Raw genomic sequence first — 57,671 nt, forward strand, 5'->3', positions numbered from 1 at the left:
GCTAATCGAACCATCGACTTTAATGTTGCCATGGTCAGTCAACATTGCGACATTACCAGCCTGCGCTCCTGATACATCAATCGCTCCCGAGTTGGTGACTGAGCTCACCGCCGTTGCCGCCACATCATTAAGCGCAGATGCTTGCATAAACACTTGCCCGCCCTCGGCCACAATCGTACCGGTACTCGAGTTGGTCACTGCTGTGTTGATCGCCGCTGGAGAGAGCTCTAATTTAATCTTGCCACTGCTAGACAAAGGCACAGTAATCGCTTCGGCTGCACCTAAATAGGCAGCGCCTTGTGGGGCGATGATCTTACCGTTGTTGGTGACTTGCGCGCCAAGGAGAGCTACATAACCACCGCTAGATGATTGCAAGGTACCGTCATTGGTGATGGCGCCAGTAGCACCATCACGAGTGTAGCGATAGTTGCCGGCCAAAAAGTCTGCATCGGTAATGCCTAGAGTAGAAGCGGTAAAGGATGAAGCGCTCACAGAGCCATCTTTACCAAAGACAATACCATTTGGGTTAACCAAGATGACTTGGCCATTGGAAGTTAACTGTCCAAAGATTTGGGAGGCATTGTTGCCAGTCACCCGATCAAGTTGAACACTGTTTGCACTAGGTTGATTGATGACTACTTTGGCGTTGGCGCCAATGTTAAAAGAGTTCCAGTTCACAATCGCTTGATTGGTGGTCTGGTTCACGGTGAGCGTATTGCCTGATTGACTAATAGCGACCTGACCAGCGGCAACCGTGCCACCTGTAGGCAGGGCATTTAAAGCAGGGGCGGCAAATGCAGAGCTATACCCAGCTAAAGCAATTAATGCGGCAAACGAGCAAAGAGACAACCTAGCAACATAAGAAATATGGGAAACGATGCCTCGTTTAGATTGATTTTTTGCTCCAGAATGAGAGACGCTAGACGCGTTCTCCCCCACCGCAATAATCTTATTGCGGTGCTTAGAAAATATGAGTTTGTAGCAATTTTTATTCATAATAGGCTTAGACGCTATTATCCTAAAAACGACGCTCTGAATTGTTAAATATTACAAAAATTTGAGTAAATTCAGCCTCTTAAGGAACAATTTTGTTAAAAAGAGACTCTTATGGGTATGGTTTAGCTTGCGGTCTTATGAAGGTGTACACCTAAAAGCTAATATTAAAATCGATTTTGAAGGGATGTGCCGTGAGTGAAAAGACCAATGATTTACCTATGCAAGCAATCGAAGAGAGGGCTTCCGACCCCTCAAAAGAGACCCTCCAGGGGCGCAGCATCTTCCTGGTGGAAACAACCGCTTCTGGAATAGCGGTACAAACTTCTTTCATGACAGAAGACGGCAAGCTTTTGCAATTGCCCGCCATTTTTCCTGATATTCAGTATGCGTTGACACAAATTGATGAACTGCGCAACCTTGTAATTCAGCATTTTACTAAAGCGGCGCAAATAGGCGCGCAAATAATAGCCAAACAGGCGGCTGACGATTTAGAACATCCCAAACAAAACGATTAATTGCAGCGAACCGCCTCACTAATGAGAGACGGGCAACTGTAAAGTAATTTTGGCAAATCCCCCAGGATCAACAGGAAAATGACGCTCTATTTGTCCATGATGTCGAATAATGACTCGATCGATAAAGTTTGTGCCAAGACCAAAACCTTTATGCTCAGTTTCGACTTGAGTTAGGTCGTGTGGCTGATCAACAATATTTGTAAACTCACATCTAAGCATTTGTAATTTATGGTCTGTCCCACCGAGGGATATTCGTACGACAATTTCTGTGGCAGGACGCCCATGACGAATTGCATTAACCAAAAGATTGATGAGTACTCTTTCCATCAAACGAGTTTGGGTCTGCACAAAAATACCCGCATCCCTCTCATCAACACGAATAGTCATCTGGCGCTCTTGCGCTAAATCTCTCACTTCATAAATTGCTTGATCTAATAAAGCCTCAAATAGGACTGTCGAGAGCGCGTACTTAGACTCATCAGCCCAAATTGATAAGATAAAATCATCCATCATCGAAAGAAGTCGTCTTGAGTGAGATGAGATATCTAGCAAGTACTTGGACCCCTCCTCATGCAAGGAATTGTGTGCAACTATTTTGCGACATAAGGTCAGAATAGAGGCCACCGGTGTACGCATATCATGCGAAAGTAGTTGCAAAGTGCGATCTCTTTGCGCCTGAAATTGCAACAACTGCGTTACCTCTACAAACATAATAATGGCCAGAGAATTACTGGGCTCAAAATGAATTTCCACGCGGTGTACCATGTACTCTTTAGTGAGACCATCAACCCCTTTAAGATGCAAATATTTTTCTCCTGGCGGTAAGCTTAATAAGCCTTCGAGGTATTTAAGCGAGCACCCGAGATGATGTAGCAAGACATCAATCGTTACATCATTTCTGAAATATTCTTTTGGGAATAAAGACCGAAACCTCTTATTGACTAATAATAATTTTCCGCCTGCATCAAGAACAAACATCGCCTCAGGCAATTCGTTGATAATTTTTTCAAAACTATCTAGACGATTTTTTGCCATTAGGATCGCTTTATCCAAAATGCTCGAATACTGCAGTACCGCATCCTGCACTAGGTAATGCTCATGCTGTGTTTTTTGGGGCACCATTTCTATCAACTGCATCTCTTTAGCCCGCTCTCGCATAAAGAGAATTACCATATTCATACGTCGCCACGCCCATATTGGCTTGACCACTAAAACGGCCACTACCAGCGGCATTGGATCTAGCCAATAATTCAATTTCAACAAAAGAAAGATGCTAGCAAGGAGCGCAGATATCGCTACACTAAGAGTGAGAATAATTTCTGTTGATGGGGCAAGCAACAAAATGCTCACCAAAATCGTCAGTAGCCCAGCCGCGTAAACACAAAACTGCACCCAAGGGGTAGCCTGTGTAATTAAACTGTTCTGTAAAAGGTCATTTAAAAGACTTGCTTGAAATAAAACGCCTGGGGTGCCTGACTTTTGCCTGCCAGCATAGATTGAAGGGTAATGATCACCTAAGCTAGGGGCTGTTGAGCCAACTAAGACGTAAGCATCTTTAAAAATCGATAGTGGGTAATTTTTTTGAAGGGCGTCTGAAATCGAGATCGTTGTGAAGCCAATTTCAGGGCGAATCAAACTAAATCGCGAATAATGATCTCCATGATTATTAATGAGGTCTTGACGTCCTGACATGGCAACCGAAAAATGCGGAATGCCCGACTCCATTAGATTACTTCCACGTATAAATCCATCTTCATCAAAACTAACATTGACGTGCGATATGGTTGCCGTTGATTTAGCAATTGTTAGCGGCGGCGAGCTGACTACAACCTCACCTTTTTTTTCGTCAAAATGAAGCTCGGCAGGCAAAACGGACTTATGTCGCGAGATTTGTCGCGCAAACTCCAGGTCATGAATAGTGGGATCGATCATTAATATATCAAACCCAATAGCTTTCGGATAATTCCCAGTGTCTGCTAACTCTTGAAGAAAGCGAGCATACAAATTGCGGGGTAATGGCCAACCACCTAATTGACTTAAGCTTCGGTCATCAATAGCGACAATAATAATTTTATTATTTGGTGCCTGCACCCTCATACGCTGAACCCCATCAAAAAAGATGTTGCCCAAGGGGGTAAAAATATTCAACGCAACAGCCAATGCCAAAGCAACTATTGCGATAAATGTTAAGCCGCACCACTCACCAAAGAAGCGCCGATCATCTGCGCGATTGAGCTTAATGATGTGAGGTTTTATGGGCCAGATATTTATTCGCATTGGCCTTTAGTTTTGAGTAGCGGCTATTAATTCAAATCGACCATCTTGTCTCGTAGATAAGTTGTTGCCCACACTTGACTTAATCTCCCAGCGATAATTACCAACCGGCAATCCCTTAACTAACAGCACCTTTAGCTCCCTCGAAGGTTTATAGGCCTTCAATATTTCTACCGCTTGACCGTTTGGGGCAGCCTCAACCAGAGTTATGACTGGCTCTCGTAAACCAGTCAAATCAAACAATACACTGCATCGCTTTATATCTGCGCCACCACTCTGATCAACGCAAATACCAAAAACACTTTCATCCCCCATTAAACCGCTGGCAGTTTGTGCAGACCAAGTAAGCATTTTTGCAGTTGACCCCAATTGGGTGGCCAAAAATAATGGCTCCTTCCGCTGGACTGAATCTTCCTCACTTACGAGATTGGCCGCCTGACTTTCCCTTAAGTAATATCTGTGAGAATTTGAGCTTCCTTGAAATACAAATAGATGCCATCCCAAAACCTGCTGAGCCTGTACCGATAAAAATTTTACCGGCGTAGGCAAGTCCTCGACCTTATCGGCCAAACCATCTTTTGGTATGACAACCCCTTTTTGCGCCGATACTCCCGCCTCTTCAATGTCAGCAACGCCTCTTGTTCCAACCAAACCAGAGCTCACCTCAACCTTACCAGCGCCGCTGGATCGATCAAACCCAACTCGGAACTCGGTGCCACGGACACCGGCAACAGAAGTTGGTGTATTGACACCAAAAGGCGCATCCCCGCTCTGACGCTTAGGAACCTTCACTTCGACACGCCCATCCAATAAATTAAGCTGTACTTCAGGTGATTTTTCAAGAGTACTTTTTCGTAACATGCCAATCTTGATGCTACCCCCTGAAGGCATGCGTAAGATAGAGCGATCCTCAAATTGCAAAGAAAGGGCGCATTGGGGAGGCACTGTGATGACATCGCCCTGATCAATAGTGCTGCCTAACTTTAGAGCTACGGCTTCATTAGCCCTCAAAATTGGCTCCGCGCATTTTGCATACACAACCACGGCTCTAGAGCGGTGATACCGGATCAATGAGCGAGGAATGAAGATGGTTTGCCCCGCCAGAATTTCATTCTTATTAATCCCCACATTGGCCGCTATTAGCTCTGGTAGCGCATCCTGAATTAAGTGCCTATCCAATATCAACTGGAGCGTATCTCCTTGCTGGACTTTATAGACCAGAGGCTTTGGCTCGGAATGGGCGGTTGGCTGCGCAACTATGAAAGTCGACCAAGCAAATATGCCGGTCGACACGAAAATACGCAGTAATACGAGGAAATTTTCTGTCGGCACAGCCAAAGAATTACTCTTCAGGAAAGGTTTGCATAAGCCTATAGCCGTAACCATAAACCGCCACCAACCTAGCCCTGCTTCCGGTTGCACCAATATGCAGCTTTTTTCTAATCCAGGCAATATGGACATCAAGCGTCCTAGATAATTCAGAGCCAGTAGATCCCCATACCTCTATTAATAATCGGTTGCGTGAAAGCGGACGATCTAATTCTGAGAATAAAAAGGAGGCTAGAGCAAACTCCTTCTCCGTTAGCGCAACGTCTTGATCATCGAATCTAACAAGATTAGCGGTTGGATGAAATCTGTAACCCAAGATCTCTTTTTCGCGACCAACCACCGGAGCATTTGTCTTTTGCGTTCGTCTTTGCACAGAACAAATACGAGCCAAAAACTCCCTAAGTCGAATCGGCTTAATACAATAATCATCAGCGCCAGCCTCAAGCGCAGCGACAATTTCACTCTCATCGTCTGTGCTAGTAAGAAATACAATAGGCTCAGTCATAGCAAGGTTTTTACGCATACGACTCAGCACGTCAAACCCATTTATTTTTGGAACATTCCAATCCAAAATAAATAGATCAAATGTTTCTCTAGGCAGAGCTCTTAGCAAAGACTCGCCATCAGTAAAAATCTTGGCTATGTGTCCATTTTTTTCAAGGCAATCTTTAACCTCTTCCGCTAAAGTGGCCTCGTCCTCTAATATTGCAACGCGCATATGTAATCGAGCCTACCTGAATTTTAAATGCCATCTTCTGTCTTGAGGGCTATGGGTGAATTTTAACCCTAGAATTCATCCATTCATCGCATTAATAAACGCTTTGTGCGCCATTGAAAGCCATCTTATTACTGCTAATCTTCGCCAGGCCCGATGGATCTCCATAATTAACAATATTTAACATTGTTTTGACTGGAACCTAATTAGGATTGAACTTCATATTAAGCGCTAAAGAAAGCGGATGCTTTTCCTTTCGTTCAAGTGAAATAATTCTGCGTAGCAGACTCGGATTAGACGCAGCGAGTATTTAGGCTTAATATGAAACTGTATTGGTACTCGTATGGGATTAAATAGTCGCTCACTAGTCTTGTGTTGCTCATATTGAAACCCAATATCGCTGATACACTGCCACTAATAGCCGCTCCAATTACCTCTAATGAAATCTATTTTTTTGGTCCATTTCCTGCGCCTCTCTTTTGATGCTCTCTGGGTCAGTGCATGCACAATCTAATGGCACGATCATTGCAACTCTGAATGGGAATAAGATTACAACTCAGCAAGTCGATGAATTGCTTAAGCTCGCAGTTGATGATGGTACTCAAGTGACCCCAGAAATAAGGCAGCGAATCACTAATGAACTGATTATTCGAGAAGCCATTGTTCAGGAGGCAAAAAAAACAGGCTTAGCAACAAAAAACGACAATGCCCTTAAACTGAAATTAGCCGGTCAAAATGCAATCGTAGATCTCTGGTTTGCCGATTATTTTAAAAATCACCCCATTTCAGAAGCCGATATCAGAGCCGAATATGACAAACAGCTGGAGGCCAGTAAAGATCCTAAGAATGCAAATGAATATGAGATAGCCCAAATTGCGGTTGCCACCGAAATTGAGGCCACCGAAATGATCGTCAAATTAAATAATGGCAACTCTTTTGAGGCACTCGCTAGACAGTATTCGGTTGATAAGGGCACCGCTCAACAGGGTGGCCTGGCGGGGTGGTCTTTAAGCGGAAACCTAACTAGCCCATTAAATGACATTGTCCCCAATTTGAGCAAAGGCAAAGCTACCTCTAAGCCAATCCGCCTTGGAGCAAATTATTACATCATCAAATTAGTTGATGTCCGACCCTTTAAATTTCCAGCATACGAACAAGCAAAAAATCAATTAGCGCAACAAATGGCAAATCAAGAGCGGGAACAAGCAATTGCCCAAGTGTTGAAAGCATCTAATCTCAAAGTTATTCAATAGCATTTGTTGTTAGCAATAATGCCCAATATGCTAACTACCAAAGGGCTGGAATATCGTTAGGTAGCGTATTTTTAACCTCGCGCATTATTTCATCGAGGGCATCAACCTCAATTCAACCGCTCATTCAAGATTGAAGCTGGCCCTTAGCCGCCTGATATCTTGAAATTTCATCCGCACTAGAATAATTAAGACCCCAATACAGCTAAGCTGGACTCAAAATCTCTAGCCTACTATAGCCAAAGCAGCCCACAATAAAAAAAGACAATCCCTGTAGCGACCAGCAAGATAAAAATCAGCGAGCTAAGGGCCATTTCTAGAATATGCATTTTTTCTTTCCTAAATACCATTACGAATAGGTGGCTCAATAGCAAGAGCGGTGAAATTACTTCGGTTTCTATGGTGGGGTTTGGCCTCCGAATAAAGTAAAAATACAAGCCAAAAAATAGCGCTAAGCCGTATAACTTCGATTAGTCAAAACTCCCCCATCTAGTATTCACAGCTACTGGAAAACCATTTGGTAGCTGTAACGAAATTATGAGGCGAGAAATTTTTGGCGTCTCATGCATTAACAATTGTTAACAATTGTTATGTTCTGCAAGTAAAAATTAGTTAGATAATTTAAAACAATTCAACAAATTATTTAACCCCATGTCCCAGCAATCAAAAGCATCATCCCTCCGACAATTTATTTTTTTTGCTGATCAAATGCGCCAGATTGATAGGCGCTTTAATCTAAGCCCTAATGAGTCACATTTACTTGACCTAGTAGCACTTGCTAACGCATCAAGGCAGAATATTTTTATAAAGCAACTGTTATCTCAAAAAAATATTGCCTCATCTGCGACGCTGCACAAATTAATCAAGCAATTGGTGCGCAAAAAATTATTGAATTTAGTTGCCCATAGGCCCGATGGGCGACACAAAAAAGTTGTTCTCGCCAAATTAGGACATAACCGCTATGAACAACTTCATAAATCAATGGCTAACGCGTTGGGCGTCTAAAATGTTTGGGGAACATAAAGCAATGGAAGATAGCAAATCAAACTTTTTTCCCAACCCAAAACACACTGTTTACAAACTTCAGAATGTATTGCGAAACTCCAGCCTCTCGCCACAAAATTGTTCTGAGCCACCATTTCTGATTGCACTACAAAAAGAAGTTGCCTTCATTCGAGTCAACGACAGTAAACAAGAGCAGTTGCGCATACTCTCTACCATTAAAAGCCATCTACCAAATTTAAGGATAGTATTTATTGGGGGGGCTTATTGATGCGCATCAAGTAATTGCGCTATTTCGCTCTGGCCTAAGCGATTACCTACAAGAGCCCACTGACGACGCTGAAATTTACGGGGCAGCAAAAAGAATTCGAGATTTTGTACATAAAAGGAAATATTGCCCTTCTGACCTAGGTCTAAGCAAACGTGAAGCGCAGGTTTGCGATCTTTTAGTTAAGGGTTTTAAAAATGTTGAGATAGCCGCTGAGCTGAACATATCGCCAGCAACGGTCAAGGTTCATAAATCAAGGGTGCTGCAGAAGGCCGGCGCAAGGACCTTACCAGACTTGGTGCGATTGGTTTCCATATAGTCCGGAATGAATCAAGCAAATACTGAATTTGCCCGGATTAAAAACTCTTTCAGTCGGTCGCCCTTAACTTCCGCACACCGAAAATCTTAGGTCAATAATAGGCAAAAGGGCTTCGCAGGTTCGATTCCTGCCGGGCGCGCCAAAAATCAAGGGGTTTTTGACCTACATCATGCGTGAAATTGCGAAAACCGCTATCATTTGCACCTAACTTATTGATTCTTATCGTGTCTACACATCTAAATACCGCCCTTTCAGAGCCTTCCCTAACTAATCCTTTGCACCCAGAGGCGCCATTACCGCATCGAAAAATCATTCGAAGCTGGCTAATCCCGATGGCACAGGGCGAAACTGGGCGCGCAATCATGCTCCTAGCAATTGATGCCTTCCTCTGGCTTGGCTGTATCGCAGGAACAATCTTCGTAGAGAGCGTGTTGCTCAAAATTGTTTTTGGTTTGATTGCCGGTTTTGTAACAGGTCGCATCTTTATATTGGGTCACGATGCTTGCCATCAAAGTTACACACCCAATCGCGAACTGAACAAAGTGTTAGGTCGTATTGCGTTCTTGCCATCTCTCACACCATATAGCTTGTGGGATGTTGGTCATAACGTTGTACATCACGGTCAAACCAATCTAAAGGGTTTTGATTTTGTATGGGCACCCCTATCAAAATCAGAATACGACGCACTTCCCCCGTTGCGTAAGGCTCTAGAGCGCCTTTACCGTAGCGGCTGGGGCCCTGTTTTTTATTACCTCATTGAAATTTGGTGGAGACGTGAGTACTTCCCAAATGCAAAAAACAAACCTGGTGATCGTCCCATTTTCTTAAAAGACAATTTGCTTGTTACCGCATTTGCAATCGTTTGGATTGGCTGCTTAATTGCTGGGGCCATTGCTACCGGGCAATCTATTTGGATTGGCTTGATCACTGGCTTTGCAGTGCCATTCTTGTTCTGGAACGGCATGATTGGATTTGTGGTTTACGTGCACCACACCCATCCAAAAGTCTCTTGGTATGACAAGAAATCGGAGTGGTTGCGCGCCCAGCCGTTTGTATCCACAACCGTTCACCTGACTTTTAACTGGATTTGGGGCAAATTGATGCACCACATCATGGAGCACACTGCGCACCATGTGGATATGAGCGTACCGCTTTATCGCCTGCCAGAGGCCCAACAGACCCTAGAAACGATCCTTCCAGACCGTATTTTTGTGCAAAAGTTCTCTTGGGGCTGGTATTTTGATACTGCGCGTAAGTGCAAGCTCTATGACTTTGAAAACAAGGCCTGGTTAGATTTTGACGGCAACAAAACGGCTGATTCGGTTCGGGTTGTGCTAACCCCAGCCCCAGCGGGACAAAACGGGTAAAATAGATCTCTGTATAAGATTTGCCTTACCCGGATTACCCATGACTACATCGACTCCAGCAGCTACCCAAGAAACCTCCCAGAGCCTGAAATTTTGCTCTTCTTGCAGCCGTGAAAAACGACTTGAGGGTGGCACATGGATTCCGACAAGCAATCGCAAACAACGTTGGATTTGCGCAAGTTGCCTCTACAACCGTACGCATCGTACCGGTTCAGCAAAAACCTAATTACTCACTTGTAGTTCAAATAGCTAGATTCATTAATTAGCTACGCGCCATCTCCCACATAGGGGTTCGTTTTGCGCTCTTGACCAAACGTCGACATTGGTCCGTGACCAGGAACAAACTGTACATCATCTCCCAAGGGCCACAATTTGGTTTTAATCGCATTAATTAAATCTGCATGATTACCACGCGGAAAATCAGTTCTGCCAATTGAGCCCGCGAATAAAACATCACCCACAATTGCAAGACGATCTTCTTTGTCAAAAAATACAACGTGACCAGGTGTGTGACCAGGGCAATGAAATACCTCTAGATCAATATTTCCCACCTGCACATGATCGCCATTATTTAACCAACGATCAGGCTCGAAAACTTTGGCATGCCCAAAACCAAAACGCACTGTTTGTTCTGGCAGCTGATCAATCCAAAAACGCTCCTCTTCTTGTGGCCCCTCAATAGGCACACCAAGCTGATCAGCCAAGTCTTTGGCGGCCGCGCAGTGATCTAAATGTCCATGCGTCAGTAATATCTTTTTAACCTTGCCACCCATCTGCTTAACGCCCTCAAGGATCTTTTCAATATCCCCGCCAGGGTCAACGACAGCAGCATCGCCAGTCTCCTGGCAAACCAAAATCGAGCAATTTTGCTCATACGGAGTAACAGGAACAATTCCTAATTTAATTGGCATACGTACAAATAGTTAAGTGAATCATTGGGGAAAGCTAGTTTAGGGGAGTCGACATAAAATGCACCTAAAGGATAAAACAATGAATAGCCAAGATACATTTAAATTTGCAGAAACTCACGAATGGGCCGATCAGGAAAATGATGGCTTAGTGTGGGTTGGTATTAGTAATCATGCGCAAGAGGCGCTAGGCGATGTGATGTTCTTTCAGGCCCCAAAGCTTGGGCAACAAGTAAAGCAGGGGGAGGCTATTGCCGTTATTGAGTCAGTGAAGGCGGCCAGTGATATTCATGCGCCAGCAAGCGGTGAGATTGTTGCCCTCAATGAAGCAGTGGATGCATCACCCGAGATCGTCAATGAAAATCCATACGGTGTTTGGCTATTCAAAATCAAACCCGCCTCCGATGAAATTCTTAACGAAGAACTCAATCAACTCCTGACCCCAGAAATATATAACGCGGGCCCTGGCGCCTGATATCTGAAATCAATCAGATTGAAATAGGGTCGCGCTCAATTAACCAACGAATGCGCCCTTCTTTACTAATGCGCCCCTGAGAGTTCTCTCGCAAATAAAGATCCATCGCCTCTAAGATTTCTTGCAGGGTTTTTCGATCATCAGACTCCACCAGAAGTTGAGCGCGCTCCGATCCAGCTACTCGCATCATCGCCTTAGGTACTGGATCATAGACTCTGAGGCCTTTATTGATGTGGCCCCGAGACTTTAAATATCCTTTCAAACCACTCAAAAACTGAATTGCTTTATCTAAACTTTTAGCCTCAGCATGGATGAGAGCCTGATAGGCAAATGGCGGCAAACCCGCTTCTTTTCTTTCATTGGCCGTAAAGCTTAAAAACCCATCTACGTCATGGCGCAGTAAAAACTGAAAAACCGCAGATTCTGGGAACTGGGTTTCAATATAAATAGCGCCGCCTGCTTCACCACCCTTATTGGATCGCCCAGCCCGTCCTGCAACCTGAACTAGCTGTGCAAATAATCGCTCTGCAGCCCTAAAATCTTGAGAAAACAATCTGCTGTCAGCATCCAATACAGCTACTAAGCCAATATTTTGGTAATCGTGCCCCTTGGCAATCATCTGGGTCCCAACCACAATATCGACATTGCCTTCGTGAATTTCCTGAAAGAGCTCTTCGGCACCCTTACTCTTTCTGCTGGAGTCTGTATCGACTCGCAGCACTCTTGCAGCCGGCCACATCTCCTCAATAGCATCTTCAATCTTTTGAGTTCCCTGTCCCAAGGTCTTCAAGTCGGCATTGCCACAATCAGGGCAATGGTTTGGAATCGATTTAACCAAGCCGCAATGGTGGCAACTTAAAACTGATTTCCTGCTTAATGCTCCAGCTTTATGCAGCACCATATAGGAGCTGCATTGCTCGCATCTTGAGAGCCATGAGCAAGCGCCACAGCTAAGCACTGGAGCATAACCTCGTCGGTTGATCAGTATTAAGCTTTGCTGCTTATTTTCTAGATTCTGACTAACCGCATTCGCAAGGGTTTTAGTAATCAGGCTTTTGGATTTTGGCTTCTCTATATCACCCGGACTAAATTGCGTTTGTGGATCGCGCGTATTGATCAAATGCACTTTTGGCAAACTTGCGCCTTGAGCGCGCTGATCTAGGCGAATATATTCATAACGACCAGCCCTGGCAGCCATCCAAGTCTCAAGCGATGGTGTAGCAGAGGCCAATAAGATCGGTATCTTAAGGTCGTGGGCACGCCATATCGCAAGATCCCTTGCAGAGTAACGAATACCATCTTGCTGTTTATAAGATGGATCATGCTCTTCATCCACAACAATGGCGCGTAGATTAGGAAGGGGGGTTAATGCAGCCAATCTTGTTCCCAAAATAATTTGGGCCTGACCAGTCATCGCCTCATACCAAGCAATGCCTCTTACTTTCTCACTGACACCGCTATGAAGCACCACCATTTTTTTATCTGGAAAATAAGCGCGTACTCTGCGCTCCAACTGTGGCGTTAAATTAATTTCAGGGACCAAGAGCAATACTTGTGCACTCGCATCCTCCAAAATACCACTCAACCAATTTAAAAATACAGCAGTCTTTCCACTACCAGTTTGTCCCTGCAACAGTATTGCTTTGAATTCTCCCGAAGGAATAGTGCGTAATTTTTCTAAGGCGAGTTTTTGACCATCGTTCAGCTGGGCCTCATCAACAAATCCCTCAACGGCCTCTAGCTTGTTTTTTTTTCTTTTGCTTTTCTTGATCTGCAGCTAATTTCTTGGGGATCTTTTCCCAATCATCAGGCTTTTTCCACATCTGTGGAATGGTGGGAATAATGGTCTCGCCTAGCGCATGAATGTAATACTGGCTGGCAAAGTTCATTAACTTCAATATTGCAGGGTCCAAGGGAGGAAGGGGCGCAATCTTGCTTACCCCTTTTAATTTATCTAGTTCATAATCTGAGTGAGCACTTACTTTAATTACCAATCCCACCAGTGAGCTGCGCCCAAAGGGAACCTCAACTATTGCCCCCACTTGTGGGTCGCACCCTAATGCCTCTTCGTCCCACAAGTAGTCAAAGCCCTGGGCAAGGGGCTTATCAACAACAACTTGGACAACGATTGGAGGGGGCATGATTTACTTCAAATCTCTAGTTTGCTTGTGGATAAGTCTGTGGATATCATCCGAGGATTCTGATTTATAAGCTAATTTATCAGCTTTCGGATTCTGCACCCTTTTAAAGCTTTTTAGTAATTATTTATATAAATCAGTAACTTACAAAGATATTCGAAAGTGAATTTTCATCTTTATTCGCAATCTCACTGAATTTCGAATTTTCCCGCTATCTGTGCATAACTTTCGCCAAAAATCCTAGCGGCAAGTTAGCAATCACTCAGTATTACGACTTTGTCCTGAGAGCCCTTGAGCGCTCAATGACCGCTTCGGCGAGAGCCGTAACACTTTCAGGAGGGGTAAATTGAGAAATCCCATGCCCTAGGTTAAAGACATGTCCGTCTAGAGGATGTAAGCCCGATTTAAGGGCTGGAGCACTCGCCAAATCCTCAAGCAGGAGGTTTGCTTGCTGCGCAATTTGTTTTGGCTCTGAGAACAGAATAAGCGGGTCTAAATTACCTTGCAATGCTAATGGCTTGTTCAATGCCAGCAATTGTTTGCGTGCGCGACTCAGCGACATTGTCCAATCAATGGCAATAACATCAGCACCAACTTGCGCCATATCGTTCAACCAAATCCCGCCGCCTTTGGTAAACATGATTACTGGAATTTTTCTGCCTTCATATTCGCGTGGCAATAAAGAAATCACTTTTTGCATTGAGGCCAGAGACATTTTTTGATACCAGCCATCTGGCAGCATTCCACCCCAAGTATCAAAAATCATCAAAGCTTGAGCGCCTGCTTTAACTTGCTCTATCAAATAGGCTGCCACTGACTGAGCATTAATATCAAGGATATGCTGCATCAAGTCAGGACGACTAAACATCATCGTTTTGGCATGACGAAAATCATCGGCACTTGAACCATCAACCATATAGCACGCCAATGTCCACGGGCTTCCCGAGAAACCAATTAATGGAACACGCTGCTTGCCATCCTGTATCAATGCTTTCCGAATTTCTGAAACCGCATCAAATACATATTTCAACTGATCCATGTCAGCAACGCGCAACTTCTTAACCGCCTCTTCAGTACGAAGAGGATGTTCAAAGCTTGGGCCTTCGCCAGCAGTAAATTTCAAGCCCAATCCCATGGCATCAGGGATTGTCAAAATATCGGAGAACAAAATCGCCGCATCCAACGGATAGCAATCTAAAGGCTGAAGGGTTACTTCAGTCGCATATGCAGGATTTTTTGCGAGCCCTAAAAAACTTCCAGCTCTGGCGCGAGTAGCGTTGTACTCGGGGAGGTATCGGCCGGCTTGACGCATGAGCCAAAGCGGTGTTTGATCAACCGCTTCGCCCAAGCAGGCCTTTAAAAACCGATCATTTAACAGCAAGGAGATGACCGGCTATTACTTTTTACGACGGAAACGAGCAATTGCAGCTAGCTGTGCAGCCGCCATTGCAAACTCAGATTGAGCCAAAGCCAAATCAAAATCAGTGCCACGGTTTTGCATCGCTTCTTCAGCACGTTTCTTAGCTTCAATCGCTTTAGCTTCATCAAGATCGTGTCCGCGAATAGCGGTATCCGCTAAAACAGTAACGCGATCTGGCTGAACTTCTAAATAGCCACCTGCTACGAAAACAAACTCTTCATCACCATCAGCTTTTTCAATACGAACTGAGCCTGGACGAATACGTGTAATCAAAGGAGTGTGGCCGCGCAAAATGCCGAGCTCTCCACTTTCGCCAGGAAGTGCAACAAACTTGGCTTCCCCGCTGAAAATAGACTGCTCAGCACTCACAACGTCGACATGTATGCTTGACATAGTTTCCCTAGATTAAAGCTTCTTGGCTTTCTCGATGGCTTCATCAATTGAACCCACCATGTAGAACGCTTGCTCTGGCAAGTGATCCAATTCGCCGCTGCAGATCATTTTGAAACCACGGATAGTTTCTTTCAAAGGAACGTATTTGCCTGGTGAACCAGTAAATACTTCAGCAACGTGGAAAGGCTGGGACAAGAAACGTTGAATCTTACGAGCACGTGATACAGACAACTTATCTTCTGGTGACAATTCGTCCATACCTAAAATTGCGATAATGTCGCGCAACTCTTTGTAGCGCTGCAATGTCATCTGTACTTCGCGAGCTACTTCATAGTGCTCTTGACCAACCACTTGTGGATCGAGCTGGCGGCTGGTTGAGTCCAATGGATCAACCGCTGGGTAGATACCCAATGCAGCGATATCACGTGACAACACAACAGTGGAGTCTAAGTGCAAGAAGGTAGTTGCTGGTGATGGATCGGTCAAGTCATCTGCAGGAACGTAAACGGCCTGAATAGAAGTAACGGAACCAGTCTTAGTGGAGGTAATACGCTCTTGCAATTTACCCATCTCTTCAGCCAATGTAGGCTGGTAACCCACAGCGGAAGGCATACGACCGAGCAACGCAGAAACTTCAGTACCTGCCAATGTATAACGGTAGATGTTGTCAACGAAGAACAAGATATCACGGCCTTCGTCACGGAAAGCTTCAGCCATAGTCAAACCAGTCAACGCAACGCGCAAACGGTTGCCAGGAGGCTCATTCATCTGACCAAACACCATCGCTACTTTGTCGATAACGTTAGATTCTTTCATCTCGTGATAGAAGTCATTACCTTCACGAGTACGCTCACCAACACCTGCAAATACTGATAAACCTGAGTGTTGCTTAGCAATGTTGTTAATCAATTCCATCATGTTCACGGTCTTACCAACACCCGCACCACCGAAGAGACCAACCTTACCGCCTTTAGCAAATGGGCAAACTAAGTCAATAACCTTAATACCAGTTTCCAATAAGTCAACAGAAGGTGAAAGCTCGTCAAACTTAGGTGCCGGCTGGTGAATAGCACGACGCTCTTCAGTAGCAATTGGACCAGCGTCATCAATTGGGCGGCCTAATACGTCCATAATGCGGCCGAGTGTTGCTGGGCCGACAGGCACAGAAATTGGACCGCCAGTAGATTTCACTTCCATGCCGCGGCGTAAGCCATCGCTTGCACCCATGGCAATCGCGCGAACTACTCCGTCACCAATTTGTTGCTGAACTTCAAAGGTCAAACCTTTTTCAGCAAATGATTTTTCGCCGCTTTCAACTAATGTCAATGCATCATAAATGTTTGGCATTTTGTCGCGTGGGAACTGAATGTCCACCACTGGACCGATACACTGCACGATATTTCCGTTACTCATCGCATTTCTCCGCTTTTAATTCCTGAATTCTTTCGTATTCCTAAACGCCGACCGCTTAAACTGCAGCCGCTCCGCCAACAATTTCTGACAACTCTTTAGTAATAGCAGCCTGTCGTGTCTTGTTGTATTCCAATTGCAATTCGCCGATTACGTTCTTCGCATTATCTGAAGCGGCCTTCATTGAGACCATCCGCGCAGACTGCTCGGAAGCCATGTTTTCAGCAACTGCTTGATAAATCATTGCTTCAACATAACGCTTAAGCAGCCCATTCAAAATGGATTCTGCGTCAGGTTCGTAGATGTAATCCCAAGAATTGCCTGTTTTCTCTTGCGGAGTCAAAGCCTCTGACTCCAAAGGCAAGAGTTTTTCTAAAACAGGCTCTTGTTTCATTGCATTTACAAAGCGGGTAAATGCCAAATACACGGCATCAATCTCGCCACGCTCAAACGCTTCTAATTGGGCAACAATTGCGCCAATCAAAACATCCATATGTGGTGTGTCACCAATTTGGATTGTTTGAGAAATTAATTTTGCTTTTGAGCGATTCAAAAACTGCAGGCCTTTTGAACCAATTGCGGTGTACGCAATCTCAACGTTTTGTTCCTGCAGATCACGCACTTGGTTAGTAATCAAACGCAAGACGTTGGTATTTAAACCGCCGCACAGGCCTTTGTCAGTTGTAACCAAAATCGTGCCAACTTTCTTCACTTCGCGAGTAGCCATGTAAGCAGGGCGGAACTCAGGATTTGCTTTAGAAAGGTTGGCAACAATCTCACGAATTTTTTCAGCGTATGGACGCGCATTACGCATGCGCTCTTGGGCGCGACGCATCTTGGATGCAGCGACCATCTCCATTGCCTTCGTGATCTTGCGCGTGTTTTGCACGCTCTTGATCTTAGACCGTATCTCTTTTGTGCTTGCCATGATTTATGCGAGCCCTCTTAGAAAGAGGCAGAACGCTTGTAATCCTCAATGGCAGCGCGCAAAGCAGCTTCGTCATCTTTGCTCAAATCTTTAGTCTCTTCAATACGCGCAACTAAGTCAGCGTACTTAGATTTCAAGTGATCTTGCAAACCTTTTTCGAATGGCAATACGTTTTTTACTTCGAGATCATCGAAGTAGCCGTTGTTTACAGCATAAAGAGAGGCGGCCATTTCCCAAACTTGGAGTGGCTTGTATTGAGCTTGCTTACACAATTCAGTAACGCGACGACCGCGCTCTAACTGCTTGCGGGTTGCCTCGTCAAGGTCAGATGCGAACTGAGCAAACGCTGCTAATTCACGATATTGCGCTAAGTCGGTACGAATACCGCCAGACAATTTCTTAATGACTTTAGTTTGTGCAGCACCACCAACGCGGGAAACAGAAATACCGGCGTTAATCGCAGGGCGAACACCAGCATTAAACAGGTCAGTTTCCAAGAAGATCTGGCCGTCAGTAATCGAAATGACGTTGGTTGGAACGAATGCAGAAACGTCACCAGCTTGGGTTTCAATGATTGGCAATGCAGTCAATGAACCAGTCTTGCCTTTAACTGCACCGTTGGTGAACTTCTCAACATACTCTGCACTTACACGTGCTGCGCGCTCGAGTAAGCGTGAGTGGAGATAGAACACGTCGCCAGGATAAGCTTCGCGGCCTGGTGGGCGGCGGAGCAACAAGGAGATTTGACGATAAGCAACCGCTTGCTTAGTTAAGTCATCGTAAACAATCAATGCATCTTCGCCGCGATCGCGGAAGTATTCACCCATGGTGCAGCCTGCATATGCAGAGAGGTACTGCATCGCTGCAGACTCAGAAGCACTTGCTGCAACAACTACGGTGTACTCCATTGCGCCCAATTCTGTGAGCTTGCGAACAACGTTAGCAATAGTAGAAGCTTTTTGACCGATCGCAACGTAAACGCAATAAACGCCTTTACCTTTTTGGTTAATGATCGCGTCAACCGCAACAGCTGTCTTGCCAGTTTGACGGTCGCCAATGATCAACTCACGCTGACCACGACCAATTGGAACCATCGCATCAATCGCCTTCAAACCAGTTTGTACTGGCTGGCTAACGGATTGACGTGCGATAACGCCAGGCGCAACCTTTTCAATAAAGTCAGTTAACTTGGTATTGATTGGACCTTTGCCATCAATCGGCTGGCCGAGTGCGTTTACAACGCGACCGAGCAACTCTGGACCAACTGGAACTTCCAAGATGCGGCCAGTACATTTCACTGGGTCGCCTTCTTTAATGTGGGTGTACTCACCCAACACTACGGCACCAACAGAATCACGCTCAAGGTTTAATGCAAGGCCGATAGTGTTGTTAGGAAACTCCAACATTTCGCCCTGCATAACGCCTGACAAGCCATGGACGCGGCAAATACCGTCGGTCACTGAAATTACAGTGCCTTCGTTGCGAACTTGGGAGTCAACGCCCAATTCGCTAATTCGGCTTTTGATCAGCTCGCTGATCTCGGAAGGGTTGAGTTGCATTACTTACTCCTGGGTCTTATTTCGTATGTTCTTAATAGGGATCACTTATGCGCCAAGACTTGCTTGCATTTGAGCTAACTGGGCCTTAACTGAACTATCCATTACTTCGTCGCCAACTTGAATGCGAACTCCACCAATCAATGCTGGGTCAACCTGAATAGTTGGGCGCAATTCTTTACCCCCAAAGCGCTTCTTCAAACTTGACAACAAATCATTTAACGCAGAACCCTCTAATGGGAATGCGCTTGTAATATTTACTTCTGCAGCGCCTTCGCTTTTGTTCTTCATTGCCTCAAATTGATGGGCAATCTCAGGAACAGCTGCTAAACGGTGGTTTTGATTCACGAGATTTAAAAAGCTAGCAACCTTAGGGTCTAGCTTGGTTTTCACCATGCCAGAAAGCAGCTTGCTCAAATCATCCGCAGACACTTTTGGATTGTTTGATAAAGCAGCAACCTCTGGCAAAGCAGCAAGCTGTGCCAATTCGTTTAACTGCTCCAAACAACCCGCAAGCTCAGCAGGCTGAGCGCTTTGAAAAAGCGCCTCAGCATAAGGACGGGCAATAGTGGCTAATTCAGCCATATCAAAGTTCTGCCTTTAATTGGTCAAGTAATTGGCCGTGTGCTTTTGCATCAACTTCGCGACGTAAAATTTGCTCGGCGCCTTTAACAGCAAGAACGGCCACTTCGGCGCGCAGAACTTCGCGGGCACGAGTTACTTGCTGTGCGGCATCTTGTTGCGCTTGAGAAATGATGCGAGCGGCTTCAGCTTGTGCGTTAGCGCGAATTTCTTCGGCTGACATTTGTGCACGTTTTTCTGCTTCAGCTACGCGTTGAACACCTTCTTGGCGCGCTTTAGTTAATTCTTCTTCCGCCGCATTGTTTGCCAATGCAAGCGCCGCTTTGCCTCGCTCAGCAGCGGCTAAGCCATCAGCAATTTTGTTTGAACGCTCATCTAACGCCTTAACCAGCGGTGGCCACACGAAGCGTGCAACAACCCACCATAAGACGAAGAAAACGATCATTTGCGCGAATAGGGTCGCGTTCAGATTCACGATATTCCTTTCAGTATTGTTGAGAACAATTGGATGACCCGTTGGTCATCCACGCCAAAACAATTACTTGATAACTGCGAGCAGTGGGTTTGCGAAAGCAAACAACATTGCAACACCAACGCCGATCAAGAATGCAGCGTCGATCAAACCAGCCAAGAGGAACATCTTGGTTTGCAATTCGTTGATGAGTTCTGGTTGACGAGCAGCGCCCTCAATGAACTTACCGCCCATTAGGCCAATGCCCAAACAGGCTCCTAACGCGCCGAGACCGATGATAAGGCCGATACCAATAGCGGTTAGTCCTTGAATGTTGGCTAAGAATGCTTGCATGTTTACTCCTAAGTATTGAAGGTGAGGTTAAAAATAAAAAGGTTAATGGTGACTATGTGCTTGGCCTATGTAAACCAAAGTCAACATCATGAAAATAAAAGCTTGTAACAAAATGACCAAAATGTGGAAGATTGCCCAAGCAGAGCCGGCAAGTACGTTGCCAACAAAGCCAAGCATGTAGAGATCCAAATTAAAGGTCCACATACTTCCCAATAAAGCGATCAGCAGAAAAATGAGTTCGCCAGCATACATATTGCCAAAGAGTCGCATGCCTAATGAAACGCCTTTTGCAACATATTCGATGATGTTGAGAATGAGATTAAATGGGGCTAAATACCATTTGGCACCAAATGGTGCTGAAATTAATTCATGGGCAAAGCCGCCAAGACCCTTCACCTTAAAGCTATAAAAGAAGACCAGTAGCAATACTGAGAAGGATAGACCTAAGGTGGCATTCAAATCAGTAGTAGGAACAATTTTGTGGTGAGGCACATGAACCCCAAACCCACCGATGAACTGGTTAACGCCATAAATCCAATCTACGGGTACAAGATCTAGGGTATTTAAAAGAATAATCCAGCAGAAAACAAACAGCGCTAGCGGGGCGATGTAACTGCGATCCCCATGCACAATCCCTTTCGATTGTGTTTCAACCATCTCGACCAACATCTCAACCAAACACTGAAAACGACCGGGTACGCCAGGGCTTGCTCTGCGTGCAGCTAATACCAAGAAAAATACCGCTAACAAGCCCATTAAGCTTGTCCAAAACATGGTATCTAAATTTACAACGCTGAAATCAATAATTGAAGATTGAGCCCCACCAACAGTATTGAGATTCTGAAGGTGCTCTGCAATATATGCAGTAGGGGTTAGCGGCTCGCTAGCCATGTGATGGGCTACTTCTGCTGCTGCGTTAACTTCGCTAGACATCTATTACTTGTCCTTGTTTAATTTGCGTCTTGTTATTTCCAAAACCACGCCAAAAGATAACATTTGAGTGTAGCTAGGTATGTAACAAGCAACGGAATCCATTTCAAATCAGGCTGCTTTAGGGCAAAACCAATAAACAAACAAAAAGTCGCGAGAATTTTAATAAATTCGCCAGAAACTATTGCTGCTAAAACCCCGCCGGGGCTTGATTTATTACTCTTTCTTGCTGCCTCTATTCGCATTAAAAACAATGCTGAGGGCAAAAATCCAATCAAGCCACCCACTAAAGCCGAATAAGTATAAACGCTTCTGTCATCTTGATCAGAAAAAATGAAGCAAAAACAAGCAATGACTAGGGTAAGCACTAGCTGAGCTAGCACAACCCACCATGAGTTCATCGAAGCAAAATTACGCGGCTTGAGAGCACGTAATGCATCCATTTCCTTTTTTGAAAGGGTTTTAAATGACTCCTCTTCTGTTTCATCCCAATTAGGTGGAATGAATTGTTTAGGTTTGTTCACTAATTGGTCTCTATAAATTGTTAAAGGCAATCACTAATTACTAGCAATACCCAACTTTTTTAGTAAAGAATCGAGCTCATCAAATTGACTAAAACGGATTCGCAACTCTCCGCCTTTCCCTTTGAACTTAAATTCAGCACTCAGGCCAATTAAATCTGCGATTTCTTGTGTCAGACGGCGCATATCCGGGTCGACGTTTGGCGCAACCGCTCCAGACTTTGTCTTAGCTTTTTTATCCCCAATCTGACCGCCCGCTATCGCCAAAGCTGCGGACATTCTCTCCGCCTCTCGAACTGATAAGCCCTGAGCAGCAATTCTTTGGGCCAAAGCCACTTGGCTTGCCCCAGGTAATGGTAATAAGGCCCTCGCATGCCCCATATCGATATCCCCAGCCAAGAGCATTGCCTGAACCGGTTTAGCCAATTGGGCTAAACGAAGCAAATTGCTAATCGCACTGCGAGACTTACCCACCGCTTTTGCTGCCTGCTCATGTGTAAAACCAAATTCTTCAATTAAACGAGCCAGACCTTGTGACTCTTCAAGAGGGTTGAGATCCTCGCGCTGCATATTCTCAACCAATGCCATGGCTGCTGCTGCTTGATCATCGGCACCAGAAACTAAAACAGGAACTTCTTTGAGGCCTGCAATTGTGGCTGCGCGAAAGCGACGTTCGCCCGCAATAATTTCATACTTACCAGCACCAACAAGACGAACTAGTAATGGCTGCATAACACCTTGCTCACGGATGCTGTCAGCCAGCTCCTGAAGGGCGCCTGCTTCCATTTTTTGACGGGGTTGATACTTGCCCGCCTGCAATGCAGTTAGCGGCAAACGATTGATTTCTGTTGATGCGCTAGCTTGTGAAGCTTTCTCGCCAAGCAAAGCTTCTAGACCTCTGCCCAAACCTTTTTTCTTAATTGCAACCATGGTGTTTTTCTTCTTAAAAAAATTACATCTGTTTGATGCGCTCAACCATCTCCGCACCAAACTCTAAATATGCTTTTGCACCACGCGATGATTTATCAAATGCAACTCCCGGGAGCCCGTAAGATGGAGCTTCTGCGAGTCTTACATTGCGCGGAATAATCGTCTTGAATACCTTGTCGCCAAAGTGCTCAAGTAACTGTTCTGATACTTGCTGTTGCAAGGTCATACGGGCATCAAACATCACGCGCAATAATCCAATAATCACTAAATCAGGATTTAAATTTGCATGCACTTGTTTGATTGTGTTTACCAAATCGGACAAGCCCTCTAACGCAAAATATTCACACTGCATTGGAACAATCACGCCGTTTGCTGCGCATAGTCCATTAAGCGTCAATAAAGACAGGGCTGGAGGGCAATCAATCAAAATGAAATCGTAATCATTAGCCACCTGTGAAAGCGCATCCTTCAAGCGAGATTCGCGCGCATCCAAATCTACCAATTCAATTTCAGCGCCCGCTAAATCACGATTAGCCGGAAGTACGTCATAGCCAGAACTTTCGCAAGGCTTTGCACATTCTCTTACTGATGTCAGGCCAATTAAGACTTGATAGACGCTAGTATCTAACTCAGCCTTTTCAACCCCGGAACCCATGGTGGCATTGCCTTGAGGGTCTAGATCTACCAGCAATACGCGCTGCTTTAGCCCGGCCAATCCTGCCGCCAAATTCACAGCTGTTGTGGTCTTACCAACACCACCTTTTTGGTTTGCGATACAGAATATTTTTGCCATAAGTGCTTTAGATTTTGCTTAAGTGGTGGAGGTCGATTTTCTCATGGGGGTCAACACCAAAAGGCGGCGTTCAACCGATAAATTCGGAATAAGCAGTGCTTCGTCGGCTAGCAATTGCCAGTCTTCACTACAAACATCAGCCATTTCTTCATCCGCACGCTTTGCTTTCATTGCAAACACCAGGCCACCTGGTTTCAGAAGGGGCAATGAAAGGTCTAAAAAACGTGCGAGATTAGTAAATGCGCGAGAAATTACAGCATCAAATTGGGCGGGTTGCTGCAACGCAACATTTTCAACTCGCTCGCTCAGCACTTCTATGTTCTTTAGTTTTAATTTTCCCCGCACATGCTGCAAAAAAGCAGTCTTCTTCCGAATTGCCTCAATTAATGTCAAGCGCCACTCAGGCTGCACAATGGCAATTGGAATTGCGGGTAGGCCACCACCAGACCCAAGGTCAGCAATTTTAGGGTTGGGGACTTTTAAAAACCGCCTTAATACCGGCAAAACAGCAATGGAATCAATGAGGTGTAGGCGAATAGAATCTTGCTCGCTTTCAATAGCAGTGAGATTGTGCACCTGATTCCAGCGGCCCATTTCTTGCAAAAAAAGTTCGAAATCAGCAATATTGGCATTGCTTAAATTGAGGCCCAACCCTTCAATTCCGAGAGCTAGCAAGTCCTCAGTCATGCAGTTTCTTGGGGGCGGCCCAAACCTTTTTTGAGGTGGACTAATAACAAAGAAAGTGCTGCCGGAGTGACGCCAGAAATTCTTCCTGCCTGACCCAGCGTCGCCGGCTTATGCAAATTCAGTTTTTGCTGAACCTCTTTAGATAGGCCAAGTACCAGCGAATAATCAAGCCCCTCTGGGAGAGGGAAGCTCTCGTTATGCTCCTGGCGGGCAATTTCAACAGCCTGACGATCAATATAGCCCTGGTATTTAACTGAAATCTCCACTTGGTCGCTGATTTGAGCCGCCAAGCCAAGATCCGCATCCAAAACGTCCGGCGCCCACAGACCACCGCCTAGGGCAGTAATCGCCTCATAAGTCACGCCTGGGCGCCTCAAAAGCTCGGTTAAGTTGCACTCATGGGACAAGTCTTGGCCCAACAACTGAGCAACTAGTGGGGCCGCCTCATGTTTAGGGCCAACCCAAATATCTTGCAAACGAGATGTTTCACGTGAAACAGCTTCTTGTTTTCTACAAAACACTTCCCAGCGATAGTCATCTACCAGCCCCAAATCGCGTCCAATAGTGGTTAAGCGCATATCTGCGTTGTCCTCACGCAAACTAAGGCGGTATTCAGCACGACTGGTAAACATGCGATAGGGCTCTTGAACCCCGCGAGTAATCAAATCGTCAACAAGAACCCCAATATAGGACTCGCTTCGCTTTGGCAGCCACGGTTCTTTGCCTTTTGCGGCCAGCCCAGCATTAATCCCGGCCAACATCCCCTGGGCAGCAGCCTCTTCATAACCCGTTGTACCGTTGATTTGGCCAGCAAAATACAAGCCGCCAATCACCTTTGTCTCCAGGCTATGGCGTAGCTGGCGGGGATCAAAGAAATCATATTCAATGGCGTAGCCAGGGCGGACAATCACAGCAGACTCTAGGCCCCGAATACTTCGAACCAAGTCCCACTGAATATCAAAAGGCAAGCTTGTGGAGATGCCATTAGGATAAAACTCATTGGTCGTTAAGCCTTCAGGCTCCAGAAAGATTTGATGACTGTTTCTAGAGGCAAAGCGATGTATTTTGTCTTCAATGGAGGGGCAGTAGCGTGGGCCAACCCCTTCAATAACCCCTGTATACATTGGCGAACGGTCTAAGCCACCGCGAATAATGTCATGGGTCTTCTCATTTGTGTGTGAAATCCAGCAAGGAACTTGCTTTGGGTGCTGCTCTGGACGACCCAAGTAAGAGAAAACGGGGACGGGATCTAGGTCACCGGGCTGCTCGAGCATGACAGAAAAATCAATTGTTCTGCCATCAATACGAGGCGGGGTACCCGTCTTTAGTCTTCCCTGGGGAAGCTTTAATTCTTTCAGGCGCGCGGACAAGGAAACCGATGCAGGGTCGCCTGCACGACCACCAGCATAATTATTGAGACCAACATGGATCTTGCCATCTAAAAAGGTCCCAGCTGTCAGAACTACCTTTTTGGCCATAAACTCTAGGCCCATTTGTGTCATAACGCCCTGAACCACATCGCCATTGACCAGAAGGTCGTCAACAGCGGCCTGAAAAAGGGTTAAATTCGGCTGATTTTCTAGGCGCCGGCGAATAGCCGCCTTATATAAGATGCGGTCGCCTTGAGCTCGGGTTGCTCGGACAGCGGGCCCTTTACTCGAATTAAGAATACGAAACTGAATTCCTGCCTCATCGGTAGCGGCTGCCATAGCGCCGCCCATGGCATCAATTTCTTTGACCAAGTGGCCTTTGCCAATACCCCCAATCGATGGGTTGCAACTCATTGCACCCAGATTTTCAATGCTGTGGGTTATTAGTAGTGTGTCGCAACCCATGCGTGCCGATGCAAGGGCAGCCTCAGTCCCAGCATGACCGCCGCCCACAACAATGACATCGAAACTTTTGGAATAACGCATGATTTGCCTCAGGTAGGGCGATGATCATAGCATTTTGTTTGTTTCACGTGAAACAAAAGATTAAGAAATCTTATAAAAATAAAAGGCTATTTTGTAAGTAATTGATTTAATTAATAAAATACGCATTCCATGCTGACTTGAGGATCAACACACTAACAATAAGCAAGAAAGCCTTCCTCACAAAGGCGCTGCCGTGCTTAATTGCTAAGCGACTACCAAATTGACTGCCTGCAATATTGGCAATCATCATGGCAAATCCAAGCGGCCAGTTTATTTGCCCAAGACTCGCCAACATAAGAATGGCAGCCAAATTAGTGGCGACATTAACTAATTTAGTTGCGGTGGAAGCATGCAAAAAATCAAAGCCAAAAAAGCGGACAAAACCAAAGAGCAAAAAGCTACCAGTACCGGGCCCAAAAAATCCATCATAAAAACCAATAATTAGGCCCATCAAAACTGCTTTGGCTTGTTGAATACGACCAAGCCCTTGAGGCGCATGTGACTCACCAAGCTTGGGCTGAAACCAGGTATACAACAATAAAAATAAAAGGACAAAAGGCAGCGCTTTACGCAAAGGCTCTGCAGGGAAATTGCTCACTGCGTGAGCACCCATTAAAGATCCAATAAATCCTGCAACAACAGCCGGCAAAACCAGCGCCCAAGGCAAAGAGACGTGTTGTAGAAATTTGCGTGCAGCATTAAAGGTGCCACCAACCGCAGCGATCTTGTTTGTTGAAAGCAAAGTAGCTGGTGGAATATTTGGATAGGCGGCAAACAAAGCAGGGACTTGAATTAAGCCACCGCCACCCGCAACTGCATCAACTAGACCAGCAAAAAATGCCATCGCCAAGAGTAATGGCCAGATGTAAATTGAAAATTCGATGAGAGTCTCTTTTATTTAAGTGCATGCGGCGCAATTAAGAATTAGCGCCGCACTAAAACCAAATAATAAAAGGAAAACAAAAAGTTTAGTTTTTGTTTTTATAGAAAGCAGCAATCTCTCCAACGACACCATGACGGAATGCTAAAACACAAATGACAAAAATAAATCCGGTTGCAATCGTGCTCCATGAACCAATGTTTGCAAGATAGTTTTGTAGGCCGACAACAATACCTGCTCCAACAACTGGACCAAGAATGGTTCCCATGCCACCAAGCAAAGTCATTAAAACAACCTCGCCAGACATATGCCAATGAACATCAGTCAATGTCGCCAACTGGAATACGAGTGATTTCATAGACCCCGCCAAACCAGATAGGGCTGCAGAAATAACAAATGACATTAGCTTAAAACGATCAACGTCATAACCTAAAGAAATGGCACGGGGCTCATTCTCACGAATCGCTTTCAAAACTTGACCGAATGGGGGGAATGTACGGCACGCATGATGAGCGCAAAACCAAATAAGAAAACAGCCAAGACAAAGTAGTACATAGCAACGTCATCTTTGAGGTCGATCAAACCAAATAACATTCCGCGTGGTACGCCCTGAATACCGTCTTCACCGCCGGTATAAGGAAGTTGCACTGCCAAGAAATACACCATTTGCGACAGGGCCAAAGTGACCATAGCAAAGTAGATGCCTTGCCTACGGATGGCCAAAGAGCCAATCAAATATCCCAAAATGCCAGAACCCACAACACCCAAAATAATTCCTAGCTCGGGTGAGAGACCAACCTCTTTACAAAAGTAGGCAGTGATATAGGCGGCTGTTCCAAAAAAAGCTGCGTGACCGAATGACAACAGGCCAGTAAAACCTAAGAGTAAGTTGAATGCGCAGGCGAAGAGAGCAAAACACAAAACCTTCATCGCAAAAACCAAATAAATGAAGTCTTGAAACGGCAGCAACAAAGCAATCAACACCAGAATGCCGTAAAGAAGTTTTGTTTTTGAGTTCATGATTATTTTTCCCGCCCAAAGAGTCCAGCAGGGCGAATCAATAAAACAATAGCCATGATCACAAAAATCACAACGCCTGAGGCTTGCGGATAAAACACTTTAGTAAGGCCCTCAATCAAACCCAAGCCTAGGCCCGTCAGTATGGCGCCCATGATCGACCCCATGCCACCAATCACTACCACGGCAAAAACAACGATGATCAGGTTCGAGCCCATCAATGGGTTTACCTGGAAAATGGGGGCAGCCAGCACACCAGCAAAACCAGCTAAGCCAACGCCGTAAGCATAGGCCAATGAAATCATTAGCGGCACATTGATACCGAAGGCTTGCAACAATTTTGGGTTCTCAGTTCCTGCGCGCAAATAGGCGCCCAACTTAGTTCTCTCAATAACGTACCAAGTTGAGAAGCACACCGTCAGAGAAATCACCACCACCCATACACGATAGATGGGCAATATGATGCCGATAGAGTCCAAGGGAATAGCGCCTTGGAGTAATTCCGGGGCTGGATAGCTCTCACCAGAAATTCCATACCAATGGCGGAACATGCCTTCAATAATTAAAGCTAAGCCAAATGTTAGTAATAGGCCATATAGATGGTCCAAGTGATACAAGCGGCGCAACATCGTGCGCTCGAGAATTAAGCCGAAACCTGCCAACACAAGCGGAACAACAATTAAGGCAAACCAGTAGTTAATAGACAGCTCGGGGAAGCCTAGCCACTGACTAATTTGAGTCAAACCAATCCAGGCAATAAATGCACCCATGGTGTACTGAGCACCATGCGCAAAATTAATGATGTTGAGAAGGCCAAAAATAATGGCCAATCCCAAACTCAATATGGCATAAAAAGAGCCATTAATAAGCCCCACCAAGAGCTGGGCTACCAGCCCTTGAGGGGTTATACCAAGAAGTTCAAACATGAGGAAATATATTTTCTATGTTTAGTTCTTTACAAGCTTGCACTTTGATTGAGACAAAGGCATAGATGAGTCTGCTGCCGGAATCACAGCGCGCACATTGTAGTAATCCCATGGGCTCTTGGCTTCAGATGGTTTTTTCACTTCAAGCAAATACATCTCATGCTCAAACTTGCCGTCCGCACGAATCTTGCCCTTAAATAGTCCATCGTCAATGTTGGTGGATTTGAGGACCTTCATAACTGCTTGAGTATCATCAGTGCCGGCTGTTTGAACCGCCTTTAGGTAATTGAGCACAGCAGAATATACGCCTGCCTGAACCATGGTTGGCATACGCTTGTGCTGCTCAAAGAACCGCTTAGAAAAGGCACGAGTTTTATCATCCTTATCCCAATAGAATCCCTCCGTTAGATACATGCCTTGAGCTGTATTTAGGCCCATTGAATGGACATCTGAAATAAACATCAACAAAGGCACTACAGTCTGTTTCTTGTTGACGCCAAACTCGGAGGCTTGTTTGACAGCATTGATAGTATCTTGACCTGCATTCGCTAACGCAACTACATCAGCACCACTTCCTTGGGCCTTTAAAAGGTAAGAGGAGAAATCACTGTTTGGGAATGGGTGCTTACTTACTCCAACAACTTTACCGCCGCTGGATTTAACAACATTGCTGGCGTCATTTTCAAGGGCCGCACCAAAGGCATAATCAGCAGTAATAAAATACCAATTCTTCTTTCCCTGCTTTACAACCGCTTTCGCCGTTCCGTTAGCAAGGCCATAAGTGTCGTATGTCCAATGTACGTTAACGGGCGTGCATTTTTCATTGGTAATGGCTGTAGAGCCAGCGCCTGAAATTAAAGTCATCTTGTTTTTCTGCTCAGCGACTTCCATTACTGCAAGGGCTGTATTGGTGGATACCAAGTCGACAATAACGTCTACATTGTCTTTGTCGTACCACTCACGCGCTTTATTGGCTGCAATATCCGCTTTATTTTGATGGTCTGCGCTCACGATCTCAATTTTTTTTCCAAGAACTGTTCCGTCCTTAGAGAAATCGGCTACAGCCATCTTGGCTGCAATTACAGAGCCGGGGCCAGCAAGATCGGAATAGGTTCCCGACAAATCAGTTAAAACACCAATCTTTACAACGTCGCCACTCACCTTGGATCCTGCTTGTGCAAAAACTGGGTTCGACGCAAACATCGTTGCGGCTACCAGTGATGCAGTTATTTGCTTTAACTTCATTCCTATCTCCTATAGAAAACCACTAAACACCCAGATACTCATTTAATAGAGTTGCTTTTTCAGCAAGCTCGCTTTGTTGCACTACCTCAACCACCTTGCCGTGCTCAACCACATAATGACGATCAGCTAAAGGCGCAGCAAATCGGAAGTTCTGTTCAACCAAAACAATTGTGAAGCCCTTGTTGCGAAGGCTGGTCACAACCTCGCCCAATTTTTGGACAATGACTGGTGCTAAACCTTCAGTAATCTCATCAAGCAAAAGCAGTTTGGCGCCGGTTCTTAAAATGCGGGCCATTGCCAGCATTTGCTGCTCACCGCCAGACAGTCTAGTACCTGGACTATTGCGCCTTTCATACAAATTTGGAAACATCTCATAGATTTCGTCCAAACCCATGCCGCCTGGAGCAATCTCTGGCAACAGCATTAAATTCTCTTCTGTACTTAGGCTTGCAAAAATGCCGCGCTCTTCTGGACAAAAGCCAACCCCTAGGCGTGCAATTTTGTAAGTAGGGGTGGCGATGGTTTCGGCACCATAAACTTGGACTGAGCCAGTTCTTTTACTGGTTAAGCCCAAGATGGTTTTCAGGATGGTGCTCCGGCCGGCGCCGTTTCTACCTAAAAGCGTAACCACCTCGCCATCACGAACAGCAAAATTTACGCCGTGCAAGATATGAGATTCGCCATACCAAGACTCTAGGTTTTTTACCTCTAGCGCCATAGTGCTCATAACTTATCGCCCCCATGGCTTCCCATATAGGCCTCAACAACCAAGGGATTATTGGAGACCTCCTTATATGAACCCTCTGCCAAAACTGACCCCCGCTGCAAAACAGTAATTCGGTCAGCAATGGAGGAAACCACCTTCATATTGTGTTCAACCATCAATATGGTTCTACCTTTAGCGACCCGATCAATTAGTTCTGTGACACGCTCCACATCTTCGTGACCCATGCCCTGTGTTGGCTCATCCAAAAGCATCAGTTCGGGTTCCATGGCCAGGGTTGTCGCAATTTCAAGGGCCCTTTTACGGCCATAAGCCAAATTTAAGGTTTCTTCATTTGCAAAATCTTGTAAACCAACCTCGTGAAGAAGTTGCATCGCGCGCTCATTAAGAACGCTTAGAGAGTTACTAGATTTCCAAAAGTGAAACTCGGTGCCTAATCCTCGCTGCAGCGCAACACGGACATTCTCTAATACGGTTAGATGGGGAAATACTGCTGAGATCTGAAACGAACGAATCACTCCTCGGCGAGCAATTTGTGCTGGCGCCTCCTTGGTGATATCAAAACCATTAAACAAAATTTGGCCGCTACTGGGCTCAAGAAACTTTGTCAGCAAATTAAAGCAGGTGGTTTTACCAGCACCATTAGGGCCGATCAAAGCATGAATTGTGCCCCTGGTGATATCTAGGTTGACATCACTGACAGCTGAAAATCCTTTAAAAGATTTTCCAAGTCCGACTGTTTTTAAGATTGTTTCTTGCAAGCTCATACCCTCTACCCCCTCTTGGGGCAAGATATTGAGAATAACCCAAGATGGTGTTGCTATATATAGCGATAACCCTAGATCAAAAAGGTTTGTGGCTTATGTGCTCTGCGAGATCTTGATGAACTTCTGAATAGACTCTCTTGCAAGCCCATCAAGAACATCAAGCGGCATCCGCTGAGACCCCTGAACGATCATTAAGGCATAAGGTTTTGCAAGCGCAGAGGCCTCTGGGCACAAGCGCAACTCATCGCCTTCGGCAGGAGACTGGCTGCGCCAATAGTTAATAGCAGCCTCGAGCTCTTGAATTGTGACAAACAACATAATGGCTTGGGAGCTTTAGTCTTTAGATGCAAGCATCGTGCCGCGACATTTTTTGGCGCCACAACGACACTCGTAATCCTTTTTCATTTGCTTGGTAATGCGCCCCTCAATATCAAGCGAGTAGTCATAAAACAGCTCTTCCCCAACCTTGAGATTGCGCTTCGCATAAATGAAGACGCGTGGCTTTCCACCAAAGGAGTCTTCGCGAGTTTCACAAATTGGTTTACAGGAGTGATTAATCCAACGGGCAGCATTACCCCCATATTTTGCATCGATGACGCGACCATCTTCCAATGAAAAATAGAAGGTATGGTTTGGATCTTTGGGGTCGTGTGGGTGCCGCTTCTCAGCCAATTTCCAGCTGATGCGCTCGCCCTTGTACTCAATAATAGCCTGCCCTTTTTTAATGGGCTTTGCCACAAACACACCCTTACCGTGAATCGGTGAAGACTTAACCACAATAGAGGAGCGATCCACCTTTGGTGGTTTTAATTTCTTGGAGGCCATATTTAAACGTCTAAGTTTCGGGCTATAAGCGCGTTCTTTTCAATAAACGCACGACGAGGCTCAACCTCATCTCCCATTAATGTTGTAAAGACTTGGTCGGCAGCGATAGCATCTTCAATTTTCACCTGCAAGAGCGTACGTGAGCTGGCATCCATAGTGGTTTCCCACAACTGAGATGGGTTCATCTCGCCAAGACCCTTATATCGCTGGCGGCTAAGAACGCGCTCAGCCTCAGATAGAAGCCAAGAGAACGCGCCCCTGAAGTCGCTAATAGTTTGTTCTTTTGGATTTTTTTCTGGATCACCGCGACGTACTTTTGTGCCAGGGAGCACTTTGCCGGATAAAACTGCCGCTGCATTAGCAAGGCTCTGGTAATCATCACCATGAACAAAATCTGAGTTGATGGTTGAAAGCTTTAGGTTGCCATGAATGCGACGTGACAATAACAAGCGGAAGCGCTCTGTGCGATCTTCTTTTTGCACAATAATTTCTGGCGGTAAGGCCAAAGGGTTTAGAGAATCGGCAAGCGCTTTTCTGAGTTGGTCGGCAGATTCGTTTGCAGACTTCTCTGTATCTAAATTAAGCTGCGTGCCTGATGCAATTGCACGCAAAGCATCTTCATCAATGGTGCGAGACAGGCGGTCCACAATGGATTGAATAACTTGGTAATGTTTAGCCAACTCATTTAGAGCCTCGCCCTCAATTAACTCACCATTAGGTATCTGCAAAGAAGCGGTTTCTAGCGCAATCTTTAATAACAATTGATTGAGCTCAGCATCGTCTTTGATGTATTGCTCGCTCTTACCAAACTTCACCTTATACAAAGGTGGTTGCGCAATATAAATGTGGCCACGCTCAATCAACTCTGGCATCTGTCTATAAAAGAAAGTTAAAAGCAGCGTGCGAATATGGCTTCCGTCAACGTCCGCGTCGGTCATGATGATGATGCGGTGGTAGCGCAGCTTATCTGCCTTGTACTCTTCAATACCTATTCCGGTACCTAGAACGGTAATTAAGGTGACCACCTCTTGACTAGCTAACATTTTGTCAAAGCGTGCTTTTTCAACGTTCAGAATTTTTCCTTTCAAGGGAAGAATTGCTTGAAAACGTCGGTCGCGTCCTTGCTTTGCAGAACCGCCCGCAGAGTCACCCTCAACAATAAACAATTCGGATTTTGTTGGGTCTTTTTCCTGGCAATCGGCCAATTTTCCCGGCAAACCCAAACCATCCAAGACGCCCTTGCGTCTTGTCATATCGCGCGCCTTACGAGCAGCTTCACGAGCGCGAGCAGCATCTACTATTTTTCCACAAAGGATTTTTGCGTCTGCTGGGCGTTCTTGCAAATATGCACTTAAAGCCTCTGCAACAATTTCTTCGACGGGTCCACGAACCTCGCTTGAAACCAGCTTGTCTTTTGTTTGGCTAGAAAACTTTGGTTCTGGAACTTTGACAGACAAAACACAGGCTAAGCCTTCGCGCATGTCGTCGCCAGAAATCTCCACCTTTGCTTTTTTAGCAACTTCATTCTCATCAATATATTTATTGATCACACGAGTCATAGCTGCACGCAAACCGGTTAGGTGAGTACCACCATCTCGTTGTGGAATGTTATTAGTGAAACAAAGCACTTGTTCACTAAAGCTGTCATTCCATTGCATAGACACTTCAGCTGTAATCTGACCACCTAAGTCTGAGGGGCGAACACCTTCGGCATAAAAAATATTGGGGTGTAAAACGTTTTTGGTTTGATTAATGTATTCAACAAAACCTTTGACGCCACCTGAGAAGGCAAAATCTTCTTCTTGACCGGTACGTTGATCAATTAATTTAATGTGGACGCCATTGTTTAGGAAAGAAAGTTCACGAATGCGCTTTACAAGAATTTCATAATGAAATTCGACATTACCGAAAATTTCCTCATCCGCCAAAAAGTGAACCTCTGTACCTGATAACTCAGTATCCCCAGTAACAGTAATGGGAGAGGTGATAACACCGTTTTCTTCTTGAATATTTCTGTTTTGAATAACGCCACGCGCAAACTCCATGTAGTGCGCTTTACCATCTCGACGAATTGTTAGCTTTAGCCATTTTGAGAGGGCGTTTACGCAACTTACACCCACACCATGTAAACCACCAGAAACTTTATAACTGTTTTGGTCAAACTTACCACCGGCATGCAACTCGGTCATTACGATTTCAGCGGCACTTCTTTTTGGTTCATGCTTATCGTCGTATTTAATACCTGTTGGAACACCACGGCCGTTATCAACAATTGAAATAGAGTTATCAGTTTGAATAACTACTGTAATTTCAGAGCAGTACCCTGCTAAGGCTTCATCAATAGAGTTGTCTAAAACCTCAAAAACAAGGTGATGTAAACCTGTGCCATCGGATGTATCTCCGATATACATACCGGGTCTTTTACGAACAGCTTCAAGGCCTTCTAAAATTTGAATCGATGCAGCGCCGTACTGCTCTACTACTTTTTTTTCTTCAGTCATTTTTTTCTAAATTAAATGCGCATTGGCATTACAACGTACTTAAAGTTCTCTGATCCAGGTAATGTAATCACAGCACTACTATTTGCATCGCCCAAACTAATCTGAATTTTTTCATTCTTTAGGTTGGCTAGTACATCAAGTAGGTAGCTAACATTGAAGCCAATCTCAACCGCATCACCACTGTATTCAGTTTCAATTTCCTCTTGAGCCTCTTCTTGCTCTGCATTGGTTGATTGAACAGTAATGCGATTAGGAGACAAGGAAAAACGAACACCTTTGAATTTATCGGTCGTGAGAATTGCAGCGCGTTGTAAGGCTGCTTGCAAGACATCTCTACCTACGATTAGTGAGTTTTTATGGCCCTTTGGAATAACTCTTTGGAAGTCCGGAAATTTACCCTCGACTAATTTGGAGATTAATTCAATATCACCAAAAGCAAATTTCACCTGATTAGCAGTTAGGCTGATCTCCAACATTTCATCAGAATCTTCCAATAGATGCTGGCACTCAAGAATAGTCTTACGAGGAATAATGATCTCTTGTCTTTGACCAGACCCTGTAGGGGCCTCTGCAAGCTCAACCTGCGAAAACGCTAGGCGGTGACCGTCGGTTGCTACAGCAACCACATCTTTACCCTCAACAACCAACAACATTCCATTTAAGTAATAGCGAATGTCTTGCTGCGCCATTGAAAAATGTACTTGACTAATGAGTTGACGAAAACTCTTTTGAGACATTTTCCAGGCAGCAGTTACTTCACCAACACTTTGCATTACCGGGAACTCTGTTGCGGATAATGTTTGCAGTGAAAAGCGGCTCTTACCGCTCTGCACCACCATACGATTGTCTTTAAGGTTTAAGGAAACTGGACCCTCAGGTAATGCCCTCAGAATATCTAACAGTTTTCTTGCAGCAACAGTAGTTGTTACATCCTCTGAACCAACACCAAAGTTGGCATTAGTTGTAATTTGAATTTCGATATCAGTAGAAATAAAAGATACCTTTTCACCATTCTTTTTAAATAAGAGGTTGGCCAAAATCGGTAGCGTGTGTCTACGTTCAACAATCCCACTAACCACCTGGAGTGGTTTTAATAAACTATCGCGCGAGGTGTTAACTAGTTGCATTGCTTTTAAATCCTTGTATATATCTTAGTAGTAATAGTAATAAGGCTTTGTTTTTCCGTGGATAACTCAAAAACCTCAAACAAAACAACACATTAAACGTTTAAAAACCTGTGGAAAACTTCTGTATAAGGCTTGCATAAAAACTGGATAACTCTGCTTCAACACCCTATTTTTGCATGAAGCGTGAACTTTCCACAATTTATCCACACTTAATCCCCAAACTTATCCCTAGGGTTAGTCACAGGGTTATCCACAGGCAAAACATCAAGATTTCAACGTTTGCTCTATAACGTGAATTTCGTGGTTCAACTGACTGTCATGCGAACGCTCTTCAGTGATCTTGCGAACCGCATGTAAAACAGTGGTGTGGTCACGTCCACCAAATAACTCCCCAATCTCAGGAAGGCTCTTTTGAGTCAATTCTTTGGCCATAAACATCGCAATTTGCCTTGGGCGGGCAATATTTGCAGGACGCTTTTTGGAATACATATCAGCAACTTTGATGCTGTAAAAATCGGCCACTGATTTTTGGATATTTTCTACAGAAATTTGGCGGTTTTGTATTGAAAGTAGGTCTTTAAGGGCTGTGCGAGCTACATCAATTGTGACTTCACGACCATGGAAGCGGACAAACGCTAGAATTTTGCGCAAAGCACCCTCAAGCTCTCGAACATTGGAGCGTAAATGTTTGGCGACAAAGAAGGCCACATCCTCAGTCATTGGGATGCCCTCGCTGGCCGCCTTTTTCATCAAAATAGCCACACGCATTTCAAGCTCTGGTGGCTCAATAGCAACTGTTAAACCTGAATCAAAGCGAGATATCAGGCGGTCATCAATCCCAGCCATCTCTTTGGGGTAGGTGTCACTAGTAATAATGACTTGTGATTTATTGCTTAGGAGGGCCTCGAAAGCATAAAAGAACTCTTCCTGTGTCCTCGACTTACCGCTAAAAAATTGAATGTCATCAATTAATAGGAGGTCTAGTGAGTGGTAGTAGCGCTTAAAGCGGTCAAAAGCCTTTTGTTGGTAGGCTCGCACAACATCTGAAACGTATTGTTCAGCATGGATATAGCGAATCCTGGCATTGGGTTTTTCTTTTAGAAGGTGATTACCAATCGCATGAATTAAATGGGTTTTACCTAAACCAACCCCGCCATATAGAAACATCGGGTTATAGGATGTTCCGGGGTTGTGTGCCACCTGAATGGATGCGGCGCGGGCCAGTTGATTGGCCTTTCCGGTCACAAAGGTCTCAAAAGTAAGGTTTGGATTGAGTTTTGAATGGTCCTCAATCTCGAATGGCTGCTCTTCAACAGAAATACTGGGGGCGACTTCAGTCGCCACATCGACCTCAAGGGCCACCTCTTTCGGGGTTGATGTTGGGCCTGGGCGCCACACCCTCAACAGCGAGGACAAAATTGATATTAATTGGGGCGCCAAAGTATTGTGATGCAAGCTCTTGGAATCGATCAGCAAAAGTCTTTTTAATCCAATCAAGCTTGAAGCGGTTTGGAGCGCCAACTGTTAGTGAGTGATCACTCTCTTCAAAAGATACAAGAGTTAAGGGCTGTATCCATGTTTTAAATTGCTGGGGCGACAGCTCGCGGGACAGGGCGCCAATGGCGCCATCCCAAAAACCCAATGGACTGGTTGAATTCAAGGCGGGAGGATTTTGTAAGTTGCTCATATTTTTGGAGGATCCATTGTAGCTATCCTGGAAAGTTATCCACAAGGTAAAAAATCGTGGAAAACCTGTGGATAACTTGTGAACAAAGAAAAAAAGTCCTTATAAATTAGTGTTTTAGTAAAAATTTACTCAAAAATAGAGAAAAACACCTAGATATTCGTAGGGATGGATTGACCTTTTGCTCCGCAACAAGGAAAATACTTGGTTTTGCAGGGATCTATCATGAAAAGAACGTATCAACCATCAGTAACACGTCGCAAGCGCACACACGGCTTCCGTATTCGTATGAAAACCAAAAGTGGACGCGCTGTATTAAATGCACGTCGCGCCAAAGGCCGCAAACGCTTGGCTGTTTAATTTAGCCGTTGAATAGCGCAAGGATTTCTGAGTTACTAAAAACGCGCCCCAAAACAAACGTGTCTTGGGGTATGTATCTCGTCGGCGCCCCACAGGGTGCAAAGCCGGACTTGGGCATTGCTGTTGCTAAAAAATTAGTTAAGCGCGCAGTAGATCGAAATCGCCTAAAGCGAATGATCCGAGAGTTGATTTGGTCTGCGCAATCAACAACATTAAACAAAGATGTTGTTGTCAAGCTTAAGAAGCCCGTCGGTCGTCAAACTCGTGGCAGACTTAGGAAGAAAGAAAAGCAACTCTTGCGCTCTCAAGTGGTGGAGCTTTTATAAGGTGCGCACTTTAAATCGCGCAGCGGTGAAGTTGGTGCGTATGTATCAACTTTTACTCAGTCCTTATATGGGCATGCAATGTAAATATGTGCCCACCTGCTCGCAATACGCGTGTGACTGCTTTAATCACTATGGATTTTTCAAGAGTCTTAGTCTGACAGCTTGGCGGATTGCACGCTGTAACCCCTTGTCACACGGCGGTTATGATCCTGCGGTAAAACAAACATCTCATTAATTTAAGCGAATACAAATGGACTTTAAAAAAACAATTCTTTGGGCTGTATTTTCACTGTCAGGCCTTATGCTCTACAACAACTGGCAAGTCCATGAGGGCAAGCCATCAATGTTTGGGGGCGCCTCTAATGTAACTGCTACTGCAACAGATAAAGCTGGCACACCAAAATTAGATATGCCGGCCGCAATCTCTGGCGTGCCTGCCACCCCTCAGGCACCCAATGCCAAAACAATAGCCACAGAGAGCACAGAAAAATTTACTCTTGAAAATGACCTCCTCTCTCTAGAGGTGAGTGCTGCAGGAGCAAATGTGGTTGATGCGAAGTTGTTGAAAGAACTCACTGCAGATCAAAAACCCGTAGAAATTTTTAAACACACACCGACCCACACTTATGTTGCGCGCTCCGGCTTGGTTGCGGTCGGTAATATCGAGCTACCAAATCACACCAGCACTTTCAAGTTAGATCGTTCCGGCAAAGACGGATCTGGCCGACCATTTTTAGTGCTCTCTAGCGAACGCAACGGCGTGAAGCTAGAAAAAACATTCCTTTTAAATCCAGGTAGCTACGACGTTTACGTTGGACATCGAGTAACGCAATTGGCCGCAAACGGCGGCCCCCTAGTTCTCTATACAGAAATCGTTCGGGATGGTTCACAAGAACAAAAAATCGGACCTTTTGGCGGCGCTTTTTCTGCCAGCACTTTTACTGGCCCAGCGATCTACACCGATGGGGACAAGTTTAAAAAAGTTCCTTTTACCGATATTGAAAAGAATAAATTTACACCACCAGCCCAAATTGCTGCTGGTCAGCCTGGCTGGGTTGCCATGGTTCAGCACTACTTTGCAAGCGCCTGGATTCCGGATGCTAAATTAGCGCGCGATATTTACTCTGGAAAAATTGATAACGATTTATATCGAGTTGGTATGCAGACACAGTTGGGTACGATAGCCACCGGAAGCACGGTTACCGCCAATGCGCAGCTATTTGTTGGCCCACAGGAAGAGCGCATGCTTGAAAAGATTGCCCCTGGACTTGAACTTTTAAAGGACTACGGCTATCTGACAATCTTGGCCAAACCAATTTTTTGGTTGTTAGAGCATATTCACAATATTGTTGGCAACTGGGGTTGGTCGATCATCCTCTTAACTATTTTGATCAAATTAGCATTCTTCCCGCTCTCAGCCGCAAGCTATAAATCCATGGCGCGTATGAAAGAAGTGCAGCCACGTTTGATGGCCATGAAGGAGCAATTTAAGGGTGATCCACAAAAGCTTAATCAAGCAATGATGGAGATGTATCGCAAAGAAAAAATTAATCCTTTGGGCGGCTGTTTACCAGTTGTGATTCAGATCCCCGTGTTTATTTCTTTGTACTGGGTGCTCTTGTCATCGGTAGAGATGCGTGGCGCACCTTGGATTTTATGGGTTCATGATTTATCAATACCAGACCCCTATTACATTTTGCCGATCATCATGGCGGTGTCGATGTTTGTGCAAACCAAACTTAATCCAACGCCACCTGATCCGGTGCAGGCCAAGGTAATGATGTACATGCCGATTGTGTTTTCAATCATGTTCTTCTTCTTCCCGGCTGGCTTGGTTTTGTATTGGGTAACTAACAACCTACTATCGATTGCACAGCAGTGGCAAATCAATCGTTTATTTGGAAAAAAGCCTGCTAAATAAGTAATGGCCTAAAGATTTAATGGATAACGCACAGCAATGATGACGAGAAAGTTACCCATCATTGCTGTAGCAACCGCTCCCGGTAAGGCTGGGGTTGGTGTTGTTCGTATCAGTGGACAAAATTTATCTTCAATTGCCCGGGCTCTTTTTCAAAAAGCGCTTCTTCCGCGACAGGCAACCTTGCTAAGTTTGCGGGATTCTGGCGGACAATTAATTGATCAGCTTGTTGCAATTTATTTTGCTGCTCCAGCATCTTTTACTGGGGAAGATGTTTTAGAGCTGCAGTGTCATGGCGGCCCTCAGTTACTTGAGTTAGTCATCAAGCGCTGTCTTGAGCTAGGCAAAGATGATGGTTTGGTAATCGCCGAGCCAGGCGAATTTACTTTACGCGCCTATCTAAACAACAAGGTAGATCTGGCCCAAGCTGAGGCTATTGCAGATTTGATTGATGCTCAAAGTGAGGCTGCTGTTCGTGGCGCGGCAAGATCTTTGCAGGGCGTGTTTTCGGATGATATCAATGCCCTGGTCGAAGAAATTACGCAACTGAGAATTTTGGTGGAATCAACGCTGGACTTTCCAGAAGAAGAAATTGAATTTCTAGAAAATGCGCAAGCACGTGAACGCCTATCGGCTGTCAAAACCAAACTGCAAGCCTTAAGAGATGGCGCTAAGCAAGGGAAGATTTTGCGCGATGGCATTCAACTCGTTTTAGCTGGCGCCCCCAATGTTGGAAAGAGCTCCTTATTAAATAGGTTGGCCGGCGAAGAGGTTGCGATTGTTACCCCAATAGCGGGAACTACCCGAGATCGAGTGAAGGAAAGCATTCAGATTGAAGGTGTGCCAATGCACATCATTGATACTGCTGGCCTGAGACAAACTGCTGACGAGGTCGAGGCAAAAGGAATTGAGCGTACTTGGGACGCAATTCGCTTAGCAGACTTAGTGATTTTCTTGACGGCAGCCGATGCCCAGACTGAGACAGGCGACTTAAGGGCGCAAATTATGGGGGCCCTACCCTCCAAGTGCCCTATATTGGAGGTGCTTAACAAATCAGATCTTTTATCCAAAGAGCTCCTTGTTAATCCTGAGGCAATTCTCATTTCAGCCAAAAAAGGCGATGGAATCGATCTTTTAAAGCAAAAAATCCTTGAAATAGTCGGGTGGAATGGGCCCCAGGAGGGTGCAATCATAGCCCGCAGGCGGCATCTTGACTGTATTGAGCGTGCTGCTGAACATATTGAAAAATCCGAACAATTCGCTGCAAATGGCAACAATTCGCTTGAATTGTTCGCAGAAGAGCTCTTTTTGGCCCAAAATCACCTTGGGCAGATTACCGGAAAGCTCCTCCCAGACGATCTTTTGGGAAAAATCTTTAGCCAATTCTGTATTGGGAAGTAAGCCTTTAATAAGAGCCGAACCCCGATCTAGGTCAATACGTCAAATATGACCAAAATGTTAAAATCATTGGATTAAAAAATTCAATTTTCATAGGGAAACATATGACTTCAACCACCAGCGGCCAAATCAATGTGAATGCGCCAGCTTACGTAAAAAACCAGGGCCTGATTAAGTGGGTTGCAGAAGTTGCTGCACTCACGAAGCCAGATGCCATTCGTTGGTGTGATGGCTCTCAAGCTGAGTACGATGAGTTGTGTGAGCTGTTGGTTAGCGCTGGTGTATTTAAGCGCCTGAATCCAGCCAAGCGCAAAAATTCATTTTTAGCCCTTTCTGATCCAGAAGATGTGGCGCGCGTTGAAGATCGCACATTTATTTGTTCAGACAAAAAAAGAAGATGCTGGCCCAACCAATAATTGGGTAGAGCCAAGCGAAATGCGCGCAACTTTGAATCCTTTGTTCGATGGTTGCATGCGCGGTAGAACCATGTATGTAGTGCCATTCTCAATGGGCCCAATTGGCTCACCAATCGCACACATTGGTGTTGAGTTATCGGACAGCCCTTATGTTGCTATCAATATGCGCTTGATGACCCGTATGGGCAAAGCGGTGATTGATCAGCTGGGCACTGATGGCGAATTCGTTCCTTGTATTCATACTGTAGGTAAGCCATTGGCTGCCGGTGAAAAAGACGTGGCATGGCCTAACAATAAGACCAAGTACATTGTTCATTACCCAGAGACTCGTGAGATTTGGTCATTTGGATCTGGCTATGGCGGTAATGCGTTGTTGGGCAAAAAATGTTTTGCATTACGTATCGCATCGAATATGGGTCGCGATCAAGGTTGGCTCGCAGAGCACATGTTGATTCTTGGTGTTACATCACCTGAAGGCAAGAAGTATCACATTGCCGCAGCATTCCCATCTGCTTGTGGAAAAACGAACTTCTCCATGATGATTCCTCCAAAAGGATTTGATGGTTGGAAAGTAACCACCATTGGTGATGACATTGCCTGGATCAAGCCGCGCAAAGACCCTGTGACTGGCAAGACACGCCTATTCGCAATTAATCCAGAGTCTGGCTACTTCGGCGTAGCTCCTGGCACAAACCGTCAAACTAATCAAAACTGTATTGATTCATTAAATCAAGATGTGATCTTTACCAACGTTGGTTTGACTGATGATGGTGATGTTTGGTGGGAGGGTTTAACAGAAACACCGCCTGCACATTTAATCGATTGGCAAGGTAAAGACTGGACTCCAGCCGATGGTGCTGCAGGTCGTAAAGCCGCGCATCCCAACTCACGCTTCACGGTTGCCGCAACGAATAACCCTGCAGTTGATCCAAAATGGGATGATCCAGAGGGCGTTCCAATCGACGCATTCTTATTCGGCGGACGTCGCTCGAACACCGTTCCTTTGGTAAGCGAAGCTCGTGATTGGGTTGAGGGCGTATACATGGCTGCTACCCTGGGCTCAGAAACTACTGCTGCGATTACTGGTCAAATCGGCGTTGTTCGTCGTGATCCGTTTGCAATGATTGCGTTTGCCGGTTACAACATGAGCGACTACTTCCAGCATTGGCTCAATATTGGTAAGAAGCTTGAGGCTGAAGGCGCTGTGTTGCCGAAAATCTATTGTGTGAACTGGTTCCGCAAAGATGAGAATGGCAAGTTTGTGTGGCCAGGCTTCGGTGAGAACATGCGCGTTCTCTCATGGATTTTGAATCGTGCCGAAGGGACAGCAAGTGGCAAAGAAACTCCATTTGGTATTTGCCCAGAGCACACTGACATGCACTGGGGCGGGCTTGACTACTCTGCTGAAAAGTTTGCCAAGGCCATCCATGTAGCTGTTGATGACTGGAAAAACGAGTTGAAGCTGCATACAGAATTGTTTGATCACCTTGGCGATCGTTTGCCTAAAGAGTTGAAAGAGACTCGAGCCAAGATCGAACAACGTTTGAATGCATAAGCTGTAAATTCATTAGCAGTAATTCACGCTCTACTAGACTTTATTAATGACCAAACCCCAACACCATGAAATCGTGGTGATTGGGGCAGGCATTTGCGGCGCAACCATTGCAAATGAGTTGCTCGAGCGCGGCAAGTCAGTCTGCGTTATCGATGCCGCAAGCTCTCCCGCGACTGCTTGCTCAAGTCACGCTTATGCCATCGCACATCCACATATTGGCAAAGGCGCTCCTCGCTTATTGCGTTTAACGCGCTTAGCGTTTTTATTGGCCGAGGCCAGATGGAACAAGGCCTGGCGGGCGCATGGTATTTTTCAGTCCACTAAAAAAGACAGAGAATTTAACCGGGAAGAAATCGCCGCACATCTACACTCTTTAGGCTTAAAAGAAGATATTGCTATTCCGCTTGACGCAAAAGAGGCAGAGAAAATCTGTGGCATTTCCCAAAGTGGCGTTTGGATTTCGCGCGGGGCTTGCTTAAACTTACAAGAAGCAAGCAAGCAGTTGCTAAAAGAGCACGAAAAGTTAACTTGTCTTTGGAACACGCGCGTTGCAAAACTAGAAGAGCGTAATGAGAAGTGGTATTTAGAAGATGAAGCAGGACGAGAAATCGTTTCTGCTGACAAGGTGGTGATTGCCGCCGCAATGGATAGTAAGAATTTAATCAACAGCCTTGGCATTCGACTGCCGCTTAGGCCAGTGCGTGGACAACTGAGTATTTTTTCTATCAAGTCAGATGATGCTTGGGCAAGCAAATTACCTAGGGTCGGAATTTCTGGGGATGGTTATTGCCTGCCAGCGAAACAGCTTTCTGATGGAAGTTATGAGTGGATTGTTGGATCAAGTTTTGATGAGGGCGAGGGGGATCTTGCGCCCAGGGCCGGTAGTGATGACTTTAATCGCCAGCAAGCCAAAGGTTTGCTGGCTTACGAAAACGGCGATATTACTAGCCTCACAAAAAGTGGTGAATTTGTTGGCGTGCGCTGTGTTGCTGGAGACCGCTTGCCCATCATTGGCGCACTTACTCAGCGGCCAGGCATATTTTTGGCTACTGCTTTGGGTTCCAGGGGAATTTTATGGTCAGCCCTAGCAGCCAAGCTAGTGACAGCTCAGCTACTTGAGGATGACTTTGCTTTACTTGCCCGCTTAGGTTTTGCAGCAGACTTGGTGGCAGCACTTGCGCCTGCGCGTTTCTTGGCTGGAGCTTTAGCTGCGCCAGCAGCTTTGGCTTCAAATTCAAAACCAATTTTGCCATCTGTACCAAGTGCCAAGTAGGCCTTAAAGCCGCGCCCAGTACGGTTCGACTTAAAGTTAGTCATCAAGTCGGTCTTGCCTTCTTTTAGCAATTTCTGAATTTGCTCGCTAGAGACTTCTTGCTGCAAGACCACTTTGCCGGTTTTGAAGTCACAGGTTTTAGCAGGCCCAGTATTGTTTTCACAAACATAGCGCATGCCATCTTCGTAGACTGCACCAGAGCATTTTGGACAAACGCCTAGTGCCTGGCGACCCGTGAAATCAATCGCTTCAGTTTCATCATCTTGCGTATTTCCAAAATCAAACTCGAGTTTGAATCCCGCATTTGGATAATCAGAATCATCTTCTGGAATTTCAGAAAGCTTAATAATTGCGGCAAATGGGCGACCCATTTTGCTGCGGAAGCCTTGTAGGGGGCCAATGGTTTTTTCACGCAACAATTCTTCTACTTCGGGATATTCAAACGCGCGCCCACCAGGAGTTTTGCTAATCGTAAAACCACACTTTTCACAGGCAAAGCGTCTATAGTTTTCTTTGACCGGACCCTTACAGTGCGGGCATGGCGTGGTCATTGTGGCGTAGTCACCTGGGATCGTATCGCTGTCGTATTCTTTTGCACGCTTCACGATACGCTGAGTCATTTGCGCGATTTCTTGCATGAAGGTGTCGCGATTCATCTTGCCTTGTTCGATGAGCGATAACTTATTTTCCCAACTGCCCGTTAAATCGGGGCGAGTTAATTCTTCAACATCCAAGCCTCGTAGCAAAGTCATTAACTGAAATGCCTTTGCCGTTGGGATAAGCTCACGCGCTTCACGCACAATATATTTTTCAGCCAGCAGACCTTCAATGATGGCTGCTCGGGTTGCTGGCGTACCAAGACCCTTCTCTGCCATTGCCTCGCGCATTTCATCGTCATCAACCCACTTGCCCGCACTTTCCATTGCGGATAGCAAGGTTGCCTCGGTGTAGCGCGCTGGCGGCTTAGTTTTCAATGGAATGGCATTTACTGATTCGGTTTGGACGGTTTCACCTTCTTGCACCGGCACCAACTCATCATCTGCTTGATTGGACTTGCCATAAACAGTGAGCCAGCCCGGGTTTACTAAGACACGCCCTTCGGTCTTGAAATGATGGCCTGAGGCCTCTGTAATGCGAGTGGTGACGCGAAATTCAGCGGCCGGATAAAAGACTGCCAAGAAACGACGCACTACCAAGTCATATAGCTTTGCCTCTGGCTCACTTAAACTTTTTGGTGTTTCTAGGGTTGGGATGATCGCAAAGTGATCGGAAATCTTGGAGTTATCAAAAATGCGTTTGTTGGGTTTGATCCAGCCATAACCTGCCTTTGCTTTGGGATCCTTTGGATCGCCCTGCAAAATTTGTTTAGCAAATGCACGATATTCTTGCGAATGATCCGCAATGTTCTCCATGGTTTGCTTAACGGTATCCAAGTAGTCTTCTGGCAATGCTTTTGCATCAGTACGAGGATAGGTCAACACTTTGTGACGCTCATACAGCGCTTGGGCAAGGCCCAGCGTATTTTTAGCAGAGAATCCAAAACGAGCATTCGCTTCGCGCTGCAAGCTTGTTAAGTCAAATAGTTGTGGCGCAAGTTGAGTTGCAGGCTTCGCTTCTTCAGTAACGGTAGCCTTTTTACCGCGGCAAGCTGCCACGATACTTTGTGCAGCCGCTTCACTCCATAGACGGTTCTCACGAGCGTCGGGCTCAGTAACATCTTTTTTGAATTTGGGATCAAACCAGCGACCTTCGTAAATGCCGGCTGCAGCAATAAATTCCGCTTTAACTTCCCAATAGTCTTTTGAAATAAATTTACGAATCAGCTCTTCGCGTTCAACAACAATCGAAAGCGTTGGCGTTTGAACGCGGCCAACAGTGGTCAAGAAGAAGCCACCACTCTTGCTATTAAATGCAGTCATGGCACGCGTGCCATTAATACCAACCAGCCAATCAGCCTCTGAGCGACAGCGCGCAGCATCTGCAAGTGGTTGCATTTCGTCATCAGTGCGCAGGCTTGCAAACCCATCACGGATTGCTGCAGGTGTCATTGATTGCAACCAAAGTCTTTTGACTGTTTGCGATGCTTTTGCATGTTGCGCAATCAATCTAAAAATGAGTTCGCCTTCACGTCCCGCATCGCAAGCATTAATGAGTGAGGTGACATCTTTGCGTTTGATGAGTTTTTGCAAAACCTTCAAACGCGATTCGGTCTTGGCGATCGGGCGCAAATCAAAATAGGGTGGCACAACAGGCAGGTTGGCAAAAGACCATTTGCCACGCTTGACGTCATACTCCTCTGGGGCTGCAATTTCTAAGAGGTGTCCAACAGCAGAAGAAATGAGAAAGTCATCATTCTCAAAATAGTCTTCATGCTTAGTAAAGCCACCCAGGGCTTTAGCGATATCGTTAGCTACCGAGGGCTTTTCAGCAATGATCAGAGCCTTAGGGTGATCGACAGATGAGATCTTGGTGCTGCTTTTGGTAGATGCTTTAGCCACGCGTTTGCCTAAATTTGAGCCTGAATTAATGTTTTTAATAGGGAAAAAGGATGATCAATTTAAACCAAATCAGGATTTGGCCCATTTCTATCCCCTTTTTTATTATTAACCGATAAATCTGGAAAAGTCCAAAAAAGCCCTTTTTAGAGGATTTTTGACCCCCCGGCGCGAAGACATTTTTTAGATAAAACCCACTTTAAATGCTCTTAAATGAGGTTTTTAGGGAAAAATGAGCTCATCCAGCACGTCTTTGGGGGTTTGAACTAATTTTGCGCCCTGCTGGATGAGTTGATTGCAGCCTACAAAAAGAGGGTCATGGATGGGTCCTGGCAATGCAAATACTTCCCTTCCTAGGTCTGCCGCAATACGAGCGGTAATAAGGGAGCCGGATCTCTCAGTTGCCTCAACCACCACCACACCTAGTGCTAAAGCGGCAATAATGCGATTTCGTTTTGGGAAGTGGAAAGCTTTGGGGCCAACGCCAGGCGCAAATTCTGAGATAAGCAACCCTTGCTGCCCAATTGCTTTTGCAAGGCCAAGATGCTCCCTTGGATACACCATATCTAGGCCCGTGCCGCAAACCGCTGCCGTGAAGTGAGGCTGGCAAAGATCAAGGACTGCTCGGTGAGCCGCTCCATCGATGCCCCTAGCAAGCCCTGAAATGATAAGTAGTCCCGCCTTAGAGAGCTCATGGGCAAATAGAGCGGCATTTTTGAGCCCTGTAGCGCTGGCATTGCGGGAGCCCACGATTGCCACCATTGGCAGCCGTAACAATTTTGCATCTCCACTTATATATAGAGCGCTGGGGGCGTCGTAGAGGTCATGGAGTCTGAGAGGGTAGTGCTTGTCAACCCTGGAGATTTTGCTGATGATGTTTGGTGGCATAGGCATAGAAATCAAATATTCTGATGGGCAGGGAATTTTGCGCAATCAGGACAGACAGATTGCTCTGTTGGATAATTCCTATATGGCTTTGTTAACCGTCCTTTGTTACCCCGATCCGCGCTTGCATCAAGTTGCCAAACCAGTGGCACAGGTAGACGCTCGTATTAAACAGATAGTGGCCGACATGGCAGACACGATGTATGAGGCGCCCGGGGTTGGGTTAGCTGCAACCCAGGTGAACATTCATGAACGCATTGTAGTAATTGATGTGTCTGATGAGCAAAATGAGCTGATGGTTTTTATTAACCCAGAAATTATTTGGGCAAGCCCCGAGAAAAAATCTTGGCGTGAAGGGTGTCTTTCTGTTCCTGAGTTTTATGACGAAGTTGAGAGGCCTGCAGAAATTCGCGTTAAGGCTCTTGATCTAAATGGTAAAGAGTTTGAGCTTGACGCCGATGGATTGTTAGCGGTTTGCTTGCAACATGAGTTGGACCATTTGCAGGGAAAAGTATTTGTTGAGTATCTATCATTTCTTAAGCAAACTCGCATCTCCCAAAAAATGAAGAAGCGTGCCAAAGAATTAGTAGGTCAGCGCTAAGCGCCCTGAATGAAAATAGTTTTTGCTGGGACCCCCGAATTTGCAGCACAGGCCATGCGCGCAATTGATGCAGCCGGCCATGAAATCGTGCTGGTGCTTACCCAGCCAGATCGCCGCGCTGGTAGAGGCATGCATTTACAAGCCAGTCCCGTTAAAGAATTTGCCCTCAAGAAAAGCATACCCGTACTTCAGCCAGAGACACTAAAGCGAAACAGTGTTGATGCTCAAAAAAAGTTACAAGCTCAAGATGCATATCAGCAATTATCAGAAATTGATTTTGACGCGATGGTAGTAGTTGCTTACGGCTTGATATTGCCCCAAGAAATTTTAGATATTAGTGAACGCCCAGGAAGACATGGAAGCTTTAATATTCACGCCTCTCTTTTGCCTCGTTGGCGTGGTGCGGCACCTATTCAACGCGCCATAGAAGCAGGCGATCATAAGACAGGCGTATGCATCATGCAGATGGATGCTGGTCTTGATACGGGCGATACAGTATTGACAGAGGAGCTCGAAATTTCTGCTCATGAAACCAGTGCTACGCTACATGATCGCTTGGCTATCTTGGGCGCCAAGTTAATTGTTAATGTGCTTGATCAATTACAAAACGGTCATGATTTAACGCATATGTCTCAGTCAAAGCTTGGCATTTCGTATGCGGAAAAAATATTAAAAGCTGAGGCTGAGATCGATTGGCATCGAGATGCACAGCAAATCGATGCTCGGATACGGGCATTCAACCCTTTTCCTGGCGCCACCACCAGCTTAGGTGACCTCTCTATCAAGCTGTGGAGTTCGCGTGTTGCCAAGACAGCCCCCGATAGTCAGTCAGCAATGCCTGGCCAGGTGTTGGGCTTGGGTGATCAAGGCGTGTATGTGAAGTGTGGATCTGGAGCCATTGAAGTGTTAGAGATGCAAAAGCCCGGCGGAAAAAAAATGAGTGCAAAGATGTGTTTGCAAACATTGAGCGCCGACGATAAATTGTTGTGCTTTCAAACAAAGGCATCGCTTTGACCCCGAGTAAATTCCATTGGTAGATCAAAAAACGCCGCATAGCTTACCCCTTTCTGAAGCAATCACTATTGCTGCTCAGGCCATTACTGAGGTGATGAGTGGTCGATCCCTAACTGAAGTTTTAGACCAACTAGATGCGCACGAGAGACCAATCGTCCAAAGCTTGAGTTTCGATGCATTGCGTAAATGGATTCGCTCTCATGAGCTGATAAAGCAATTTGTTCCTAAAGCTCCCCCACCAGAAGTTGATCATTTGTTAACTGTTGCTATTGCTCTGTTTGTCCGCGATGGTTCTGAGGGGAAGGGTTATGCAGCCCATACGATTGTTGATCAAGCAGTTAGGGCCTGCGAAGAGTATGACAAGACGATGTATGCCAAGGGCCTAGTAAATGCGGTGCTGCGCAAGGTGAGTCTCGCCTTGCAACCCCCTGAGGGCCAGCCTCACTACCCGCCTGATCCTATTCCCATGTTTGCCCCGGCTTGGTGGCGAGCAAACTTAAAGCGGAATTATCCAAAAGCATGGCAGTCGATCTTATTTGCTCAAGCAAAGCGAGCACCATTAATTTTGCGCGTGAATCAACGGCAATATTCGCGGGAACAATATCAAGCTCTATTAAGCGATGCGAGTATTTCGTCTTTGCCCATTGAGTCGGTTGCAGGGATCCCATTGCCAAGCGCATTGTTATTGCCAAACCCAGTTCCCGTTTCTGATTTACCGGGTTTTTATAGTGGCGCTGTATCTGTACAAGATGCTGGCGCTCAATTGGCAGCTACTTTATTAAATCCTCAGCCTGGCGATTTAATCTTAGATGCCTGTGCAGCCCCTGGCGGAAAGACTGCCCATTTGCTCGAGTTAGCGGACTGTCAGATGAGGGCGTTAGAGCTGGATGGCGAGCGCCTTGGAAAAATTGGGGGCAACTTAGATCGTCTACGCCTGCATTCTGAAAAAAGTAAAAGTGCTTCGTGGCGATGCCTCAAAAGCTGCTTGGTGGGATGGCGTGTTGTTTGACAAAATTTTGCTAGATGCGCCTTGCTCTGCATCGGGAATTGTTGCTCGTCACCCAGATATCCCATTTTTACGCCGTGAGGCGGACATTAGGTCCTTGCAGCAAAAGCAGCGTGAGATATTGACCCAAGCTTGGAAGATGCTCAAGCTAGAAGGCCTGCTTCTATACGTTACATGCTCGGTATTTCCAGAGGAAGGGGAGGATCAAGCGGTCTGGTTTGCCCAGCAGCATGGCAATGCGGTACGATTAAGCGCTCCAGGACAGCTTTTGCCTACAGAAGCCAATGACGGTTTTTACTTTGCCTTGTTTAAGAAAAATGGGGCCATGAGCCAAAGAATTAAGCAATTCATCTTTTTGGGTTTGATGGTGTTGAGTGTATTTTCAACTACTGTCTGCGCCGAAGGTATCAAGATCAAATCCTTTGAGTTAGAAAAGGTTGATAGCGACTGGTTATTAAATGCTACTTTTCAAATTGAACTTTCTCCAGGCCTAGAAGAAGCCGTTCAAAAAGGTGTGGTCTTATATTTTCAAACTGAATTTGATCTCACGCGCTCACGTTGGTATTGGTTTGATGAAAAATCTACCCTAGTTCAAAGACAAACACGTTTGTCGTATCAGCCCCTTACTCAGCAATATCGAATTGCATCTGACGGCTTTACTTTTTCGGCAAAAACAATTTCTGAGGCGCTGCAAGCGGTGGGCAGTGTCGGTGGTTGGCGCGTTATTGATAACAATCAAGTCGATGCCAGCAAAGCCTATACCGCAGGTCTACGCATGACCTTAGACTTAAGCAAGCTCCCCAAACCATTCCAGGTCAATGCATTGAATAATAGAGACTGGAATGTTTCGAGTGACTGGCTGCATTTCCCTTTCTCCCCCAATGGCCCGGCGCTGATTAAGCGATGAGAGAGGCCCTAACACCGCTTAAGCCAAGCTTTTTTGAATCGAAAGCTTGGCGCAAGAAATTGCTCCCAATCGCCATAGGCTTAATTGGCGCATTTGCATTGATGCTATTAGTTTTATTGTCGATTGCATCATCTAACACCGAGTTTTTTGATCGATACTTCATTTGGCTTTACGCAGCCAACGTAGTTATTGGAGTTTGCTTAACTCTGGTCATTTTGACCTTGGTGATTGTGATTGCCGTACGCTGGTATCGAGGCCACTTTGGTACCCGCTTGATTGCAAAGCTGGCAATGATTTTTGCTTTAGTCGGAATCGTGCCGGGCTTAATTTTGTACGGAGTGTCTCTTCAATTCGTATCAAGAAGTATCGAGACTTGGTTTGACGTTAAGGTTGAGTCAGCGCTGGATTCGGGACTAGAGTTAGGACGAGTCACCTTACGCGTTGCCCAAGAAGAAATCCTTGGTGAGGGTAATTTCATCGCCGAGCAAATTGTTCAAGTACCAGCAGGCTCTAGTTCCGAGCAGGTCGGGGCTATGGTCATGAAAATTCGGAATCAATTTGGCATTCAAGAGGTTACCCTCTTTAACATGCAGCGTAGTTTTATTTTCAGTAGTGAAGCACGACCTAAGAAATTCTTACCGGCTCCTAGTGCCGAAGTGATTGCAGAGGCCTTTAAGAAGAAGGGCATTACTTTTTTAGATCAAATTGAGCTCGAGAATGGCCAGCGAGGCTATCGAGTAAGGGCGATTGTGCCAATCGTGCGAAAGAAGCCCATCCTAGGCAAAGCAGATCTAAATAAAGATGCGGAAGATAAATACTTCCTGCAGTTAGTGCGTTTTATTCCGGAACCATTAGCAAAAAATATTTTTGCAGTCGAGAGCGCTTACAGTGAATATCAAGAAAAAGCCTTGGGACGAAGTGGGCTGCGCAAAATGTTTGTGGGCACGCTTACCCTCACCCTATTTTTTGCATTATTTGTTGCGGTGATATTGGCCTTGCTATTGGGGCGTCAGCTCGCCCGCCCACTCTTGATGCTGCTGAAGGGCACTCAGGCCGTTGCACAGGGTGACTTATCGCCAAAGCCAGAGCTAGATACTGGCGACGAGCTGGGGATGCTCACACGGCAATTTAATGTGATGACCAGACAGCTTGCCGATACCCGTACCTCGCTGCAGGAATCTAAGGCATTTTTAGAAAAAGTATTGGGCAACCTAACAGCAGGTGTTTGCATCTTTGATAAAAATTACAACGTAGTTTCTAGCAATGCTGGCGCTGACCGCATATTTGCACATGATCTAACCTTATTAGATAGCAAGCCCTTGAGTAGTAACCCAGCACTGATTGAGTTTGAGAGCGCCATCAAAGAGGGCTTTGCAACCATGAAATTAACTGTGGCGAATGAGAGTGGTAGCGACACTGCTCAAGCTGCTCCGCAAGCTGCACCAGTTTGGCAAAAGCAAATCCAACTTCACGCTACCAACGAATTTGAGAATGAACCCGGTATCACCGTGTTTGTGCGTGGCACACAATTAACGCCCGAGCTACGGATGGTGGTATTTGATGATATTACGGACGTGGTGAGCGCACAAAGATCGATCGCTTGGAGTGAGGTCGCACGACGCTTGGCCCATGAGATTAAGAATCCACTAACTCCAATTCAGCTATCTGCGGAGCGTTTGCAGCATAAGCTTTCAGGTAAGCTTAGCCCAGAGCAAGAAGAGATAATGAATCGCAGTACTGAAACCATCATTGGCCAAGTACAAGCCATGAAAGAGATGGTGAATGATTTTAGGGACTTCGCTAAAACCCCGACGCCACAACTCAAGCCGGTCTCAATTAATACACTTACATCAGAAATTTTGGGTTTATACGAAGGCAGTCCATTGCGTACCCAGTTGGATGAGCGTTGCCCAAATATTATGGGAGACTCAACCCAACTAAGACAGGTAATTCATAACTTGCTACAAAATGCTCAAGATGCGACCCTTGAAGGCAAGCATCAGGCTGAGCCTGTAGAGGTAAAAACAGAATTAGTGCCCTATGGCGAGCAAGATGGCGTAACGCAAAATGCGGTGCGCTTAACAATAAGTGATAGTGGAGTTGGATTTACAGCTAAGATATTGGCAAGAGCCTTTGAACCTTACGTAACCACCAAGAGTAAAGGAACGGGATTGGGTTTGGCAGTGGTCAAAAAAATTATTGATGATCATGGTGCCAAAATTGAAATCCGAAACCGTATGCAGGGCGAGGAAGTGGTTGGTGCAAAAGTATCAATTTTGTTTATGAATTTAGCAAAAGAGGCAGCCTAAGTATGGCTAGTATTTTGGTCGTTGATGACGAGATGGGAATTCGTGAACTTCTCAATGAGATTCTCACGGATGAAGGCCATACTGTTTATGCAGCAGAGAGCGCAGCTCAGGCTCGTACCATTCGCGAGCAAATGCGTCCGGATTTAGTGTTGTTAGATATTTGGATGCCTGAAACCGACGGAATTACTTTATTAAAAGAATGGTCAAAGACTGGGCAATTAACAATGCCGGTAGTGATGATGTCCGGTCATGCCACGATTGATACTGCGGTTGAGGCAACACGGATTGGTGCGCTCAACTTCTTAGAAAAACCGATCGCCTTACAGAAATTACTCAAGACTGTGAGTAAGGCGCTGGAGAGCTCTCCAAAATATATCGAACCAGAAGAACAGAGAGCCGTTCAGTCTGGCGCCACCGTAAGCCCGACTCCTAAGGCTCTGAGCGCTGAACCAGCGCAAGCCCCAGCAGAAGGCGAATACATTAGCGGAATTGCAAAGACCTATTTTGATTTGCCTCTAAGAGAAGCTAGAGATCTTTTTGAAAAAGCCTATTTCGAGCATCAAATGCAAATCATGGGCGGCAGCATGACGAAGATATCTGAGTACACCGGCCTAGAGAGAACCCACTTGTATCGCAAACTAAAAGCCCTGGGAATCGATACTTCGCGTAATAAGGGTGAGCAGTAAGGCTTCAAAATAGCCGCACGCCGATTGTCGTAGTTAAGCCAGCGCAGCTAGTAATGGCGCCCAAATCATTGTTTCACTACTTTCGGAATTATTCGCATGGAAATTAAGGTCAACTTTCTCGATAAGTTTCGTCTCGAGGCAAAGTTTGATGACTTCACTGTAATCGCTGACCAGCCTATTCGGTACAAGGGTGATGGGTCAGCTCCAGGCCCTTTTGACTACTTCTTGGCCTCTTCAGCTTTGTGCGCAGCCTACTTTGTGAAGTTGTACTGTGACACGCGCAATATTCCAACTGAAAATATTCGCCTTTCACAAAATAATATTGTTGATCCAGAGAACCGCTATCAGCAAATATTTAAGATTCAAGTGGAGCTGCCGGAAGATATCTCTGCCAATGATCGTCAAGGGATTTTGCGCTCGATTGAGCGTTGTACGGTTAAAAAGGTTGTACAAGCTGGGCCAGAGTTTGTTATTGAAGAAGTCAAAAACTTAGATGAAGATGCACAGACCTTATTAACCCTAAAGCCTGCTACTGATGCCTCTACCTATATTGTGGGCAAGGATTTGCCCTTAGAGCAAACGATTGCCAATATGTCTGGCGTACTTGCGAATCTGGGTATCAAGATTGAAATTGCTTCATGGCGCAACATCATTCCTAACGTCTGGTCGCTGCATATCCGTGATGCACATTCGCCTATGTGCTTCACCAATGGCAAGGGATCCACAAAGGAAAGCGCTCTCGCATCGGCTTTGGGCGAGTACATTGAGCGACTCAGTAATAACCATTTTTATGCTGGCACATATTGGGGTGAAGATATTGCCAATGCTGCATTTGTGCACTATCCCAATGAGCGCTGGTTTAAGTCTGGCCCCGATGATGAGCTGCCAACAGATATTTTGGATGCGCATTGCCTGAATATTTTTAATCCCGATGGTGAATTATGTAGTTCGCATTTGATCGATACGAATTCTGGCAATGTAGAGCGTGGTATTTGTTCGCTACCCTATGTGCGTCACTCAGATGGAGAGACCGTTTATTTTCCGTCAAACCTGATTGAAAATCTTTATGTCAGTAATGGCATGAGTGCAGGCAATACTTTGGCTGAAGCGCAAGTGCAATGTTTATCCGAAATATTTGAGCGCGCAGTAAAACGTGAAATTCTAGAAGGCGAAATTGCTCTGCCTGATGTACCGCAAAAAGTATTGGATAAGTACCCGGGTATCCTCGCTGGTATTCGGGGGCTGGAGGAGCAAGGCTTTCCGGTATTGGTAAAGGATGCATCATTGGGCGGAGTCTATCCCGTGATGTGCGTTACTCTCATGAACCCCCGCACGGGTGGCGTATTTGCATCCTTCGGCGCCCACCCCAGCCTAGAGGTTGCGCTAGAGCGTAGTCTGACAGAATTGCTTCAGGGGCGTAGCTTAGAGGGCCTTAATGACTTACCCCCGCCAACCTTTGCAAGTGAAGCGGTCACTGAGCCCAATAACTTTGTTGAGCACTTTATCGACTCGAGCGGTATTGTGTCGTGGCGTTTCTTCAGCGCAAAGTCAGATTATGAATTTGTAGAGTGGGACTTCTCTAGCGCAGGAGAGAACTCCAACGCCGAAGAAGCGGCAACTTTGTTTGGCATTCTTGAGGGCTTGGGTAAAGAGTCATATGTTGCTGTATATGATGAGCTGGGCGCAACGGCTTGTAGGATTCTAGTGCCAGGATATTCTGAGGTATATCCAGTAGAAGATTTGGTATGGGACAACACGAACAAGGCTTTGTTATTCCGCGCCGATATTTTGAATCTGCATCGCTTAGATAATAAAAAACTGACTGCACTCCTTGAGCGCCTAGAAAATAACGAGCTAGACGAGTATGGTGATATCGCCACATTGATTGGCGTTGAGTTTGATGAGAACACGGTTTGGGGTCAGCTCACCATTTTAGAGCTGAAGTTGCTCATACATCTTGCCTTAAAACAATTGGATGAAGCACATGAATTAGTTGGCGCCTTTCTTCAATATAACGACAATACCGTTGATCGAAAACTGTTTTATCAGGCGCTCAACGCAGTACTTGAAATTAAGTTAGATGACGAACTAGAGCTCGATGACTACACAATTAACCTCCGTCGAATGTTTGGCAATGAGAGAATGGATGCCGTAATCGGCTCGGTTGACGGTAGCGTACGCTTTTATGGATTGACTCCAACCAGCACGCAGCTAGAGGGCCTTGATCGGCACCACCGCATGATTGATAGCTACAGAAAATTACACGCAGCTCGATCTAGGGCTACAACCAAGGCTAGTTAGGCATTACAAGCCATTTTTCAAGCTAAAACAGACTTTCATTTATAATTCCAAGTCTTGGCCTGGTAGCTCAGTCGGTAGAGCAGAGGATTGAAAACGCT

At 45.6% G+C, this 57,671-nt stretch carries 51 protein-coding genes and 4 pseudogenes; 21 read left to right on the forward strand and 34 right to left on the reverse strand.

The window, feature by feature from the left end:
• Positions 1-996: filamentous hemagglutinin N-terminal domain-containing protein (locus tag A9236_RS02185; RefSeq protein WP_143070565.1), on the reverse strand; the 996-nt coding region annotated here is incomplete at its 3' end.
• Between the two features lie 191 nt (positions 997-1,187).
• Here A9236_RS02185 and A9236_RS02190 point away from each other — a divergent pair.
• On the forward strand, positions 1,188-1,511 hold the full coding sequence (locus A9236_RS02190; RefSeq protein WP_143070566.1) for a hypothetical protein: 324 nt from the start codon (positions 1,188-1,190) through the stop codon (positions 1,509-1,511).
• 18 nt (positions 1,512-1,529) lie between these two features.
• Here the strand turns inward: A9236_RS02190 and A9236_RS02195 are convergent, their stop codons facing one another.
• Genes A9236_RS02195 through A9236_RS02205 form a run of 3 tightly spaced genes read right to left on the reverse strand, consistent with a single transcriptional unit; the run spans position 1,530 to position 5,832 of the window.
• On the reverse strand, positions 1,530-3,788 hold the full coding sequence (locus A9236_RS02195) for a CHASE2 domain-containing protein (protein ID WP_071464396.1): 2,259 nt from the start codon (positions 3,786-3,788) through the stop codon (positions 1,530-1,532).
• Between the two features lie 6 nt (positions 3,789-3,794).
• Positions 3,795-5,171: a FecR domain-containing protein gene (locus A9236_RS02200; RefSeq protein WP_161485597.1), complete on the reverse strand. Its 1,377-nt coding sequence runs from the start codon at positions 5,169-5,171 to the stop codon at positions 3,795-3,797.
• Positions 5,128-5,832, reverse strand: coding sequence for a response regulator transcription factor (locus A9236_RS02205; RefSeq protein ID WP_071464394.1), 705 nt, complete (start codon positions 5,830-5,832; stop codon positions 5,128-5,130). Before A9236_RS02205 ends, A9236_RS02200 begins: the two co-directional genes overlap by 44 nt.
• 479 nt (positions 5,833-6,311) lie before the next feature.
• Between A9236_RS02205 and A9236_RS02210 the strand changes: the two genes are divergently transcribed.
• From A9236_RS02210 to A9236_RS10950, 5 genes are all read left to right on the forward strand, one after another.
• Positions 6,312-7,082 carry a peptidylprolyl isomerase gene (locus A9236_RS02210; protein WP_071467733.1) on the forward strand — a complete coding sequence of 257 codons (771 nt, stop codon included), beginning with the start codon at positions 6,312-6,314 and terminating at the stop codon, positions 7,080-7,082.
• A gap of 648 nt (positions 7,083-7,730) precedes the next feature.
• A complete protein-coding gene (locus A9236_RS02215; protein WP_071464392.1) occupies positions 7,731-8,084 on the forward strand; it encodes a hypothetical protein in 354 nt (117 codons plus the stop codon).
• Positions 8,085-8,335: 251 nt separating this feature from the next.
• Complete coding sequence (locus tag A9236_RS11515; RefSeq protein WP_071464390.1) at positions 8,336-8,668, forward strand: LuxR C-terminal-related transcriptional regulator; 333 nt, start codon at positions 8,336-8,338, stop codon at positions 8,666-8,668.
• Positions 8,669-8,892: 224 nt separating this feature from the next.
• Entirely contained in the window at positions 8,893-10,035 is a 1,143-nt protein-coding gene (locus A9236_RS02230) for a fatty acid desaturase (protein WP_071464410.1), read from the forward strand.
• A 40-nt stretch (positions 10,036-10,075) separates the two neighbouring features.
• Positions 10,076-10,261, forward strand: a complete 186-nt coding sequence (locus A9236_RS10950; protein ID WP_041396810.1) for a hypothetical protein — start codon at positions 10,076-10,078, stop codon at positions 10,259-10,261.
• 40 nt (positions 10,262-10,301) lie between these two features.
• On the opposite strand, the gene A9236_RS02235 is transcribed toward A9236_RS10950, so the two are convergent.
• Entirely contained in the window at positions 10,302-10,946 is a 645-nt protein-coding gene (locus A9236_RS02235) for an MBL fold metallo-hydrolase (RefSeq protein ID WP_216860748.1), read from the reverse strand.
• A 79-nt stretch (positions 10,947-11,025) separates the two neighbouring features.
• Between A9236_RS02235 and gcvH the strand changes: the two genes are divergently transcribed.
• Positions 11,026-11,418 (forward strand): glycine cleavage system protein GcvH, encoded by a 393-nt coding sequence (gcvH, locus tag A9236_RS02240; protein ID WP_071464389.1) that lies wholly within the window; start codon positions 11,026-11,028, stop codon positions 11,416-11,418.
• Between the two features lie 13 nt (positions 11,419-11,431).
• On the opposite strand, the gene priA is transcribed toward gcvH, so the two are convergent.
• The 27 genes and pseudogenes from priA to dnaA form a co-directional block, all read right to left on the reverse strand.
• Entirely contained in the window at positions 11,432-13,195 is a 1,764-nt protein-coding gene (gene priA / locus A9236_RS02245) for a primosomal protein N' (protein ID WP_369821194.1), read from the reverse strand.
• Positions 13,146-13,559, reverse strand: a complete 414-nt coding sequence (locus tag A9236_RS11225) for a hypothetical protein (protein ID WP_236638664.1) — start codon at positions 13,557-13,559, stop codon at positions 13,146-13,148. Before A9236_RS11225 ends, priA begins: the two co-directional genes overlap by 50 nt.
• Before the next feature lie 265 nt (positions 13,560-13,824).
• On the reverse strand, positions 13,825-14,943 hold the full coding sequence (gene hemE / locus A9236_RS02250; RefSeq protein WP_071464387.1) for a uroporphyrinogen decarboxylase: 1,119 nt from the start codon (positions 14,941-14,943) through the stop codon (positions 13,825-13,827).
• Between the two features lie 9 nt (positions 14,944-14,952).
• A complete protein-coding gene (locus A9236_RS02255) occupies positions 14,953-15,369 on the reverse strand; it encodes a F0F1 ATP synthase subunit epsilon (protein ID WP_071464386.1) in 417 nt (138 codons plus the stop codon).
• A gap of 12 nt (positions 15,370-15,381) precedes the next feature.
• Positions 15,382-16,782: a F0F1 ATP synthase subunit beta gene (gene atpD / locus A9236_RS02260; protein ID WP_071464385.1), complete on the reverse strand. Its 1,401-nt coding sequence runs from the start codon at positions 16,780-16,782 to the stop codon at positions 15,382-15,384.
• Positions 16,783-16,837: 55 nt separating this feature from the next.
• Positions 16,838-17,707 (reverse strand): F0F1 ATP synthase subunit gamma, encoded by an 870-nt coding sequence (gene atpG / locus A9236_RS02265; RefSeq protein WP_071464384.1) that lies wholly within the window; start codon positions 17,705-17,707, stop codon positions 16,838-16,840.
• Between the two features lie 17 nt (positions 17,708-17,724).
• Positions 17,725-19,266, reverse strand: coding sequence for a F0F1 ATP synthase subunit alpha (atpA, locus tag A9236_RS02270; RefSeq protein WP_071464383.1), 1,542 nt, complete (start codon positions 19,264-19,266; stop codon positions 17,725-17,727).
• 45 nt (positions 19,267-19,311) lie between these two features.
• Positions 19,312-19,848, reverse strand: a complete 537-nt coding sequence (locus A9236_RS02275) for a F0F1 ATP synthase subunit delta (protein ID WP_071464382.1) — start codon at positions 19,846-19,848, stop codon at positions 19,312-19,314.
• Position 19,849: 1 nt separating this feature from the next.
• Positions 19,850-20,320, reverse strand: coding sequence for a F0F1 ATP synthase subunit B (locus A9236_RS02280; RefSeq protein WP_071464381.1), 471 nt, complete (start codon positions 20,318-20,320; stop codon positions 19,850-19,852).
• Between the two features lie 63 nt (positions 20,321-20,383).
• Positions 20,384-20,650 (reverse strand): F0F1 ATP synthase subunit C, encoded by a 267-nt coding sequence (gene atpE, locus A9236_RS02285; RefSeq protein ID WP_028818346.1) that lies wholly within the window; start codon positions 20,648-20,650, stop codon positions 20,384-20,386.
• A 42-nt stretch (positions 20,651-20,692) separates the two neighbouring features.
• On the reverse strand, positions 20,693-21,583 hold the full coding sequence (atpB, locus tag A9236_RS02290; RefSeq protein WP_071464380.1) for a F0F1 ATP synthase subunit A: 891 nt from the start codon (positions 21,581-21,583) through the stop codon (positions 20,693-20,695).
• 32 nt (positions 21,584-21,615) lie between these two features.
• Positions 21,616-22,104, reverse strand: a complete 489-nt coding sequence (locus tag A9236_RS02295; RefSeq protein ID WP_083393412.1) for an ATP synthase subunit I — start codon at positions 22,102-22,104, stop codon at positions 21,616-21,618.
• 33 nt (positions 22,105-22,137) lie between these two features.
• The gene (locus tag A9236_RS02300; protein WP_071464379.1) at positions 22,138-23,031 is read right to left on the reverse strand and encodes a ParB/RepB/Spo0J family partition protein; all 894 of its coding nucleotides are present in this window, start codon (positions 23,029-23,031) and stop codon (positions 22,138-22,140) included.
• A gap of 22 nt (positions 23,032-23,053) precedes the next feature.
• Positions 23,054-23,824, reverse strand: a complete 771-nt coding sequence (locus A9236_RS02305) for a ParA family protein (protein ID WP_071464378.1) — start codon at positions 23,822-23,824, stop codon at positions 23,054-23,056.
• An 18-nt stretch (positions 23,825-23,842) separates the two neighbouring features.
• On the reverse strand, positions 23,843-24,511 hold the full coding sequence (gene rsmG, locus A9236_RS02310; protein WP_071464377.1) for a 16S rRNA (guanine(527)-N(7))-methyltransferase RsmG: 669 nt from the start codon (positions 24,509-24,511) through the stop codon (positions 23,843-23,845).
• Positions 24,508-26,427 carry a tRNA uridine-5-carboxymethylaminomethyl(34) synthesis enzyme MnmG gene (gene mnmG / locus A9236_RS02315; RefSeq protein ID WP_071464376.1) on the reverse strand — a complete coding sequence of 640 codons (1,920 nt, stop codon included), beginning with the start codon at positions 26,425-26,427 and terminating at the stop codon, positions 24,508-24,510. The genes rsmG and mnmG overlap by 4 nt, the downstream gene beginning before the upstream one ends.
• 106 nt (positions 26,428-26,533) lie before the next feature.
• Positions 26,534-27,271, reverse strand: a complete 738-nt coding sequence (locus A9236_RS02320) for a TSUP family transporter (protein ID WP_071464375.1) — start codon at positions 27,269-27,271, stop codon at positions 26,534-26,536.
• A 124-nt stretch (positions 27,272-27,395) separates the two neighbouring features.
• Positions 27,396-28,327: pseudogene (locus tag A9236_RS02325) on the reverse strand (branched-chain amino acid ABC transporter permease).
• 2 nt (positions 28,328-28,329) lie between these two features.
• The gene (locus A9236_RS02330) at positions 28,330-29,250 is read right to left on the reverse strand and encodes a branched-chain amino acid ABC transporter permease (RefSeq protein ID WP_071464373.1); all 921 of its coding nucleotides are present in this window, start codon (positions 29,248-29,250) and stop codon (positions 28,330-28,332) included.
• Between the two features lie 21 nt (positions 29,251-29,271).
• Positions 29,272-30,495 (reverse strand): ABC transporter substrate-binding protein, encoded by a 1,224-nt coding sequence (locus tag A9236_RS02335; protein ID WP_071464372.1) that lies wholly within the window; start codon positions 30,493-30,495, stop codon positions 29,272-29,274.
• A 22-nt stretch (positions 30,496-30,517) separates the two neighbouring features.
• On the reverse strand, positions 30,518-31,222 hold the full coding sequence (locus A9236_RS02340) for an ABC transporter ATP-binding protein (RefSeq protein WP_071464371.1): 705 nt from the start codon (positions 31,220-31,222) through the stop codon (positions 30,518-30,520).
• Entirely contained in the window at positions 31,219-31,986 is a 768-nt protein-coding gene (locus tag A9236_RS02345) for an ABC transporter ATP-binding protein (protein WP_071464370.1), read from the reverse strand. The genes A9236_RS02340 and A9236_RS02345 overlap by 4 nt, the downstream gene beginning before the upstream one ends.
• Positions 31,987-32,079: 93 nt before the next feature.
• Positions 32,080-32,304: a DUF3717 domain-containing protein gene (locus tag A9236_RS02350; RefSeq protein ID WP_071464369.1), complete on the reverse strand. Its 225-nt coding sequence runs from the start codon at positions 32,302-32,304 to the stop codon at positions 32,080-32,082.
• A 15-nt stretch (positions 32,305-32,319) separates the two neighbouring features.
• Positions 32,320-32,811: an SET domain-containing protein gene (locus A9236_RS02355; RefSeq protein WP_071464368.1), complete on the reverse strand. Its 492-nt coding sequence runs from the start codon at positions 32,809-32,811 to the stop codon at positions 32,320-32,322.
• Positions 32,812-32,813: 2 nt separating this feature from the next.
• Entirely contained in the window at positions 32,814-35,312 is a 2,499-nt protein-coding gene (gene gyrB, locus A9236_RS02360; protein ID WP_071464367.1) for a DNA topoisomerase (ATP-hydrolyzing) subunit B, read from the reverse strand.
• Between the two features lie 11 nt (positions 35,313-35,323).
• Positions 35,324-36,439 carry a DNA polymerase III subunit beta gene (gene dnaN, locus A9236_RS02365; RefSeq protein WP_071464366.1) on the reverse strand — a complete coding sequence of 372 codons (1,116 nt, stop codon included), beginning with the start codon at positions 36,437-36,439 and terminating at the stop codon, positions 35,324-35,326.
• 264 nt (positions 36,440-36,703) lie between these two features.
• A pseudogene (gene dnaA / locus A9236_RS02370) lies at positions 36,704-38,075 on the reverse strand (chromosomal replication initiator protein DnaA); the annotation flags it as partial.
• Between the two features lie 273 nt (positions 38,076-38,348).
• Here dnaA and rpmH point away from each other — a divergent pair.
• From rpmH to mnmC, 7 genes and pseudogenes are all read left to right on the forward strand, one after another.
• Complete coding sequence (gene rpmH, locus A9236_RS02380; protein ID WP_011903922.1) at positions 38,349-38,483, forward strand: 50S ribosomal protein L34; 135 nt, start codon at positions 38,349-38,351, stop codon at positions 38,481-38,483.
• A gap of 71 nt (positions 38,484-38,554) precedes the next feature.
• On the forward strand, positions 38,555-38,809 hold the full coding sequence (gene rnpA, locus A9236_RS02385) for a ribonuclease P protein component (RefSeq protein WP_236638665.1): 255 nt from the start codon (positions 38,555-38,557) through the stop codon (positions 38,807-38,809).
• Positions 38,706-39,044 carry a membrane protein insertion efficiency factor YidD gene (gene yidD / locus A9236_RS11405; RefSeq protein WP_083393410.1) on the forward strand — a complete coding sequence of 113 codons (339 nt, stop codon included), beginning with the start codon at positions 38,706-38,708 and terminating at the stop codon, positions 39,042-39,044. The genes rnpA and yidD overlap by 104 nt, the downstream gene beginning before the upstream one ends.
• A gap of 15 nt (positions 39,045-39,059) precedes the next feature.
• Positions 39,060-40,730: a membrane protein insertase YidC gene (yidC, locus tag A9236_RS02390; RefSeq protein WP_071464365.1), complete on the forward strand. Its 1,671-nt coding sequence runs from the start codon at positions 39,060-39,062 to the stop codon at positions 40,728-40,730.
• Between the two features lie 39 nt (positions 40,731-40,769).
• A complete protein-coding gene (gene mnmE / locus A9236_RS02395; RefSeq protein ID WP_071464405.1) occupies positions 40,770-42,128 on the forward strand; it encodes a tRNA uridine-5-carboxymethylaminomethyl(34) synthesis GTPase MnmE in 1,359 nt (452 codons plus the stop codon).
• 101 nt (positions 42,129-42,229) lie between these two features.
• Positions 42,230-44,096: pseudogene (locus A9236_RS02400) on the forward strand (phosphoenolpyruvate carboxykinase (GTP)).
• Positions 44,097-44,142: 46 nt separating this feature from the next.
• Positions 44,143-45,234: pseudogene (gene mnmC / locus A9236_RS11240) on the forward strand (FAD-dependent 5-carboxymethylaminomethyl-2-thiouridine(34) oxidoreductase MnmC); the annotation flags it as partial.
• On the opposite strand, the gene A9236_RS02405 reads toward mnmC, so the two are convergent.
• Entirely contained in the window at positions 45,204-47,867 is a 2,664-nt protein-coding gene (locus A9236_RS02405; RefSeq protein WP_236638666.1) for a DNA topoisomerase III, read from the reverse strand. The pseudogene mnmC and the gene A9236_RS02405 overlap by 31 nt on opposite strands.
• Positions 47,868-48,086: 219 nt before the next feature.
• Positions 48,087-48,758 carry a DNA-processing protein DprA gene (gene dprA / locus A9236_RS02410; protein ID WP_236638667.1) on the reverse strand — a complete coding sequence of 224 codons (672 nt, stop codon included), beginning with the start codon at positions 48,756-48,758 and terminating at the stop codon, positions 48,087-48,089.
• Positions 48,759-48,834: 76 nt separating this feature from the next.
• Between dprA and def the strand changes: the two genes are divergently transcribed.
• The 7 genes from def (at position 48,835) to A9236_RS02445 (ending at position 57,573) form a co-directional block, all read left to right on the forward strand.
• A complete protein-coding gene (gene def / locus A9236_RS02415) occupies positions 48,835-49,350 on the forward strand; it encodes a peptide deformylase (protein WP_071464402.1) in 516 nt (171 codons plus the stop codon).
• A gap of 9 nt (positions 49,351-49,359) precedes the next feature.
• Entirely contained in the window at positions 49,360-50,364 is a 1,005-nt protein-coding gene (gene fmt, locus A9236_RS02420) for a methionyl-tRNA formyltransferase (protein WP_071464362.1), read from the forward strand.
• Positions 50,365-50,380: 16 nt separating this feature from the next.
• Entirely contained in the window at positions 50,381-51,373 is a 993-nt protein-coding gene (locus tag A9236_RS11410) for a transcription antitermination factor NusB (protein ID WP_255402236.1), read from the forward strand.
• Positions 51,321-52,277, forward strand: coding sequence for a DUF4390 domain-containing protein (locus A9236_RS11415; protein ID WP_255402237.1), 957 nt, complete (start codon positions 51,321-51,323; stop codon positions 52,275-52,277). Before A9236_RS11410 ends, A9236_RS11415 begins: the two co-directional genes overlap by 53 nt.
• Entirely contained in the window at positions 52,274-54,586 is a 2,313-nt protein-coding gene (locus A9236_RS02435; RefSeq protein ID WP_071464360.1) for an ATP-binding protein, read from the forward strand. The genes A9236_RS11415 and A9236_RS02435 overlap by 4 nt, the downstream gene beginning before the upstream one ends.
• Before the next feature lie 2 nt (positions 54,587-54,588).
• Positions 54,589-55,272: a response regulator gene (locus tag A9236_RS02440; protein WP_071464359.1), complete on the forward strand. Its 684-nt coding sequence runs from the start codon at positions 54,589-54,591 to the stop codon at positions 55,270-55,272.
• Between the two features lie 96 nt (positions 55,273-55,368).
• A complete protein-coding gene (locus A9236_RS02445; protein WP_071464358.1) occupies positions 55,369-57,573 on the forward strand; it encodes an OsmC domain/YcaO domain-containing protein in 2,205 nt (734 codons plus the stop codon).
• The last annotated feature ends 98 nt before the right edge of the window (positions 57,574-57,671 follow it).

It is taken from the genome of Polynucleobacter sp. QLW-P1DATA-2 (genome assembly GCF_001870365.1).
Lineage (GTDB): Bacteria > Pseudomonadota > Gammaproteobacteria > Burkholderiales > Burkholderiaceae > Polynucleobacter.

Coding starts and splice junctions, on each gene's coding strand:
- A9236_RS02205 (WP_071464394.1), bottom strand. CDS start 5,832: ATGCGCGTTGCAATATTAGAGGACGAGGCCACTTTAGCGGAAGAGGTT.
- fmt (WP_071464362.1), top strand. CDS start 49,360: ATGAAAATAGTTTTTGCTGGGACCCCCGAATTTGCAGCACAGGCCATG.
- rpmH (WP_011903922.1), top strand. CDS start 38,349: ATGAAAAGAACGTATCAACCATCAGTAACACGTCGCAAGCGCACACAC.
- A9236_RS02445 (WP_071464358.1), top strand. CDS start 55,369: ATGGAAATTAAGGTCAACTTTCTCGATAAGTTTCGTCTCGAGGCAAAG.
- A9236_RS02340 (WP_071464371.1), bottom strand. CDS start 31,222: ATGAGCACTATGGCGCTAGAGGTAAAAAACCTAGAGTCTTGGTATGGC.
- A9236_RS02305 (WP_071464378.1), bottom strand. CDS start 23,824: ATGGCAAAAATATTCTGTATCGCAAACCAAAAAGGTGGTGTTGGTAAG.
- mnmG (WP_071464376.1), bottom strand. CDS start 26,427: ATGCGTTATTCCAAAAGTTTCGATGTCATTGTTGTGGGCGGCGGTCAT.
- A9236_RS02345 (WP_071464370.1), bottom strand. CDS start 31,986: ATGAGCTTGCAAGAAACAATCTTAAAAACAGTCGGACTTGGAAAATCT.
- gyrB (WP_071464367.1), bottom strand. CDS start 35,312: ATGACTGAAGAAAAAAAAGTAGTAGAGCAGTACGGCGCTGCATCGATT.
- A9236_RS02330 (WP_071464373.1), bottom strand. CDS start 29,250: ATGTTTGAACTTCTTGGTATAACCCCTCAAGGGCTGGTAGCCCAGCTC.
- A9236_RS02300 (WP_071464379.1), bottom strand. CDS start 23,031: ATGGTTGCAATTAAGAAAAAAGGTTTGGGCAGAGGTCTAGAAGCTTTG.
- A9236_RS11225 (WP_236638664.1), bottom strand. CDS start 13,559: ATGCCCCCTCCAATCGTTGTCCAAGTTGTTGTTGATAAGCCCCTTGCC.
- A9236_RS02195 (WP_071464396.1), bottom strand. CDS start 3,788: ATGCGAATAAATATCTGGCCCATAAAACCTCACATCATTAAGCTCAAT.
- atpE (WP_028818346.1), bottom strand. CDS start 20,650: ATGCAAGCATTCTTAGCCAACATTCAAGGACTAACCGCTATTGGTATC.
- A9236_RS02320 (WP_071464375.1), bottom strand. CDS start 27,271: ATGGCATTTTTTGCTGGTCTAGTTGATGCAGTTGCGGGTGGCGGTGGC.
- A9236_RS02435 (WP_071464360.1), top strand. CDS start 52,274: ATGAGAGAGGCCCTAACACCGCTTAAGCCAAGCTTTTTTGAATCGAAA.
- yidD (WP_083393410.1), top strand. CDS start 38,706: ATGTTGTTGTCAAGCTTAAGAAGCCCGTCGGTCGTCAAACTCGTGGCA.
- atpG (WP_071464384.1), bottom strand. CDS start 17,707: ATGGCAAGCACAAAAGAGATACGGTCTAAGATCAAGAGCGTGCAAAAC.
- rnpA (WP_236638665.1), top strand. CDS start 38,555: ATGTATCTCGTCGGCGCCCCACAGGGTGCAAAGCCGGACTTGGGCATT.
- A9236_RS02275 (WP_071464382.1), bottom strand. CDS start 19,848: ATGGCTGAATTAGCCACTATTGCCCGTCCTTATGCTGAGGCGCTTTTT.
- A9236_RS02335 (WP_071464372.1), bottom strand. CDS start 30,495: ATGAAGTTAAAGCAAATAACTGCATCACTGGTAGCCGCAACGATGTTT.
- A9236_RS02210 (WP_071467733.1), top strand. CDS start 6,312: ATGCTCTCTGGGTCAGTGCATGCACAATCTAATGGCACGATCATTGCA.
- A9236_RS10950 (WP_041396810.1), top strand. CDS start 10,076: ATGACTACATCGACTCCAGCAGCTACCCAAGAAACCTCCCAGAGCCTG.
- A9236_RS02215 (WP_071464392.1), top strand. CDS start 7,731: ATGTCCCAGCAATCAAAAGCATCATCCCTCCGACAATTTATTTTTTTT.
- yidC (WP_071464365.1), top strand. CDS start 39,060: ATGGACTTTAAAAAAACAATTCTTTGGGCTGTATTTTCACTGTCAGGC.
- A9236_RS02440 (WP_071464359.1), top strand. CDS start 54,589: ATGGCTAGTATTTTGGTCGTTGATGACGAGATGGGAATTCGTGAACTT.
- A9236_RS02235 (WP_216860748.1), bottom strand. CDS start 10,946: ATGCCAATTAAATTAGGAATTGTTCCTGTTACTCCGTATGAGCAAAAT.
- A9236_RS02200 (WP_161485597.1), bottom strand. CDS start 5,171: ATGGTTACGGCTATAGGCTTATGCAAACCTTTCCTGAAGAGTAATTCT.
- dnaN (WP_071464366.1), bottom strand. CDS start 36,439: ATGCAACTAGTTAACACCTCGCGCGATAGTTTATTAAAACCACTCCAG.
- dprA (WP_236638667.1), bottom strand. CDS start 48,758: ATGCCTATGCCACCAAACATCATCAGCAAAATCTCCAGGGTTGACAAG.
- gcvH (WP_071464389.1), top strand. CDS start 11,026: ATGAATAGCCAAGATACATTTAAATTTGCAGAAACTCACGAATGGGCC.
- def (WP_071464402.1), top strand. CDS start 48,835: ATGGCTTTGTTAACCGTCCTTTGTTACCCCGATCCGCGCTTGCATCAA.
- atpA (WP_071464383.1), bottom strand. CDS start 19,266: ATGCAACTCAACCCTTCCGAGATCAGCGAGCTGATCAAAAGCCGAATT.
- atpD (WP_071464385.1), bottom strand. CDS start 16,782: ATGAGTAACGGAAATATCGTGCAGTGTATCGGTCCAGTGGTGGACATT.
- rsmG (WP_071464377.1), bottom strand. CDS start 24,511: ATGACTGAGGACTTGCTAGCTCTCGGAATTGAAGGGTTGGGCCTCAAT.
- A9236_RS02255 (WP_071464386.1), bottom strand. CDS start 15,369: ATGTCAAGCATACATGTCGACGTTGTGAGTGCTGAGCAGTCTATTTTC.
- atpB (WP_071464380.1), bottom strand. CDS start 21,583: ATGTCTAGCGAAGTTAACGCAGCAGCAGAAGTAGCCCATCACATGGCT.
- A9236_RS02350 (WP_071464369.1), bottom strand. CDS start 32,304: ATGTTGTTTGTCACAATTCAAGAGCTCGAGGCTGCTATTAACTATTGG.
- mnmE (WP_071464405.1), top strand. CDS start 40,770: ATGACGAGAAAGTTACCCATCATTGCTGTAGCAACCGCTCCCGGTAAG.
- A9236_RS02355 (WP_071464368.1), bottom strand. CDS start 32,811: ATGGCCTCCAAGAAATTAAAACCACCAAAGGTGGATCGCTCCTCTATT.